Origin of the sequence: Enterococcus sp. UD-01 (assembly GCF_044909655.1) — a bacterium.
Taxonomy (GTDB): Bacteria; Bacillota; Bacilli; order Lactobacillales; family Enterococcaceae; genus Enterococcus_L.
The window spans coordinates 57,672-115,342 of record NZ_JBIYEU010000010.1 but is presented as its reverse complement, the minus strand read 5'-3'; the positions used below and the strand labels follow the sequence as shown (position 1 = coordinate 115,342).

Genomic DNA, 57,671 nt, shown 5'->3' with positions numbered 1-57,671 from the left:
CGGGAATTGTTACAACAGAGTCAACTTTTTTAAAAAATAAAGCGTCATCGACGGATTCTTGCGTATCTTTTATTGAGACCACTGTTAAAGACTTGGCTAAGTACGTTTCTAGGTGTTGAGCAAGTGCTCCATGATCTCGATTAAAAACAGCAATAGTCGGCTTGGATAATTGTTCAGCGGGTTTTCCGTAAGAAACCGAGTAAGTAAACGAGATAAACACGCTGATTGCTAAAGAGAGAATCAACGTGGCGCTATTTTTGTTAAAAATAGCGAAGGTCGCTTTAAAGACTGACATAACGGACTCTCCTTTCTAAAATGATGCTGACAGTAATAAAAATAAGCGTTAGGATACTTAAGCTCGCTAGGTTCCAGTAAAAGCTATTAAGCGTTTGATAGTAGTACAGCTTATATAGTGCTTCGCTGACTAAATTAACAGGATTGATTGCGTTCAGCCACGGAAGATATTCGCTCATTAAAAGTTTAATATCAGGAAACATCATTCCTGCCAAAAAGCTGCAGCACATTTGAAAGGAAACGGCGACAGACATTTTTTGATTGAGCGAGATGGGCAAGAGATTGCCAAGCAATGTTCCCAAAGATAGCGCAGTAATAATTGTTATCCCGCAAGTCAGTAAAATTAAAGGCCAGCGCTTCCCAAAATCTACGCCATAAACAAAATGACTAAAACCTAAAACAAAGAGAATTTCTGCAGCAAAAATGGTAAATGACGCAGTGATATTTGCAGTAACAACAAACAATTTATTTTTAGGAGAAAGACATAAGCGCATACCGTTGGCCGATTGATTGGCTTGTTCATCATGAGCATTCATAAGTCCCCAAAACATGCCGAACATACAGCTCATTCCAATTAAAGTAAAAAAGTAAAAGCTTTTCTGACTGCCCTTTGAAGCAGCCGGATGTTTAAGAGAAGTATAGTCATGTATTATGCCAATATTTTTAGTGAGGGAGCTGGCCAGAACCGCTGGATTTTCTTTTTGCAGAATAGCGAGGGTCTCAGCACTTTGTAAATAGGAATTCATGAATGAATCTAAGACATTTTGCTGAAGTCCTTTCCGATTGACTGTTAATGTCAGAGAGTGTTCAGTCAATTGATAATACCCACTGAGCCTATTTTTTGTCAGCTTTTGCTCTGCAGCTTTTTTCGAAAGATATTGTGGAGCAAATAATTTTTTATTTTGTGACTTTGCTTGATTGATTGCTTTAAAAAAATAATCAGCAGCTTCTGTTGGCACTGTTTCATCTGTCACAATCCCAACAGGAATTTTTTCGATGGTATCAAGTGAATCTAAGCCGCTAAACACAGCAGTAAAAAATAACCCCAATATTAAAGGAAAGGCTAAAGTCCAAAACAGCAGCACTTTATTTTTTAATTGAATCTTTAATCGATAACGATACAAATGCAAAAACATACAGAGTCTCCTTTCTTAATCGCGCAATTCTCTGCCGGTAATTTCCAAAAAGACGTCATTTAGAGTCGGCTGTTGTGTATAAAAATTACCAAAAGTAAGCTGATGCTGCTCAAATAAATGAAGGACATCTGCAAACACCGATTGATTCTTTTCAGTATAGAAAGTTGCAAAACCATCCTGATAGTCAATTTCCAGCATGCCCGGCAGTTCTTTTAACTGATTTTTTACTGTTTCGGGAAAAACAGGGATTTCTATGATAATTTTTTGATTCGCCTGAATCATTCCTTTGAGCTGCTCTTTGGTCCCTTGGGCGATAATTTTGCCTTTTTCAAGAATAACAATGTTGTTGCATAGCTGTTCAACTTCTTCCATGTAATGTGTTGTATAAATGATCGTGGCACCTTGTCGATTCAATTCTTTGATGCTGTCCAGAATTTTATTGCGGCTTTGAGGGTCAACTGCAACAGTAGGCTCATCTAAAAAAATTAATTCGGGCTTATGAACAATACCGCAAGCAATATTTAGACGCCGTTTTAACCCGCCGCTCAGTTTTTTTGGCAGGAACTTTTTGAAATCCTCTAAACCTACTAGTGAAATGACATCGCTTATATATTGTTTTCGGCACTTTTTATCTTTAATATATAAGCCGCAATAGTAATCAATGTTTTCGATAACAGTGAGCTCATCAAAAACCGCTACTTCCTGAGGAACAACCCCAATGCGTTTTTTTAGATCATAGCGATTCGGAGTCATCACTTCTCCAAAAAGCTTGATTTCTCCCTGCTCATATGAAAGTAAAGAAAGCATGCAATGAATCGCAGTCGATTTTCCGGAGCCGTTTGGACCTAAGAGACCCAGAATTTCGCCTTGCTTCACCTCTAAACTGAAATGATCTAAAGCAATTAAACTTCCATAGCTCTTTACCAGATTGTTTATCTCAATTACCATATCAAAATCTCCCTTTTTTCTTTATAATAAAACTATAGCGAAAGTTAAAAAGGAAAAGAAGTGAATATTTTCCCTAATTAATATGACATTTGTCATATTGCACTGGTGAGATTGGAGGAGAAGATGGGGATTAATGTAAGAAATCGCTTATTCGACAAGGTTTTTTTGCTCATTCTCGGTATCTTGCTTTTAGGATCCGAGTATGAAAGTCAGAGCATCGTTTTTGTTTTATTGCCGATTTTGATGAACTTATTGATCACTTTGAGTGGGCGCCCGTCACTTTCATTTGTTGGTACAGCTTGCATGCTTTTACTAAGCTTTCGTTGGCCGGAATATCTGTATTTTGTACCAATTTTCTTTTATGATGGCGTTGCAGCTGATAAGCGAATAATTAGTCTAAACAGTAGCTTTATTTTAGTAGTTTTACTATTTCAGAAAAATGAACCTATAACGATAAAATTAGCTGTAGGCTTCTTTTGTCTTTTAGCAGGATATTTTGCTTATTCGTGGCTGCAAAATACCGCTGCAAACGATGAAATTTTAAGATTAGTAAAAGAAACCCAAGAGAAAAGCTTTTATTTGAAAGTTAAAAATGACACATTACTGGAACAGCAGGAAACAAAAATTCATTTAGAGCTTTCGGACGAGCGTAACCGTATTGCCAGAGATATTCACGATAACGTTGGTCATTTATTATCAAGTGCTTTATTACAAACAGCTGCGATCAAAACAATCAATGAGCAAAATCAATTAAATGAACCGTTGGAGCAATTACAGACAACTATTACAGAAGGAATGAATAGTATCCGTAAAAGTGTGCATAATCTTCATGATGAATCCGTCAGTTTGTCATTGGCTTGCCAAAACATTTTGCGAACCTTTACCTTTTGTCCTGTGGTGCAGTCTGGCGAATTTCCCGAGTATATGGCAAAAGAATACAAATTAGCCTGTATTATGCTTATAAAGGAAGCTTTAGCAAATATCATGAAGCATAGCAATGCTGAACAAGTGACGATTGATTTTAAAAATTATCCCGGTTTTTATAAATTGACAATTGCAGATAACGGAACGAAACAAACACAAACAGCGCCAGATAAAAATGGGTTAGGTTTGATAGGCATGCAGGAACGAATGGAAAAAATAGGCGGCAAGCTGAATTATCAGCAAAAAGCGACGGGTTTTTCCTTGATCGCAATTTTGCCCAAGTAAAGGAGTAACAAGTAAATGATACGGTTAGTGATTGCAGATGATGATTTACTGGTAACCACTTCACTGAAAACCATCGTGGAAGCCAGTGGAGAAATCGAGGTTGTCGGAATTGGAAAAAATAGCCAAGAAGCGATAAAGCTTTATGAAGAAGCTCAGCCAGATGTTGTGCTGCTGGATATTCGAATGGGTGAAAGTACCGGATTGGAAGCTGCGGTAACTATTTTATCAAAAGATAAAACAGCCAAAGTATTGCTGTTAACGACTTTTTCAGATGATGAATACATAGCTGAAGCATTACGAAGCGGTATTAAGGGCTATTTATTGAAGCAAGATCTGGCCGCGATCGTTCCATCCATTAAAGCTGTGAATAACGGACAATCAGTTTTTGAAGGTAGTATTATTGAACGGCTGCCGGATCTGTTGCAAACGAAAAATACGGATAATTTGAAAGCTTTTAATTTAAATGAAAAGGACTATTCGATTCTTTCATTAGTGGCAGAGGGGTTGAACAATAAAGAAATTGCCGAACGCTTATTTTTAAGTGAAGGAACAACACGCAATTATATTAGTCATTTATTGGAAAAATTAGAGCTTAGAGATCGCACCCAACTAGCTGTTTTTTACTACAAAAATATTTACACTAGCTGACGGCCTGTTTTCAGAGTTTTTCATTAATTTACAGCTTTATCTGAAAATCAGTAGGTTTTCCAGACTATCTTTGCTAAAATAATAATGACAAGTGAAAGGAAGATTGTAAGTGAAAAAACTGTTTCAACAATATCAGGAAATGATCAGCTATTTGTTTTTTGGTGCCGCAACAACCTTAGTAAATATGGGTGTTTTCTTTATTTGTACAAATCTTTTTGCTATTGATTATAAAATAAGTAATGCGATTGGCTGGTTTTTATCTGTTCTATTCGCCTTTTTTACAAATAAGTATTTTGTTTTTTCAAGCAAACATGAAAATATCGGCGGTTTTCTTAAAGAGATGTTGCTGTTTTACTGGTATCGCGTGCTTTCTTTTGTGATTGATATGGGCATGATGATCGTAATGATTGATTATCTGCACATCTCTGATTTTTGGGCAAAATTAATTACGCAAGTCGTAGTAATTGTATTGAACTATTTCTTCAGCAAGTTTTTTATTTTCAAGAAAAAAGTATAGAAAAACGCAAAGAGTGCAAATTACGCTTAAATAATTGAATCTTTGTTATAATAAATAATGAGTTTACATGAAAAGAAAAGGATGGCTTAGTAAGATGCAAAAAGTTTATAGCGATGACAGTTTGGTGCTGCATACCGATTTATATCAAATTAACATGATGAAGACCTATTGGGAACTTGGGCGTGCTGATTTAAATTCTGTTTTTGAATGTTATTTTCGTGAGATGCCCTTCAATCATGGATATGCAATTTTTTCTGGATTGGAACGATTAATTCACTATTTAGAAAACTTAACCTTCAGTGAATCTGATCTTGCGTACCTTAGAGAAGTGGAAAAGTATCCTGAAGATTTTTTGACCTATTTAAAAAACTTTGAATTCAAATGCACTGTTCGTTCTGCATTGGAAGGTGATCTGGTTTTTAATAATGAGCCGCTGATTCAGGTAGAAGGACCTTTGGCACAATGCCAGTTGATCGAAACGGCGCTTTTAAATATGGTTAATTTTCAAACCTTGCTGGCAACAAAAGCGGCACGTATCAAATCTGTTATTGGAGATGATCCATTAATGGAATTTGGAACACGGCGGGCACAGGAATTGGATGCTGCAATTTGGGGTACACGCGCTGCTTATATTGGTGGTGCTGATGCTACCAGTAATGTGCGTGCCGGGAAAATTTTCGGTATTCCGGTCAGCGGAACCCATGCTCATTCCCTGGTTCAATCTTATGGAAATGATTATGATGCGTTTATGGCTTATGCCAAGACTCATAAAGACTGTGTCTTTTTAGTAGATACCTACGATACATTAAAATCAGGAGTGCCCAGTGCGATTCGTGTAGCTAAGGAAATGGGCGATCAGATAAATTTTCTAGGCGTACGTTTGGACAGCGGTGATATGGCTTATATCTCTAAAAGAGTTCGTGAACAACTAGATGAAGCTGGTTTTACGGAGGCTAAAATTTATGCATCCAATGATCTTGATGAAAATACTATTTTAAGTTTAAAAATGCAAAAAGCTAAAATAGATGTCTGGGGCGTCGGCACAAAACTAATTACGGCCTACGATCAACCAGCTTTAGGAGCAGTATTCAAGCTCGTGTCCATTGAAGATGAAAAGGGTCAAATGAAAGATACCATCAAACTTTCCAGTAATGCAGAAAAAGTTACAACACCTGGCAAAAAACAAGTTTGGCGGATTACACGTAAATCAGATAAAAAATCTGAAGGAGATTATGTAACCTTATGGGATGAAGATCCGCGTGAAGAGGAAGAAATCTACATGTTCCATCCGGTGCATACCTTTATCAATAAAACGGTTAGAAATTTTGATGCGCGCCCTGTACTGCAGGAAATTTTTGTAGAGGGAAAACGTGTATATGATTTGCCGACGCTTGATGAAATCAAGCATTATGCCAAAGAAAATCTTGATTCGCTATGGGAAGAATACAAACGTGATTTAAATCCGCAAAAATATCCGGTAGATCTTTCAACAGAATGCTGGAATCATAAAATGCGTTTGCTGGAAAAAGTGAGAGTGGATGTTAAAGCATTGAGTGAAGACAAATAATTGGAGGGTTCACCATGGAAACATTACAACAAAAAATTATTAAAGAATTAGGTGTAAAAGCAGTTATTGATCCTGAAGAAGAAATACGTGCAAGTATTGACTTTATGAAAAGCTACTTATATAAACATCCTTTTTTAAAAACTTTTGTTCTTGGTATCAGTGGGGGACAAGACTCGACATTAGCAGGTCGCTTGGCTCAGCTTACCATGGCTGAAATGCGTGCAGAAACAAAAGACGAAGCCTATCAATTTATTGCTGTCCGTTTGCCTTATGGCAAACAAGCGGACGAGGCGGATGCAAACAAAGCCTTGGCCTTTATTCAGCCAGATGTATCGTTAAGCGTGAATATTAAAGCAGCTGTCGATGCCTGTGCTGATTCTTTAGAAGAAGCGGGTGTAGCCATTCATGATTTCAACAAAGGAAATATGAAGGCGCGCCAACGTATGATTGTGCAATATGCAATCGCCGGAGAAAAATCCGGTGCTGTTATCGGTACCGACCATGCAGCAGAAAATATTACCGGATTTTATACGAAATACGGAGATGGCGGAGCAGATATTTTACCGTTATTCCGTTTGAACAAACGTCAGGGGAAAACTCTATTGAAGGAACTAGGCGCACCAGCTGAATTATATCTGAAAGTACCAACCGCTGATTTGGAGGATAATAAACCTTTAGTCGCGGACGAAGTTGCTCTGGGTGTCACATATGATGATATTGACGATTATTTAGAAGGAAAAACAATTACACCAAAAGCGCAAGAAACGATTGAAGGTTGGTATCTAAAAACGCAACACAAACGTCATATGCCGATTTCAATTTTTGACGATTTTTGGAAATAAATAGTTAGATTTATAAAGATAATTGCAGGTGCGAACCCTAAGTGCACATAAAAACACTGAGGGATTCGCACCAAATGAACAGTGAAAAAAGCTTATTTCGGACTTTTTTCTAATTTAATTTTAATCTTTTGCTGTTTTTTGATGGGAAAGGAGTGATTAGAAGAGAATTCGATCGAAATAGCGCCTTTTTTCACAGTCTCACTCTGTTTAGAGTGAGTGGATTGAAATCTACATGATCCAATATGATCGCTTGTTTATTCGGTCGTCTCACTCTGTTTAGAGTGAGTGGATTGAAATCGCAGTTCCTACGCCACCACTACTAATGTTTTCGTCTCACTCTGTTTAGAGTGAGTGGATTGAAATCTTATGATGAGGACACTTGCGAAATCCAAGTACGTCTCACTCTGTTTAGAGTGAGTGGATTGAAATATCTTATATCTCCTTCCTTTTTTATTTTGAGTCCAAGTCTCACTCTGTTTAGAGTGAGTGGATTGAAATCCTGATATGCTTGTACGTTTCACACTGCGCACTAACGTCTCACTCTGTTTAGAGTGAGTGGATTGAAATGTTCTCCTTTCTATGCTGACTGTTTTGTATCTTTTTGTCTCACTCTGTTTAGAGTGAGTGGATTGAAATACTTTTAAAAATATCCGAATTCGATGAAAAAATTGTCTCACTCTGTTTAGAGTGAGTGGATTGAAATCGCGATTATATCCTCTGTTCCTGACATTTCATCATGTCTCACTCTGTTTAGAGTGAGTGGATTGAAATGTTGTAGAGACGACAAACGAGTCCTTAGTTTGCGGTCTCACTCTGTTTAGAGTGAGTGGATTGAAATATTATGGCAACAAAATATTTATAGAGGTGATTTAGGTCTCACTCTGTTTAGAGTGAGTGGATTGAAATAATTTGAGAAACATAAACAATTTGTGCTTAAAAATGTCTCACTCTGTTTAGAGTGAGTGGATTGAAATTTATAAACTTTTGAAAGTCTTTGACTTGATTCATTGTCTCACTCTGTTTAGAGTGAGTGGATTGAAATACATCACAACAAATACAGAAAGGACTAGACCAATGCGTCTCACTCTGTTTAGAGTGAGTGGATTGAAATATTTATATGGCTCGTGGTGGAGGTAAAAACTACTTTATGTCTCACTCTGTTTAGAGTGAGTGGATTGAAATATGATAATATTTTTTAATGTTGCCATTCTTACACGTCTCACTCTGTTTAGAGTGAGTGATTGAAATCATTTAAGCTTATTCACCTTTCATTCGTTTATAGACTCACTCTATTTAGAGTGAGTCTTTTCATTTTCTTTCTTTTTTCTCTTCCAACTGCTTCATTTTTTTTCAAATAATTAAAAAAAGTGTAAACTTAAATTAATAAATAAAATGAATTACTAAAGTCATTTACAATAAATGTAAAACAAAGTAAGGAGTGGCTGATACGATGAAGAAATGGTTTAGAAAAAAGCGGGATATTGACGAAGAAGTCGTTTCAGCAAGTAGCACCACATCAACTGTAGAAGCTGATACTATTAAAATTCCTGAGACAATCAAAGGCTTATCGGATGCGAAAGCGCAGCAACTTTATGACGAAGGCAAATACAACAAAGAGGTAGAAGATCTTTCGCGTACAACGAAACAAATTATTTTGGATAATTCACTCACGTTATTTAATTTTATTAATTTATTTTTGGCAATTGCTGTTTTTTTAGTGGGTTATCCTAAAAATGCCTTGTTTTTCTGGATTATTATTATCAATACAGCGATTGGTGTGTTTCAAGAAATTCATGCCAAAAAAACGATTGATAAATTGTCCATCGTTAATAAAACCGAAGTAATCGTTTTAAGGGAAGATCGTTTGATAAAACTATTGCAAGACGAACTTGTTTTAGGTGATGTGCTAGTGTTGACACTCGGGAACCAAGTACCGTCAGATGGTAGAGTGATTTATGCTCAAGGATTGGAAGTAGATGAATCCTTATTAACGGGCGAATCCGATAAGATAATAAAACAAGTGGATGATATGGTAATGAGTGGAAGTTTTATTACTTCAGGCTTGGCTTTTGTGAAAATTACTACGGTTGGTGAAGATAATTTTGTGTCTAAATTATCCAAAGAAGCAAAAACAGAAAAGAAGTCGACTTCGGAATTAATGAATTCTCTTAATCTTTTAATCAAAGGGCTTACTTTTGCGATTGTTCCCATTGGAATGCTGCTTTTTTGGTCGCAGTATCAATCAACGCAGTCATTTCCAAAAACGGTATTAGGGGTTTCTGGTGCGTTAGTGAGTATGATACCGGAAGGACTGATGCTGTTAACCAGTGTCGCTTTTGCGGTAGGAGCAGCGAATTTGGCACGTAAGCAAACGTTGATTCAGCGTTTGTCCTGCATAGAAACCTTGGCACGTGTTGATACTATTTGTCTAGATAAAACAGGCACGATTACAGATGGAACATTAACGTTTAAAGAATTAATTCCTCAAGCGGGCTTTCCGGCTAGTGAAATTGAGCGAGCAATGAGTGAAGTCATGGCGGTACTTTCGGATCAGAATGCAACAGCTAAAGTACTGCGGGCACGGTTTCCCCTTGCGGTCAATCAATGGCAGGTAAAAGAAAGTGTTCCTTTTTCGTCTGAGCGTAAATGGAGCGGAGTAAGTTTTGCAGAAAAAGGCTCTTTTGTCATGGGTGCACCTGAATTTATTTACGCAGAAATGCCGGAACCATTAAAAGAATTGCTGGCACCTTATAATGAGCAAGGGGATCGTGTGCTGATTTTAGTTCATTCAAAGGAAGCGTTGACGGCACAGCAATTACCGAGTCAAAAGGAAACAGTTGCTGCTTTCATTATTGCGGATACATTGCGTGAAAATGCGGTTGACACGTTTTCTTATTTTGCAGAGCAGGATGTGACGTTAAAAGTTATTTCCGGGGATAATCCAATCACTGTTTCAAAAATTGCCGGTCAGGCTGGAATCGCCGGATCTGAAAACTTTGTGGATATGAGTCGTGTCAGTGAGGACGTTGATTATAATGAATTAGTGGAAAAGACGACCGTTTTTGGTCGCGTCACGCCTTACCAAAAGCGTGAGCTAATTCAGGCGCTTAAACAAAATGGACATACGACTTGTATGACTGGGGACGGGGTAAATGATATTCTCTCCTTACGTGAGGCCGATGTTAGTGTAGCAATGGCCAGCGGAAGTGACGCTGCGCGAGCGGTGTCAGATGTTGTATTGTTAAATTCAGATTTTAGCTCGATGATTCAAGTCTTGAATGAAGGTCGGAGAGTCATTAACAATATTGAACGAGTGGCATCCATGTATATGGTCAAAACGATTTATTCCGCTATTTTGGCAGTGACCTTTATCTTTCTACTTTTGCCTTATCCGTTCGCTCCTTTACAATTAACGCCGATTAATACGCTGACGGTGGGGATTCCATCCTTTATTTTAGCGTTGGAGCCAAACTATCAACGGATCAAAGGACATTTTTTAACCAATATTTTGCGGATTTCTGTGCCTGGTGCTTTAACGGTTGTGCTGAATATCTTAGTTTTACAGCTTGCCGGCCAGTGGTTTGACTTGTCTCATCAGGACGTGTCAACCATGTGTGTCTTATTAACGGGCTGTGTTGGCTTTTTGGTTTTGTTAAAAGCCGCGCGACCGCTCAATCTGAAAAAGCGATTGATGATTGGGCTTTTGGTTTCTGCCTTTTTAATCTGCTTTATTTTTGCAGGAGACTTCTTCATGTTGACGTCATTGTTTTCAAGAAATGTATTCTTTTATCTGCCGTTGATTTTAGGCAGTCGCTCAATTTTTAACTATATCTCATTGTTTATGACACGAGCAGTGTACGAGTTTGATAAGAAAAAAGAACGTAAAAAACAAAAGCATAAACGACGTGTCATCTAAGCAAAAGTCAAATTCATTGAAGATTTAAAAGGATATTGCTAAAATAATAATAAAAAAACATATGTAATTTTATGGAGGGTAACTAAATGGACGGCAATCAAATCAATGGGAAAAAAGTAACAGAAGAGCTATTAGTAGCAAAAGGCTATAAAAAATATCATGGCGCAGATTTGGATATCTATTATCACAAAGACATCTGTGCCCACATTGGCAATTGTGTCCGTGGGAACCCGAATGTATTTGAAGTCGGCAGACGTCCCTGGATTATTGCGGATAATGGCGGTGTGGAAGACGATATTCGTGTCATCAATTCTTGCCCCAGTGGTGCTTTAAAATACATTAGAAAGGATGAACCTGCATGCAAATAAAAGAAGAAGAAAATCGTTTTGCTTTGTACAATGATGAAAATCAGGAAATTGGAGAGATGACTTGGTCAAATGCTGGCGAAGGCATGATGATTATTGATCATACCTTTGTAGATCCTGCCTATCGAGGACAGAAATTAGCAGAAAAGCTTGTTTATAATGGCGTAGAAAAAGCACGTAAAGAAGGGAAAAAAATTATTCCGTTATGCCCATTTGCTAAAAAGGAATTTGATACAAAGCCTGAATATGGTGATGTTTTAAGAAAATAGCACGACAGTGATTTGTCGGAGTTTTTTGTTAAAAATTTGAATTCACTGGCATTTGCAATAGAAATATGCTAAAGTGTAATAGATGTATTTTGCGAATAAAGGAGAATTGAACGATGTATAATTTTATTTTAGCTGTCGTAATCATCCTATCTATTGTGATGGTTATTGCCGTTATGATGCAGCCAAGCAAGCAAAATAGTGCCGCAAGTGCGTTTACCGGCGGGGCAGACAAGCTGTTTGGTAAACAAAAAGCACGTGGCTTTGAAGCTGTTATGCAGCGCGCAACTGCTGTTATCGGTGGCGTTTGGATGCTTTTACTATTTATTTTAGTGTTATTATCATCAAAATAAAGATAACGAAAAAAGCGGTGAGGAAACACGTAAGATCGCGCAGCAATCTGAATGAATTCGCAATTGATGAATCATCAATCTAGTGAAGCACATTCTTTTCGCTGACTGTTTTAACCTTGCGGATTTTTCGGTATAGGGAGTGAGCAAAAGTATTTTACTTTTTCGTCACTTCCTTTTTTTGTGTCGTGATTTTTGACCACAAGGACTGTAAGCATAGGCCTCTTTCTTTTCACAAGGTTTTCAGTAGATAATGTGCTAAAATGAAAATGAGGTGAATAATGAAGTGAAAATAATTAATCTACCTAAACCATTGTTCTCTGAAAATGGTTCCCGAGCAGTTTTGCTGCTGCACGCCTATTCCGGCAGCAGTAACGATGTACGCATGTTGAGCCGTTCTTTAGAAAAAGCCAATTATACAGTCTATTCTCCCAATTTTTCTGGTCATGCAACCTTTGCTCCAGAAGATATTTTGGCTAAAACAACGGAGGATTGGCGTGAGGATACGCTGGCAGCACTTGCGTTTTTGAAAGACAAGGGCTACAGTCAAATTGCTATTTTAGGCTTATCAATGGGCGGAATTTTTAGTATGAATGTTTTAACGGAACAGATAGATGGAGTTATCGGGGGCGGTTTTTTTTGCTCACCAATTTTCCCTGTAAAAAATAATGTGCCAGAAAATTTCGTATTATATTCTGAGAAGGTGTTAAAAATGGCGGGAGTTTCAGAAGCTGATCGACAAGAACGGCTGACAAAAATTAAGCAGCAGGCGCTTATACAATTAAAGGATATTGAGCAATTATCGTTACAAACAGCTGTCCATTTGGAGCAAATTAAAGTTCCAGTTTTTATGGCTCAAGCCGGTCAGGACGAAATGATCGATGCAACCGGAGTCTTCAAAACAGCAGCTGCCTTAAGCAATACACGTTATACCTTAAACTGGTATCCAAACAGCGGTCATGTGCTGACTGTTGGAGCTGATCATAAACAATTAGAACAAGACGTAGCGGCTTTTTTAAATACGTTGCCTTGGAATGAGGAGAAAGAATGACAAAACAAACAATTAAGGAGCAAATCCTGCTTTTCATGGAAAGCCAGTCAAAAAAGAGCTTTTCAATGGAAGAAATAGCCGAAGGACTAAAGCTCCAAAAAAGTAATGACTTTAAATTATTAGTACAGACAATTGCTATGATGGAACGGGAAAAATTAGTTGAATTTAACAAAAAAGGCAAGATTCGTCTGCCTCAGATGACAATGGCAATTGAAGGAACCTTCCGGGCAAATGAACGTGGCTTTGGCTTTGTGACGATTGATCCGGAAGAGGCGGATGTTTACGTTCCTAAAGAGGCTGTAAACTATGCCATGGATGGCGATTTGGTGGCTATTGATATCGTACAGCCGGCGGATCCTTTTTCAGATCGCGGAGCAGAAGGTCGTGTAGTGGCGATCAAGCAGCGGGCGATTACACAGGTTGTTGGCGAATTTATTGCCTATGACGATCAGGAAATAAAAGATACGGATCTTTATGGCTATGCGATCCCCAAAGATAAAAAGATGACCGGCCTAACGTTTAATATCGCCGCTCAAGGAATTAAACCAGTCGATGGAAGTATTGTTATTGTAGAAGTGACGCATTATCCTGAAAAAGAATATCCAAGAAGCTTGGAAGGAATTGTCAAAAAGGTGGTAGGTCACAAAAATGATCCAGGCATGGACATCTTGTCTATTGTCGTGGCCCACGGAATTCCAGCTAGTTTTCCGGAAGAGGTGATTGCAGCGGCGGATCAGGTGTCGGATACTATTTCAGAAGCTGATCTAAAGGGACGTCGGGATTTGCGCGATCAAGTGATTGTCACGATTGACGGTGAGGACGCGAAGGATCTGGATGATGCGGTTACTGTCCGTAAATTGGAAAACGGTAATTACTTTTTAGGTGTTCATATTGCGGATGTTTCTTATTATGTAACGGAAGGCAGTGTGCTGGATCAGGAAGCCTATGAACGCGGCACTAGTGTTTATTTAACGGATCGTGTTGTACCCATGATTCCGCAACGACTATCAAACGGTATCTGTTCTTTGAATCCAAATGTGCCTCGCTTAACAATGAGCTGCGAAATGGAAATTTCGCCGGAAGGCTTAGTAGTGAAGCATGATATTTTTCAAAGTGTGATTCAAACAACGGAGCGAATGACCTATACAGCTGTGAATGAAATTTTAGAAGAGCAAAATTCTGAAACGATGGCGCGCTATAAAAAGCTAGTGCCGATGTTCAACACGATGAAGGAACTTCATTCGATTCTTGAAACAATGAGAACGCGTCGTGGCGCTATTTCCTTTGAAGATCGGGAAGCAAAGGTAGCAGTGGATGAAAAAGGACATCCTTTGGCTATTTTATTACGAACAAGAGGTGTGGGTGAACGTCTGATTGAATCCTTTATGCTGGTAGCCAACGAAACAGTTGCTAAGCACTATAATGATTTAAAGCTACCGTTTATTTATCGGATTCATGAACAGCCTAAAGAAGAAAAAATGCAGCGCTTTTTTGATTTTGCAGCGGTCTTAGGCATTTTAGTAAAAGGAACGAAAACCGATATTACGCCGAAAGATCTGCAGAATGTGTTAATTCAAGTCGCAGATAAACCAGAAGAAGCTGTCATTAATACCATGCTGCTGCGTAGTATGCAGCAAGCGCGTTATTCAGAGGATAATTATGGACATTACGGTTTAGCTGCCGAATATTATACGCATTTTACCTCGCCGATTCGGCGGTACCCTGATTTAATTGTGCATCGCTTGATTCGTAGCTATAGTCAACCAGTAACTGAAACGCTGAAAGAAAAATGGGCGGAAACCTTGCCGGAGATTGCTGATCATAGCTCTAAAATGGAACGGCGGGCAGTAGAAGCGGAACGTGAAGTTGATGCAATGAAAAAAGCGGAATATATGGCGGATAAGATTGGCGAAGAATATGAAGGAATTATCAGCTCTGTGACACGCTTTGGTCTTTTCGTAGAATTAGCGAATACAATTGAAGGTCTGATTCATGTTAACAGCTTAAAGCAGGACTATTTCCATTTTATTGAAAATCATATGGCACTTGTCGGTGAGCGCACAGGAATGACCTTAAAAATTGGTCAAAAGGTCAAGATTAAAGTAGCGAAAGCAGATCCAGAAACCAAAGAAGTGGATTTTGAACTTTTAGAAGCGGAAGAAGTCGAACGTCTGGAAGCGCCTAAGCAAAAGAAACGCCAAAGTAATCGCAAAGAAGAACGTAGCAAGCGCAACAATGAATTTAAGGAAAAGAAATCCTTTAAGCAAAAGAAATACAAGAAAAAAGGCAAAAAGCCTTTCTATAAAGAAGTGGCTAAAAAGAAAAAAGGGAAAAAGAAAAAATAATAATTGGAGGATTGTGTATGCCAAAAGGAGAAGGCAAATTAATTGCCCAAAATCGTAAGGCCAGACATGATTACACCGTGATCGATACAATGGAAGCCGGAATTGTTTTACAAGGAACAGAAATTAAATCTATTCGAAACGGACGCATTAATTTAAAAGATGGTTTCGCCAGAATCCGTAATGGCGAAGCTTATCTCATGAATGTGCATATTAGTCCGTATGAGCAGGGAAATATCTTTAACCATGATCCATTGAGAACAAGAAAGTTGCTTTTGCATAAAAAGCAAATTGCCAAGCTAATCGGCGAAACTAAAAATACCGGGATTACGTTAGTGCCTTTAAAAGTTTATATTAAAAATGGTTATGCCAAAGTTCTGATTGGTTTAGCCAAAGGGAAAAAGCAATATGATAAACGGGAAGATTTGAAACGTAAAGAAATTGATCGTCAAATCAATCGTACATTAAAAGAACATTCACGCTAATAGCTAAAATTTATCATTTATTGCAAGAAAAAAATGAAGGAAAAATCGTCAATTTATTCTTTTTCGCATATTTCGTTTCTTTACTTTCTATTCTCTCAAAAATTTGATAGAGTGTAAGAAAACTGATGTGTTTTCATCGTTTTTTCAGTAACCAACCTTCATACTGATGAATGTTGATAGAATCCTTTTTTTGAAATGTTTGTCAATTCAAAATAAGTGTCCTATTTTCATAAATTCTTTTTGAAATTATTCGATGATGGTGGTATGATAACTGGTGGTTAAGAAGTCGAAGCTCTTTTGAGTTTCTTCTAAGTTTGGTGGAAAAGAGGTGAATGAATTTGGAAGAGAAGACACTACTCTTCAAGATTGGGCCAATTTGGTTTGACGGAACCATTTGTATGATGGTGCTGTTAACATGTGTTATTGTCTTCGGGATCGTTTATTTCTGCACAAGAAATCTGCAGATGAAACCCAAAGGCAAGCAAAATGTCATTGAATATATCATTGACTTTGTTCGGGGAATCATTACCGACAATATGCCAAGTAAAGAAGTATCAAATTTTCACCTGCTTTCGTTTACAATGTTTATGTTTGTCTTAGTTGCCAACATTATTGGTCTAGTTACAAAAGTTGTAATCGGTGAATACTCGTATTGGAAAAGTCCGACAGCGGATCCTTTAGTTACCTTGACATTAGCATTAATTATGATTGTATTGACGCATTTCTTTAGTGTCAGCCGTTTTGGTTTAAAAGGCTATTTCAGCAACAGCTATTTAAAACCGGTGGCATTTCTAATGCCGATTAAGTTTATGGAGGAATTCACGAACTTACTCACTTTGGCACTGCGTTTGTATGGGAATATTTTTGCCGGTGAGGTATTATTGGGACTAATAGCAGGCATCGTTTCAAGTGTAGGCTTATGGGCGATTCCACTAGCAATTCCTTTAGAGATGATCTGGTTAGCATTTTCAATCTTTATCGGTGCAATCCAGGCCTTTATTTTTGTAACATTATCAATGGTTTACATGGCTCATAAAATTGAAGTCGAAGAATAAAAATTATTAATTAAAACAACTATTTCTTAGGAGGAAATCAAAAATGGATGGATTAAATTATATTGCAGCAGCAATCGCAATTTTCGGGGCAGCTCTAGGAGCCGCTTATGGTAACGGACAGGTAATCTCAAAAACAATCGAATCAATGACTCGTCAACCAGAAATGTCAGGACAATTAAGAACAACTATGTTTATCGGGGTAGCATTGATTGAAGCGGTTCCAATTCTAGGTGTAGTTATTGCCTTGTTACTAGTGTTCAAATAATTTTTAAGAAGGCAGGACGCAAAGTTTTATAACACAACGTCTCTGCTTTCTTTACTGTGAAACACTGCGATTGCCAAAGGCAGAGCAGATGTTGAACAGTACTTGTCGAACGAAGCGAGAGAAGTAACGCGACGGAAACACTGCGATTGCCAAAGGCAGAGCAGATGTTGAACAGTACTTGTCGAACGAAGTGAGAGAATTAACGCGACGAAAACCCAGCGACTGTCAAAAGCAAAGCAGCTGTTGAAAAATACTTGTCGAACAAAGCGAGAAGTGACAAGTATCAAACTCCGCCAAAAAATACAGACCAAGCAATGAATATAAAATAGTTCAAGGTCAAAAAAGAAGTAAAAGGTGCTTCAATTAAGTGAAGCACAACGGAAATTGCAGAGAAAGGAAGTTGAAACTTCATGCTAGATCATTTAGTAATTGGCGAAGCAGGCCCAAGCACAACACTAGGAACGATTATTGTTGTCAGCGGCGCTTTTCTAATATTAATGCTTCTTATCAAGAAATTTGCTTGGGAAGCAATTACTGACATGTTACAAAAACGTGAAGATAAAATCGCCAATGATTTAGATTCTGCAGAAAAATCTCGAATAGCAGCGGCAAAACTGGAAGAAGAACGTCAAAAGAAATTGCTTTCTTCTAAATCAGAAGCAGCCGATATTCTTAAACAAGCGAAAGAGAGTGGAGACAAAAATCGTCAAAAAATCTTAACAGAAACCAAAGCAGAAGTATCTCAGCTGCGTGAAAAAGCACGTCAGGATATTTCTCAAGAACATGAAGCAGCAATGGCTTCTGTCAAAGATGAAGTAGCGAGCCTGTCTTTACAAATTGCAGAAAAAATCTTAAACAAAGAATTGACGCCGGAAGCGCACGACTCTTTAATCAATTCTTATATTGAAGGTTTAGGTAAGTCAAATGAAGCTCGATAAATATACAGTAGGTAAACGCTACGGTAAAGCCTTGTTTGAATTGGCGATTGAAAAACAAGAGATCGATAGCATTTATCAAGATCTGCTGACTTTAAGAGAAGTATATCATGAGGTGCCCGGTCTAGGAGATATCTTAAGTGATGTCCGCTTGGAACCTTATGAAAAAGACGAGATTATGAATCGTCTGGTATCCGGCTTTGAAGGCACGGTTAAAAACTTTTTATTAGTTGTTTACAATTATTCACGCATGAATGATTTACTGCTGATGATTGATGAATACGAAAAAAGATATGATGAGCATAAAAGTCTATTGTTGGGAACTGCCTTAACCGCCGTTCCACTAACAAAAGAACAGCATCAACAATTAGAAACAAAAGCAGCCGCACTTTTAGGTTATGAACAAGCGAACTTAATTAATCTGATCGACCCGAGTATCGTGGGCGGCGTAATTATTGAAGCCAATCATAAAGTAATCGACGGCAGTATCCATAAACAACTAGAACGAATCCAAGAATTGTTATTAAAATAACGTTCAGCACAATAAAGAGGTGAATTGAATGGCTATCAAAGCAGAAGAAATCAGTGCCTTGATTAAAGAACAGATCGAAAATTATCAGCAAGAACTAGCCGTTGAAGAAATCGGAACTGTAACGTACGTAGGTGACGGTATTGCCCGTGCGCATGGTTTAGAAAACGCGATGAGCGGAGAGCTGCTTGAATTTTCAAATGGTTCATACGGAATGGCACAGAATTTAGAAACAAATGATGTCGGTATTATCATTTTAGGTGATTTTGAAACGATTCGAGAAGGGGACAAAGTAAAACGAACGGGTAAAATCATGGAAGTACCGGTCGGTGAAGCAATGATCGGCCGTGTCGTTAATCCATTAGGTCAACCTGTAGACGGACTTGGCGAAATCAAAACGGACAAAACACGTCCAGTTGAAGCCGCAGCCCCAGGCGTTATGCAAAGAAAATCAGTTGATCAACCAATGCAAACAGGGCTAAAAGCGATTGATGCTCTTGTACCAATTGGCCGCGGACAACGTGAACTTGTTATCGGTGACCGTAAGACAGGTAAAACATCCATTGCGATTGATACGATCATTAATCAAAAAGGACAAGATGTTATTTGTATTTATGTCGCTATTGGTCAAAAAGAATCTACGGTTCGTAACCAAGTAGAAACACTTAGAGCTTTCGGCGCGTTGGATTATACAATTATCGTTACTGCGGGCGCTTCACAGCCAGCACCATTATTATACATTGCTCCTTATGCTGGAACTGCAATGGGTGAAGAATTCATGTACAACGGCAAGCATGTATTAATCGTGTTTGATGATTTGTCAAAACAAGCCGTTGCTTATCGTGAACTTTCCTTATTACTACGTCGTCCGCCAGGTCGGGAAGCTTACCCAGGGGATGTTTTCTACCTACATTCTCGCTTGTTGGAACGTGCAGCTAAATTAAGTGATGAGTTAGGCGGCGGTTCAATGACTGCTTTGCCATTCGTTGAAACACAAGCCGGTGATATTTCCGCGTATATTCCAACGAACGTTATCTCTATTACAGATGGTCAAATTTTCTTGGAAAGCGATTTGTTCTATGCAGGAACACGTCCGGCCGTTGATGCAGGTCTTTCTGTATCCCGTGTTGGTGGCTCCGCTCAAATCAAAGCTATGAAAAAAGTGGCTGGTACTCTTCGTCTGGATCTTGCAAGCTACCGCGAATTGGAAGCTTTCACTCAGTTTGGTTCTGACTTAGATGCAGCAACACAAGCGAAATTAAATCGCGGCCGCAGAACAGTAGAGATTCTTAAACAAAAACTACACGCACCATTAGCTGTAGAAAAACAAGTAGTCATTTTATACGCGTTGACTCACGGCTTTTTAGACAGCATCAGTGTAGCGAAAATTTTGGACTTTGAAAGTGAATTATTTGAATACTTAGATGGCAAGCATCCTGAACTATTTGAAACGATTCGCACAACCAAAGATTTACCAGAAGCAGCAGATTTAGATGCAGCAATCAATGAGTTCAAAGAAATTTTCACTGCTTCAAATACAGAAGAAAATCCAGCAAAAGCAACACTTGAATCAATCCAAAACGCATAAAGAGAGGTGACAAACATTGGGTGCTTCATTAAATGAAATCAAACAACGCATTGCTTCCACTAAGAAAACCAGTCAGATTACCAATGCCATGCAAATGGTTTCCGGCGCTAAGTTGACTAAATCAGAAGCAGCTTCTAAAAGCTTTCAAGAATATGCGTCAAAAATCCGCTCGATTGTCACACATCTCGTTGCTGCTCAATTAACCGATTTAGAAGAAGTAGGAGCATATGCTGGTAGCGGTGTAAACGACTATCACGCGATGCTGACTTCAAGACCTGTCCAAAAAACAGGCTATATCGTTATTACCTCAGACAAAGGACTTGTCGGCGGTTATAACAGCTCCATCTTGAAACAAACCATGAAAATGATTCAAGACGATCATAAGTCACAGGATGAATTTGTTTTAATTGCCATTGGCGGAACAGGGGCAGACTTTTTCAAAGCTCGCGGCATAAATATTGCATACGAGCTTCGAGGATTGTCTGACCAGCCAAGTTTTGACGAGGTTAGAAAAATTGTTTCAGCGGCAACCACTATGTATGAAAATGAAGTGTTTGATGAATTGTACGTTTGTTACAACCATCATATCAATTCTTTAACAAGTCAGTTCCGTGTAGAAAAAATGCTGCCGATTTCAGACTTGGACCCAGAAGAAGCGACCACATACGAGCAGGAATATATTTTGGAACCTTCAGAAGAAGCGATTCTTGATAATTTATTACCGCAATATGCTGAAAGCTTAATTTACGGGGCCATTATTGATGCAAAAACAGCTGAACATGCTGCAGGGATGACAGCGATGAAAACAGCTACTGATAATGCTCAAAATATTATCAACGATTTAACAATTTCATATAACCGTGCCCGTCAAGGTGCGATTACCCAAGAAATTACTGAAATTGTTGCAGGTGCAGCGGCACTGGAATAAGAAACAAGGTTAAAGACTATAGCTTTAAAGAAATTTAAGGCTTTATCACAACCTCTTAAATGGTTTAAAGATATTAACGAGTAAGGTAGAAATTTTCTATTTTACTTAGATAATATTTTTACAACCTCTTTAAAAGAAATGGAGGAAAGAAACATGAGTTCAGGAAAGATTGTTGAAGTAATCGGTCCCGTTGTTGACGTGGAATTTTCACTAGATCAATCCTTACCAGATATTAATAATGCTCTTGTCGTTTATAAAAACGGCGAGCAAAAACAAAAAGTCGTACTAGAAGTTGCTTTAGAGCTAGGTGACGGTGTTATTCGGTCGATCGCTATGGAATCAACCGATGGCTTACAACGCGGTATGGAAGTCATTGATACTGGCAAACCTATTTCAGTGCCTGTCGGAAAAGAAACTCTAGGTCGTGTATTTAACGTATTGGGCGATACTATTGACCTGGAAGCTCCTTTCCCGGAAGACGCTGAACGCAGTGGTATTCATAAAAAAGCACCGGCTTTTGATGAATTAAGTACAAGTAATGAAATTTTGGAAACTGGGATCAAAGTTATTGACCTTTTAGCCCCTTATTTAAAAGGTGGGAAAGTTGGTCTGTTCGGTGGTGCCGGTGTTGGTAAAACAGTACTAATTCAGGAACTAATTCACAATATTGCCCAAGAACACGGCGGGATTTCAGTCTTCACCGGTGTTGGGGAACGGACTCGTGAAGGGAACGACCTTTACTTTGAAATGAAAGAGTCTGGCGTTATCGAAAAAACAGCCATGGTGTTCGGACAAATGAATGAGCCGCCTGGTGCGCGTATGCGTGTTGCGTTAACAGGTTTAACCATTGCAGAGTACTTCCGTGATGTAGAAGGTCAGGATGTATTATTATTTATCGATAATATCTTCCGCTTTACTCAAGCAGGTTCAGAAGTTTCTGCCCTTTTAGGACGGATGCCTTCAGCCGTAGGGTATCAACCAACCTTGGCAACTGAAATGGGTCAATTACAAGAACGTATTACGTCAACGAAAAAAGGCTCCATTACTTCTATCCAAGCGATCTATGTACCAGCCGATGACTATACTGACCCGGCTCCGGCTACAGCCTTCGCCCATTTGGATGCGACAACCAACTTGGAACGTCGCTTAACAGAACAAGGGATTTATCCAGCTGTGGATCCATTGGCTTCTTCTTCTAGTGCCTTGGCGCCAGAGATCGTTGGTGAAGAACATTACGCTGTAGCGACAGAGGTACAGCATGTATTGCAGCGTTACCGTGAATTACAAGATATTATTGCTATTTTAGGGATGGATGAATTATCCGATCAAGAGAAAGTATTAGTAGGACGTGCTCGTCGGATTCAATTCTTCTTATCACAAAACTTTAACGTAGCTGAACAATTTACTGGTCAGCCAGGTTCTTATGTACCTGTTGCTGAAACTGTAAAAGGGTTTAAAGAAATTCTTGAAGGTAAATATGATAATCTTCCGGAAGAAGCTTTCCGCAGTGTCGGTAAAATCGAGGATGTTGTAGAAAAAGCCAAAACGCTAAGCTATTAAAAGGAGGAAAAGCAGCATGGATTATTTAACGGTCAATGTAGTGACTCCTAATGGCTTGGTATATGATCATAGAGCAGCGATTGTTGTGGCAAAAACAACAGACGGAGAAATTGGTATTTTGCCGAAGCATGCTCCAATTATCGTTCCTTTAGCAATTGATGAAGTTCGTGTGAAACGAACAGATTCTGATACTCACGTGGACTGGATTGCTGTGAACGGCGGAATCATGGAAGTCAGAGATAATGTGGTTTCCATCATTGCCGATAGTGCAGAACGTGAAAGAGATATTGATGTTTCTCGGGCAGAACGTGCTAAACAGCGTGCAGAACGAATGATTGCTGAAGCGAAAGAACATGCCAATAAAGATGAATTACGCCGGGCAACAGTTGCTCTTCACAGAGCCATTAACCGGATTAATGTGTCAAAACATACTTAACCCAAAGAATAAGCTGGAATTCACGAGGTTTATCACTAAATTTCGTGGATTTCTTCTTATCTATTTTTTTACATAATTACTGAAAACAAGAATGAATATTTTTTGTTTTAGTCATCTTATGATACACTGTCGTTATAGGAAAAAATATAGAAATATAAAAGTAGTAATTTTCATTTAATTGAAGGAGAAAGATATGCAATATTACGGAATTGATGCGCTGGTTCGCATGGTTTGTCATGCTCTATTTATTTATTTGAGCTTTTGGGCGATGCAATCTTTACGCGTAGAGCAATTTTTTAAAGCCTATCAGACTTCTCAGATCCGTTTGCTGATTGTATTTATTTCAATCGCTATTGGCTATACGGTTAGTTCTTTTTTCTTAGAATTTATCGCATTATGCCGCAATTTATTCATCGTTTTTTTTCCATAAATAGTCGCAAAAAAATAAAAGGTACTATTTGTTGTTGAATAGTGGTATAATAGAAAAGATTTTGGATTTGTATATCCAATTCTAACTTTTTTGGGGGGAACAAAATGGAACAGATTATTGTTCATGGTGGTAACCAATTAAAAGGAACTGTGAAGATCGAAGGGGCTAAAAATGCTGTATTACCCATTTTAGCTGCATCCCTGTTAGCGGAAGAAGGCGTTACAACACTAAAGAACGTCCCAATCCTTTCAGATGTATTTACAATGAACCAAGTAATTAAACATTTAAATGTCGATATTGATTTTAAAGAAGAATTAAACCAAGTGACTATTGATGCAACTAAAACCCTTGGTATTGAAGCAAATTATGAATACGTAAGTCAAATGAGAGCTTCTATTGTTGTGATGGGACCGCTCTTAGCGCGTAATGGTCATGCGAAAGTAGCTATGCCCGGCGGTTGTGCGATCGGCAAACGTCCGATTGACTTACATTTAAAAGGTTTTCAAGCACTTGGTGCAACGATTATCCAAGAAAATGGGTATATCGAAGCAATTGCAGATGAATTAATCGGCGATACGATCTATTTGGATTTTCCAAGTGTTGGTGCAACGCAAAATATTATGATGGCTGCGGTAAAAGCAAAAGGCACCACGATCATCGAAAATGTTGCCAGAGAGCCTGAAATTGTTGATTTAGCGAATATCCTTAATAAAATGGGCGCTAAAATCTTCGGAGCCGGTACAGAAATGATGCGTATTGAAGGTGTAGACAAGCTTCATGCTGTTGAGCATTCCATCGTTCAAGACCGAATTGAAGCTGGAACCTTTATGGTGGCAGCAGCGATGACTGAAGGCGATGTGCTCATCGAAGAAGCGATTCCTGAACACAATCGTCCTCTTATTTCAAAATTAACGGAAATGGGTGCTGTTATTCGGGAAGAGCAAGGCGGACTTCGGGTGATCGGTCCTAAGGTAATTAAACCAACAGACATCAAAACATTGCCGCATCCAGGATTTCCAACGGATATGCAGGCGCAAATGACCGCAATGCAAGTCGTGGCTCAAGGGTCAAGCGTTGTAACGGAAACTGTATTTGAAAATCGTTTCCAACATTTAGAAGAAATGCAAAGAATGAATGCGAATGTCAAAATTGACGGTAATATTGCTATTATTAACGGCAGCCAAGCGATTCAAGGAGCTGCAGTCGAAGCGACTGATTTACGTGCAGCCGCTGCATTGATTTTAGTCGGTTTGCGTGCCAACGGTATTACACGTGTTTCACATTTGGAGTATTTAGATCGTGGCTATTATAAATTCCATGAGAAGCTGCAAAAGCTTGGTGCAAAAGTGGAGCGCGTCAATGATGATCAAGTTGTTGAAAAGAAATTGTCTACTGTTAGGTAAAAAGGGGAATGAAATATGAGTTCGACACGCTATATTGTAGTGACTTTGTTGAAAATATTAGTAGTGATTGCTTTAGTTGTCATTTTATTTGTGGCTGGTACGATGATCGGTTATGGAGTAATTGGCGGGGGCGATCCCAAAGATGTGTTTAAAGAAGAAATTTGGACTCATATTTTAGACTTTTTTAAAGGCTAACTAACAAGAGAAAAGCGAGTAAAGATAAGCCGCATAGCTGCCTATTTTTACTCGTTTTTTTATTTTTGTAAAATCTTGAACTGAAGCTGGATTTAAGGAGATGAAATAGTCGAATAAGAAAAATTTTCTATGTTATAATATAAGTGAGTATATGTTAGGAGGTCAATAGTTTATGAAAGCAGTGGTTACGGAAATTGGTGCCCATGCACTGGATGAAAAAGAACCAATGATTATTTTATTTGGCGAAAGTGCAACGGAGGGGTTAAAAGAATATTCTGTCATTCAAAAGCTTCAAGAAAATGAGCCTTTTGAAATAAAAGCAGGTGGCATACTGAAAATTGACGATCAGGAATATCAGATTCGTCATGTAGGACCATTTGCGAATGCAAATTTAAACAGCATTGCCCATGCAACCTTAGTTTTTGATGAAGTACCTGAGGAAGACGGAATCGTCAATGGTATTTATCTTTCTCCGCAAAATCTGCCTGTTATTCAAGTTGGTACAGTTATAGAATATAAATAATTGGAGGCGTTTAAATGGAGCAAAAAGAAAAGGGAAAACGTCTTTCCTGGTTTTGGCGCTGGTTTTTAAACAATCAAGTAGTCACATCGCTATTAATTGTGCTGCTTATTTTACTGATTTTATTAGTCTTTACCAAAGTTTCTTATCTATTTAAGCCGGTTTGGCAATTTATTGCAGTTGTTGGCTTGCCATTAATTATGGCGGGAATTTTATATTATTTAATGAATCCAATTGTCGATTATCTTGAAAAAAAGAATATTTCCCGATTGTGGAGTATCATTGGTCTATTTATCCTTGTAGTCGCCTTGATTATTTGGGGCTTAGTTGTGATTGTACCGAAAATTCAAGAACAGACAGTCAGCTTTGCCAATCATCTGCCACAATATTTAGATACGATTGATAAAACGACACAAGATATTTTAAGTGATCCGTCCTTTGCTCAATTCAGAAGTCAATTAGAGGAAATGGGGGATAAGTTAACTAGTTCATTAGGTGATATTATCCGGAATATCTCAACCTTTACGTTTCAAGGCTTAGGCAGTTTCGTTGGAGCGGTCGCAACAGTGGTTGTAGCGATTATTACGATGCCGTTTATTTTGTTTTACTTGTTGAAGGACGGGAAGCAGTTAGTGCCGTATTTACTGAAGTTTTTACCGAACAAAATGCGTCAGCCAACCTTTAAGGTATTAAGTGAGGTAAATTCGCAAGTCTCTTCTTATATTCGCGGACAGTTAACCGTTGCTTTTGCAGTAGCTGTGATGTTTATTATCGGTTTTTCCTTTATCGGTTTAGATTATGCGATTACTATAGGAATTACTGCTGGTATCCTTAATCTAATTCCTTATTTGGGTTCATTTTTAGCAATGATTCCAGCGGTCTTTTTAGGGATTGTTGGCGGGCCATTTTTGCTTGTGAAGGTATTGATCGTCTTTGTAGTTGAGCAAACGATTGAAGGCAGAGTGATTTCACCGCTTGTGTTGGGAAGTCAGCTGGATATTCATCCGGTTACCATTTTAGTTGTTCTACTAACCTCTGGGAAGTTGTTCGGAGTGGTAGGAGTGATCTTAGGGATTCCTGTCTATGCAGCTGCTAAAGTTGTAATTACGCATATTTTTGAATGGTATAAAGAAGTTTCAAGCTTGTATCATGACGAAGTCGAAACGGTGGAAGAAACAGATAACTCATAAAAAAAACGCTGATACAAAAAGTATCGGCGTTTTTATATAATTAAAATGTTTTACCAAGTTCAGCTGCTTTGTCCAAGGCAGTTCCTAATAATTCTTCTGCTTTTTCTGGGTAATGATCGATTCCTTCAATAAATAATTGATCCACTTGATCAACACCGATGAAGTTTAGAATACCTTTTACATATTGAGAGGCAAAATCTGTTCCTTCGTAGAAGCCGCCATTTGATTGGATGTGAAGAGCTTTTTTACCGTTAGTTAAAGGCTTTGGACCTTCTTCAGTGTATTTGAAGGTTTTGCCGGCAACGTTAATGGTATCAATCCAAGCTTTTAAGCGAGTAGGCACGTTTAAGTTCCATAAAGCATTTGCGATAACGACTTTATCTGAATTCAAGAACTGCTCAGTCAAATCATTGAAACGAGCAATTTTTGTTTGCTGGCTTTCATTTAATGCTGTAAAATCAGTTCCGGTACGTAATGCGCCCCAACCTGATAATAATTCTTCATCAATTTCAGGAACGAAATCAGCATAAACATCTAAAATAGTTACCTCATCTGCTGGATTTTCTACTTGGTAGCTTTCTAGGAATGTGTTTAATGCACGAACAGAACGTGATTCTTCTTTTGTAAGCGGGTGGGCTTTAACAACAAGTAATTTTGACATATGAAATCTCCTTTAAATACGTAAGTATCGATATTTTGTAAACAAAGTTATTTTACTAATAAAAAGTAAGAAAAGCAATCTTTTTGTTTAGAAGTACGAAAAAAATCAGAAAGCTTGCTGAAAATAGAAGAAGAGTCTCCTTTTAGTTATTTTATATTCTTAAAATGAAAATAGAAATTTAAGAATATTAATAGGATTTTTATTTGAAAAGGGTTGCATGCTTATAAGAAAAATGGTATATTATCTTTGTAATAGGATTGTTACTGTTCGGCAGGCAAAACCAGAATCTTCCATAAAAAGATGTGGGTGGATTCTAGGTTTTTTTCATTTGTAGTGGTAAAAGTGGGGTTCATGATGATAATTGAAAAGATTTTGAATAACAACGTTATTATGACAAAGAACGAAGCAGGTGAAGAAATTGTCTGCATGGGTCGTGGCTTGGCTTTTAAAAAAAGTATCGGTGATGTTGTTGACCCAACCTTTGTTGAAAAAGAATTTGTTTTAAAAGACTCCATCACTTCAGGACAATTTCAGCAGCTATTTGCAGATATTCCGGTGGAAGAAGTTGATATTGTTAAAAAAATTGTCGATATCGCTGAAAAGGAACTGGGAATTGAGCTGTCGTCCAATATTTATTTGACCTTGACCGATCATATTCATTACGCGATCGTACGTGCCAAAGAAGGCATTGAAATGCCTAATCCTTTAATGTTTGAAACAAAAAAGTTTTATCCGAAAGAATTTGCGATCGCTAAAAAAGGGGTAGCTTTGATTAAGGAAAAGCTAAACATTGATTTTCCTGATAGTGAAGCCGGTTTTATTGCCTTTCACATTGTGAACAGTGAACAGGCTAACGGCAATATGGAAGTTACGATGTCGGCTACTGAGATGGTTCGTGATATCCTAACGATTATCAGTCGTTACTTTGGCAAGCCATTTGATGAAGAGTCACTTAACTATCAGCGGATTGTTACTCACTTGCAGTATTTCGCTCAACGCTATCTGCAAAATGAAGCTCATGATGAAGAGGATGAATTCTTATATGAGCTGATTCAAAGTAAGTATCCGAAGGCTTTTCAATCAGTTCAAAGAATTAATGATTACTTAGTAAAGAAATACCAAAAGCCAATTGATAAGGCTGAACAAATTTATCTGACGATTCACATTCAACGAGTGGTCGGCGATAAAAATACCTAGTTATTTTATTAAAAATTTATTTCAATCGTAGCGGATTGTTACTGGTTAGCAGGCAAAACCTAGATTGAAAAAACAATTGATTTATCTATAGAATGAAGGCTGTTTTCTGACTATAGGTAAGACTTGTTTTTTCAGTTTAGGTTTTTTTTATATAAAAAAATTATGAAAAGAGGAATCAATGATGAGTAAAAATCAGGAAATTGCCGAACGCGTGTTAACGTTGGTTGGCGGAGAAGACAATGTTCATTCAGTTGTTCATTGTGCAACACGATTACGTTTTAAATTAAAAGACGAAGGTAAAGCAGAAACAGACAAGCTAAAAGCAGATCCAGATGTTATTCAAGTTGTGAAAAGCGGCGGACAATATCAGGTGGTTATCGGCAGTCATGTAAGTGATGTGTACAAAGAACTAATCGCTCATAGCAGCTTGGGAAATGAGTCAGAGGAAGCTTCTGAAGAAAAGGGCGGCAATCTTTTCAATCGCTTGATCGATATTATTTCATCTATTTTCACGCCCTTCTTAGGTGCGATGGCGGGTGTCGGGATTTTAAAGGGCTTCTTAATTTTAGCAACGAATCTTGGTTTGATGACCGCTGATTCCGGCGCGTATCAGATTCTTTATGCAGCTTCCGACGGATTTATGCAATATTTACCATTAGCGTTAGCCTTTACTGCTGCTAAGAAGTTTAAAACGAATCAATATATCTCCTTGGCGATTGCGGCAGCGATGGTTTATCCGGCGATTACCACAGCGGCTGCGGAAGGTGGCTTGGATTTCTTCGGTATTCCGGTCATCATTAATCCGTCCGGTTATATGTCAACCGTTATTCCAATTATCCTAGTTGTTTGGCTACAAAGCTATTTAGAGCGGTTTATTAAAAAGGTTATTCCTCAGGTTGTCCAAATTGTTTTAGTACCATTGCTGACTGTAGTGATCATGGTACCGCTGGCATTTGTTGTAGTTGGTCCGATCGGTACTGTCATTGGTAATGGTTTGGGTGGCTTGTATGCTGGTATTTACAATTTCAGTCCACTAATCGCTGGTGCTGTTATGGGTGGCTTATGGCAAGTATTCGTGATGTTCGGTATGCATTGGGGCTTTGTACCAATTATGACCAACAACTTGGCTTTAGCACAATATGACACGATGATTCCGATGCTGTTTGCGCCAGTTATTGCGCAGGCAGGGGCTTCATTGGCAGTCTTCTTTAAGTCAAAAAATGAAAAACGTAAAGCCTTGGCTGTTTCATCAACCATTACTTCTTTATTCGGGATTACTGAGCCTTCTGTTTATGGGATTACCTTGCCATTGAAAAAACCGTTTATCGCAGCTTGTATTAGTGGAGCTGTCGGTGGTGCAATCACTGGTTTCTTCCAAGTGAAAGCTTTCGGAAACATCATGCCAAGTATCTTGGCAATTCCGTCAATGATTAGTAATATTGATGGCGTAGAATCTAACGTAGTGATGGGCATTGTTGGGATTGCAGTTGCCTTTGTTCTAAGTTTTGTTTTAACCCTGATTTTAGGTTTTGATGAAGAAACAGAAGCGACGGCAGCAGAGCCAGCGAAAAAAGAAAACACAGCAACGAATAAAAGTGATAAAATTGTGTTAGCAAGTCCGTTAACCGGAACGATCGTACCATTAGACAAAGTTGAAGATGAAGTCTTTTCATCAGGCGCTTTAGGTAAAGGTATTGCTATTGAGCCTTCTAACGGTGAATTATACGCACCCGCTGATGGGGAAGTAACAACGCTTTTCCCGACCGGACATGCTGTAGGCATCACGACGGTTGATGGTGCTGAAATATTAATGCATATTGGAATGGATACTGTTGAAATGGATGGCGACGGATTTGAACTATTCGTAAAACAAGGCGACACAGTCAAACAAGGAGATCTATTGGTAAAATTCGATATCGAAAAAATTCTGGCAGCTAAGCATCCAGTCGTAACACCGGTTGTTGTGACTAACAGCGGCGACTATCTTGATGTTTTAGATATGAACCAGACAGATGTTTTTCATGGTGAAGATTTCTTAGCTGTTGTTCGCTAGTATATAATAAAAAAGAAAACAGTCCACTGAACTTAAGGAGGAAAATCGAATGTCAAAAACTACTGCATTTCCAAAAGGATTTTTATGGGGCGGCGCAACTGCTGCCAATCAATTGGAAGGAGCCTATTTAGAAGACGGTAAAGGGTTATCCGTTGCTGATGCAATGCCAGGCGGCAAACAACGCTTCCAAGTTTTGGGCAGCGACACATTTAACTGGGAAATTGATGAAGATAAGTATGTTTATCCTAATCACCGTGGGATCGATCATTATCATCGTTTTAAAGAAGATATTGCCTTATTTGCTAAAATGGGCTTTAAATGTTACCGTTTCTCAATTGCCTGGGCAAGAATTTTTCCTAAAGGCGATGAAGCAACACCAAATGAAGCTGGGTTGAAATTTTATGACCAAGTCATTGATGAATGCTTAAAACACAATATTGAACCTGTTATTACAATTTCTCACTATGAAATGCCTTTACACTTAGCCAAAGAATATGGCGGCTGGAAAAATCGTCAATTGATTGATTTCTTCGAAAACTTTGCCAATGTTGTATTGACACGTTATGGTAAAAAAGTGAAATACTGGATGACGTTTAATGAGATTAATTCGGCATTCCATTTCCCAGCCTTAAGCCAAGGAATGGTTAAAGCTACGGGTGCTGGTGATTATCAAAACGTGTTCCAAGCTTGGCATAATCAGTTTGTCGCAAGTGCCAAAGCAGTGAAAATCGGTCACGAAATCAATCCGGATATGCAGATTGGCTGTATGATCATCTATGCAACAACCTATAGTATCGATGCGAATCCGGTTAACCAAATGGCCACTTTAGCTCAAAACCAAGAATTTAACTTCTATTGTACTGATGCTCAGGTGCGTGGAGAATATCCGGCATACCAACAAAGAATGTTCGATAAATACGGCGTTTCTGAATTGGAAATGGGTGCGGATGACTTAGAATTAATGAAGAAATATGCGGTAGATTATATTGGCTTTAGCTATTACATGTCTTCAGCAGTCAATGAAACAGCCGAAGAAGAGGATACTGTCGTTGGAAACTTATTAGGCGGCGTGCGCAATCCATTCTTAGAAGCGAGTGAATGGGGTTGGCAAATTGACCCTGAGGGCTTGCGAATTGCTTTAAATGAGCTATATGATCGTTACCAAAAACCATTGTTTATTGTCGAAAATGGCTTGGGTGCGATTGATAAAGTGGATGAAAATTTCTATGTGGAAGATGATTATCGTATTGATTATCTGCGTCGTCATATTGAAGCAATGGCTGATGCTATTCAAGATGGTGTAGATCTAATGGGCTACACGCCTTGGGGCTGTATTGACCTTGTGAGTGCGTCAACTGGGGAAATGAGCAAGCGTTACGGCTTTATCTACGTTGATTTAGATGATAACGGTGAAGGAACGATGAACCGTTATGAGAAAAAATCATTCAACTGGTATAAACAGGTTATCGCAACCAATGGACAAGATTTAGCATAAATAAGCAACAAAACAAGCAGGGATGTCTGAAGGTAGATGTTCCTGCTTTTGTCATTTTCTTTGAAGTGAAATAGGGTCTTATTGTATAGTTAAGAAAAAAAGAGGAGGACCAAAATGACTACCAACGAATTGAAGCAGCCGTTTTTTGTAATAATTGGTCCCAGCGGTTCCGGTAAAACCAAAGTTTCTGAAGCTGTTTTTCCAGCAAAAACAAAAGTAATTTCTCATACAACACGTCCAAAACGCACGGGTGAAATAGAGGGAAAAGACTATTATTTTAATACGCAGGCTCAATTTGAAGACTTAATCAAACAGAAAGCTTTAGCGGAATATGATTATTATCAAGGTCATTATTACGGGGTGGCTATTGCAGATTTAAGGGAGAAAACAAGCGAGCATTATGCTTATGATGTTTTAACATTGAAAGGCTTCCAAGCAATTCGAACGCTTTTTGGCGCAAAGGTGATTCCGATTTTCTTTGACATTTCCAAAGAGAATGTGCTTGCACGATTAGAGAAGAGAGAAACAGACCCGCAAATCATTCAAACCCGTTTAGCATCGTATGAAACTGAAATGAAACAAAAGGCTCTTCTTCAACAATATCCGAACGTGTTTATGCTTGATGCTAACCAGAGTTTTGAAGATGTAGTGGAGCAGCTAAAAGCGGTGGTACGTCAAGTATTGGACAATCTTTAGACACAGGTTCTGAAGAATGCTAACAAAGATGTAAGTTGATTGATGATTGCTTCTTTGAAATGAAGTGCTATAATGACAGTGTGTCATATGTGAGAAGCGTCCAAAAAGGAGAATGTTCAATGCCTAAGTCCACCTTTTTTCATCTAACAGAAACCAAACGTCAACGGCTTATTGCTGCTGCCAAAGCCGAGTTTTCCAGAGCTTCCTTACAAGAAGCGTCTATAGCTAATATTGTAAAATTAGCTGAAATTCCTCGCGGAAGTTTCTACCAGTATTTTGAGGATAAGGAAGATCTTTATTACTATTATTTTGATTTATTGAGACAAACCAGTAAAAAAGATATTGAAGTTGCTTTAAAAAATGCTGATGGGGATTTATTTAAAGCAGTATCCATCTATTTCTCTAAAATGATTGTAGAAGTATTAACAGGTGAAAATGCGGCGTTTTATAAGCATCTTTTTATGGGCTTGGACTATCGTTTGAGTAAACAGTTGTCGCTTGAATTTTTTCCACAGGACGATCAGGAGCCAAATTGTGAGAGTCATCAGCTTTTAGCGCTGATCGATTGGAGCCGATTAACCGTTCAAGAGCCGCAGGAACAGAGACTTTTGCTGCAAATGTTTCTAACGAATGCTTTTACCTCAATTGCTGATGGCTATCGCCAACTTAGTTTGGATCCCGATTTCAAGGTTGAACAGATCGTCAAACAATTTCAAATAAAATTGAATTGGCTAAAACAAGGTGTTTTTAAATAATATTTTTTAAGCTTTTAATAATAAAGGCAATTCCTGTATCAGCTGATTGGCTGGATAAAGTGCTGGGCAAACGTAGATTTGTCCAACACTTTTTTTGTTTTGAAATAAATGATGACAAAAATGTTAGTTGTGTAACGCTTTATTTAATGGTTAAATGAAAGGATAGGAATATTATCCAATCAAATTTTAATCTTTTATAAAAAGGAGTGGGACAGAGGATTATGAAAAAAAGAACGAAGATTATCATCGGAGTAGTCGCAGTTTTACTGGTAGGATTGTTTATCGTACCTAGACTCTTTTTCGGAGGCAACCAAGAGGTGCCGGTAGATAAAGCAGCAGAAGCAGAAGATTACGGTATTGACTATTTTGAAGTGCCGGATATTGAACAAGTGTATATCAACGGTATTGTACAGCCAGAGCAGTCTGAGGCCTTTGCGAAAGACGAAAAAATGTCAAGCAAGCCCGAAATCAAAGTGAAAAATGGAGATATCGTTGAACCGGAAACAGAATTGTTTACTTATGAAGATAAAGAAATCACAAAAGAAATTGAAACACAAACTAATACCTTGAGCAAGCTCAACACAAAAAAACAAAATATCTACAATAAATGGAATCGCGCTATCGATACTTATAATAAGACCAAAGAAGAAGAACGTACAACGACTGGCGCAGCGATTGATGAACAGCATCAAGCTGAAATCGACAGTGTAGATGAAGAAATTTTCTTTTCCAACGAAACAATTGCGGATCTTTCCACGAAACAGTACATTACGACAAAAGCAAAATTCAAAGGTCGTGTCACTATTCCAGAAGTGAAGGATGCGAATGCACCGATTTTACGTTTAACCTCAGAAGGCTTATATGTGGCTGGTAAAGTGAATGAAAAAGACTTAATGAAAATCGCAGTCGGACAAGAAGCAAATCTCTCAGTGGTTTCTAGCGGTACCAATGTTAAGGGAAAGATTTCCTATATTGACGATAATCCGCCGGAAGCTCAAGCAAATCAAACAGACAGTGAAGCAAGCGGAAGTGGTGCAAGCATGTCTAATTATAATGTGAAATTATCTTTAGACAGTTTAGAAGGGATTAAAAACGGCTATCATATTCAAGCCACCATTAATATAGGTGAAAGTAAGCCAATTGAAATACCGAAAAAAGCTGTTCATGAAGAAGATGGCAAAAAGTATGTCCTTGTAAACGACTTTGGTTCTGTAATTCGCAGAGATGTCCAAGTGAGTGAAGAAAAAGAGGACAAAGTAACCATCAGTTCTGGCTTGGAATCTGCTGACCGTATTATTGTTTCCTCTAAAAAAGCAGTCAAAGAAGGCGATTTGATCGGTGAAACTAATCAAACTGCGGAAACAAAAGAATAGGAGGAGCGAGCATGACAGAACAAGTTCAGACAAAGCAACCTCTTATTCAAATGCAAGGCATCAACAAGTATTTTCCAGCGGGAAAAGAAAAGCTGCATGTTTTAAAATCACTTGATTTGACGATTAATGAAGGAGAATTCATTATGATCATGGGCAAATCAGGGAGCGGCAAAACAACGCTGATGAATATTATCGGCTTTTTGGATCGAATTTCAGATGGCAATTACCTGTTTAAGGGAGAAGATGTTTCCAAGCTGAGTGAAAACAAGAAATCAGAATATCGCAATGAGTATTTGGGCTTCATCTTTCAGCAATTCTTTTTAATTAATTCACTGAACGTTAGTCAAAATGTACAACTGCCGTGTGTCTATGAAGGCAAAAAGAGCAGTGAGGAAAAGCGGAAAATTGCTGAAAAGTATTTGGAAATAGTCGGCTTGGGCAGCAAAACTAAAGCTAAGGTCACTGAACTTTCCGGTGGGCAGCAACAGCGGGTAGCGATTGCTCGATCGCTAGTGAATGATCCGCTGTTGATTATGGCAGATGAACCTACTGGTGCCTTAGACAGTGAAACAGGTGTTGAAATCATGGAATTATTAACGGAATTAAATCGTCAGGGAAAAACAATCGTAATGGTTACGCACGATAGTGATATGAAAAAGTATGCAACCCGTGTTATTCATATGAAAGATGGGAATTTCCTTGAAGAAGAGGTGATTCGATGATAATTAATTTACTGGTCAGCACGCTGTTGAGCCTGCGTGCGCATAAATTACGTGTCTTTTTAACGATGATCGGCATTATTATCGGGATTGCTTCTGTCGTCACTATTTCTACTCTTGGTGAAGGAATGAAAAAGCAGGTTGTTTCTGCTTCTAATGCGCTGAACACCAATGTGGTTAAGCTTCATTATACAATGCATGATGAAAGCTCCTCGGATTATATGGGGTATGAGGAACCAGACTTCACTTTCTCAAAAATCGATATGAAAAAAGTAAGAGATATCGAGGGAGTCGATGAAATTTATCCGCAGTATGGAGACGGTGGACTTGGCGACAACTTGACTTTGTCCATGGATTATTTTGGCGCTAAGGCGAATTTAATGGTTACCTCTAATCGGGGGAATAATCGGATTAAATACGGCCGTGATTTCGACGAGCGTGATCAAAACAAAGACGTGATTATTTTGAATCATAATATTTTTGAAACGGAACTTAATATGGATGATCCGAGCGAATTGATCGGTAAGGCCGTTTCCATTAATGGCTACATGTACAAAGTAATCGGAATTTTGGAGCCGCTCGATTATGAAACTATGACAAATTCCGAAGCGATGTCTTTAGACTGGAATATTGTTTATAGTAGTTTTGTTTCCCGCAGCTCATACAACAAACTGGCGGTTTCAAAATCGATCAGTGGGATTAATTTCAGGCTAAAAGAAGGTGCGGATAAACAGCAGGTGATCGGTGAAGCAGTTAAAATCATGAATGAAAATCATCAAGATGTTAAAGGAATCTTTAAAGAAGATGATCAGGATCAGAAAAATCAAAAGCAAATGGAAGAATCCATTGGCGCAATTACAATGTTTCTCATGGCTGTGACTGCCATTTCGCTATTAGTTGGCGGAATCGGTGTCATGAATATCATGTATGTTTCTGTTACAGAACGGAAACGTGAAATTGGGATTCGTCGTGCCATTGGTGCAAAGCCGCGGATGATTTTGCTGCAGTTTCTACTAGAGGCAGCGTTTATCACTTTATTAGGCGGATTGATCGGTGTGGGATTAGGTTATCTTTTGTCCACCGCTCTCGGTGGTTTCGTAGATATTATCCCTGTAATGACACCATCGATTTTTATCATATCTACTGGCGTTTCTATTTTGACAGGAGTGGTTTTCGGAATTATTCCGGCAATCAGCGCTTCGCGAATGGATCCGATTAAGGCGATCTATAATTAATCTGCATAAATTGTTGAAGAAGGTGTTGAAGCGAGACTCCAACACCTTCTTTCTTTAAACTTTTTCATTGCATTTAAATGAACCAGATAGTTATTTTGGTATGGGTAGTGAATCTGGTTGTTTGAAAAAGGGTATTTCTCAAACAGTCTTACATTATGATGTCAAAAAAGAGCATTTACTTGCTGAAATGGCGGGAGATGTTTAAAATAATAGTGGGAGACATTCGGAGGGGGAAGACGGATGGAGAAGTTTCATTTATCAGAAAATGTATACGTGAAAACTATTGCAATTCGCGTGAAAGATGTAGAGAAAATGATTTACTTTTATAAACATGTGTTGGGATTTGTGTTGAAAATCGAAGAGAATAACCTGTCTATTTTAGGTTCAACAGAAAAGGATAGTCGGTTATTGATTTTAGAAGAGCTGGAAGCAGATGAAGTGTCGTCACAACGACCCTTCTGTTTTTCTTTAGCGATTCCAACAGAAGCTGAATTCGGCAGCCTGTTACGCAGGATTACTTCACATAATTATCCAATTGATAATTCAGCAGAAGTAGATACAAGGAGAAGTATCTTTTTAAAAGATCCGGAAGGCAACGAAATCGAAATCAGCTACCAAAAAGAAGCGGGTGATATGGCTCACTTTGATATTGATGAGCTGCTTCGTCAAAGTGATTTACTGTATTCCAGTCTTTCTGATGGTGTACAGTTTGATCGAATTTACTTGCCTGTCAGCAATCAGCCGAAAAACCATGCCTTTTATCATGAGATGTTGGGTATGGCGGCGGAAGAAAACAATACTGAGCAATTGTCTATGAATAACGGTCATTTTTTTGTTCAATTAACCAAAGGACTGGAAAACGCTGTTCCGTGTAATTCTGACGAAGGTACCTTGGGATTGGACTTTTTTGTTGTTCTATTAAATTGTGAAGCTGAAATGAGCGCATTAAAAGAACATTTGGAAGCTAACCAGCAGGAATTTTTTGTGGATAAGAAACTGACAATTCTGACCATTTATGATCCGAGCAGAATTGAATGGTGGTTTGTGCGTGATGAGCAGTGGATTTAAACAATAGAAGAGGACAAACGATGAAGTATGAAAAAACAAGGAAAAAAATCAAAGAACTAATGCAGGCTGGAGTGTTTTCAGGTGCCAGTTTTTCGTTTATTTCAAAAAATGAATCAGAAGACGCAACCTGGGGCAATGCCAGTATAGAGCCTGTAAAAGAAAAACTTACCAGCTCAATGTTATTTGATGTCGCCTCTTTAACAAAGGTCATTTGTACGACGACGGTTGTGTTGCAGTTGGCGGATGCAGGCAAACTTGAGATCGAGCAATCCTTACAGAGCTATTATCCGGCTTTTGAGGATCAAAAAATAACAATCCGGCATCTTTTGACACATACTGCAGACATCCAAAGCTACATTGAAAATCGTGATCAATTATCTAAAGAAGAGCTGCGTCAGGCCTATACGAAGTTTCAGTCTGGTGCTGCTCTAGGCGAGAAAGTAGCTTATACGGATACCGGGACAATATTACTAGGCTTTATGCTGGAGGAGCTTTATCAAAAAGACGTTATCACTATTTTTAAAGAGCAGGTGCTTGAGCCGCTGGAGATGACAAATAGCTGCTTTTTACCAACAGAATCTGCAAAAATCGTGCCAACTGAAAAGCATCCGGTCAGAGGGCTGATTCGCGGGCAAACGCATGATCCTAAAGCCTTTGTATTAGCAGAACATGCCGGTAATGCTGGATTATTTACCAATGTAGCTGATCTGAAGCATTTCGTGCAAATGTATTTAAACCAAGGCTGTTATCATTCTAAACAAATCTTAAAACCGGCAACAGTCCAAGCGCTTTTAAAGGATCAAACGCCCAACGGCAAAGGTCAGCGTTCCTTAGGCTGGGATTTATTAAACGATTTACAGAATCAGCCACTATTGTTTCATACTGGTTATACTGGAACTTTTTTACTGATGGATGTGCCCCAGCAGGAGGCGTTCATCTTTTTATCCAATCGGGTTCATCCGACGGATAACAAAGATGAATATTTATTGAGCCGAGCTGAATTAATTAAGACGTATTTAATGGAAAAAAATAACGCTTGCAGATGATTCACCATGTGTTTAGTGCTATAATAATGGCGTGAGTTTAATTCGGAAGGGAGTCTCCAACAATGCAGCAACCTTTATTTTTAAAACCTGTATTTCAAGAAAAAATCTGGGGCGGCGATCGTTTACACAGTGTATTCGGCTTTGACTTACCTAGTAACAAGATCGGTGAAGACTGGGCGATCAGCGCTCATCCTCATGGCGTAAGTATCGTTGAAAATGGCGAATTTTCTGGTCAAAAGCTCGATGAGCTATGGCAAAATCATCGGGAACTATTCGGTCATGCCAAAGGAGAGGTTTTTCCATTATTAACTAAAATTTTGGATGCAGAAGATGATTTGTCCGTTCAGGTGCATCCGGATGATACTTATGGTTTAGCTCATGAGGGCGAATTGGGTAAAACGGAATGCTGGTATATCATAGATGCAGAGCCAGGCGCAACGATTATTTATGGTCACAATGCTAAAACACGAGAAGAATTAGCTGAAATGATCGAAGCAGGCCGCTGGGATGATTTGTTAAGAAAAGTACCGGTAAAAAAAGGAGACTTTTTCTACGTACCAAGTGGTACAATTCATGCGATTGGTAAAGGAATCATGATTTTAGAAACACAGCAAAGCAGCGACACGACATATCGCGTCTACGATTACGACCGTAAAGATGATCATGGACAAACAAGAGAATTACACATCCAGCAATCAGTAGATGTTACAACTGTGCCGGCGCAGAATGCTCAGTTAACCATTCAACAGCATAATCAGGGACAGTCAAGTGTTATTACGTATTTGAAAACAGCCTTTTTCAACGTGTACGAATGGCAGGTAAATGGCGTCTTGAAATTAAATCAACAAGCGCCATACACTTTGGCAACAGTCGTTGACGGTGTAGGGACTCTGATTATTGAAGATGACTTACAGTCAGAGCGCTATGAGTTGGTCAAAGGAACAAGCTTTATTTTGCCAACCGGAATTAATAAATGGCGTCTTGAAGGTGATTTGACAATTATTGCCTCAGAGCCGGGCGCTGAAGCTTAATAAAATAAGGTGCGGAATGAGAGGTGTGGCCTTTCGTTTCGCATTTTTTTACGTATACATAATGGGAAAAAATGTAGTATAATTGATAGTGATAATCATTATCATTAGAAGGTGGCTATTTTAAAAAGAAATGGGGAGAGTAAATGTATGTTCAATCGGTGACATTTGTCGTGAAAAAAGAGGGGAAAGAACGTTTCGAAGAGAAAACGAAAAAAGATGTAGCATCAATGTTGGAAAGAGAGGACTGTTTATCTAGCGAATGCTGGTTTGCGGAAACGAAGGACAGCTGTGAATTTGTGCTTGTTTCCAAGTGGCAAGACAAAAAAGCGTTTCAAGCATGGCTGAAACGTCCGGAACATCTGCAGCAGCATCGGGAAGCGCATAAAAATAAAGAGGCTAAGCCAAGTATCGTCCTTGAAAAGATTGGCAAAGGCTACACTATCTTAAGCTGAGTTTTTAGCTTTTCATAGAAAAAAGATGAGCAAGAGCTGTTTGTAGTGACCCCAAAAAGTTAGACCTGAAAATCTAACTTTTGGAGGTCACTACAGTTTTCCCTTGTTCATCTTTTTTGTTTGATTACTGCTCAGGCACAACAAAAGGTTCCTGATATTTTTTTTCCAAGGCAGTTTTAATAAGGCGAATACCTAAATGCTCATTGCGAGCTAAAATTGGTCCGTGGAAATAAGAACCAAAAACATTTTTATAAATCACACCTTCGGAGCCGTCCTCATTATTGTTGCCTTTGCCTTGAACAACTTTTCCTAACGGGCGTTCGCCCTTGCCGAGAAAAGTGCGGCCGTTGTGGTTTTCAAAACCGTAGTAGGTTTCATCAAATTCTTCATTATGAATGACAATATCGCCAATATAACGATTATTTTCTTGGCTTAACGTGTAGTGATCCAGTGCGCCAATACCGTGAATTTTTTCACCGTTAGCACCAATATAATAATGACCTAATAATTGATAGCCACCGCAAATTGCCAGCATGACGCCATCATTTTCAATATATTCAGTTAAAGCTGCTTTTTTGGTTTGGATATCCTCTGAAATAATCAGCTGCTCAAAATCCTGACCGCCGCCGACAAATACTAAATCGTATTTATTGGGATCAAAGGGTTCATAAATGCTTACGATTTCTGAACGGAAAGTGACACCCATTTTTTCTGATAAGTATTTCAGCATCAGCAGATTACCGTTATCGCCGTAGGTATTTAATAAATTTCCGTATAAATGACATACCACTAATTCTTTAGGCACCGTTCATTCCTCCTTGAATATACCCTTGAGCCGCCAAGGATTTGCGCAGCTGTAAAACAGCTGTATAGGTCGCTAAGATATAGACATGCTCTGTCGGTAAATCCTTAATGGCAGTAATGACATCGTTTAGGTCCGTTATTTCTGTCAGCTTTTCTTCGGCAATACCAGCCACTTTTAAGCGCAGCGCCATATCCTTTGAGCGGTCGCCACCAGCAATGACCGCGGGAATCTCCATCGTAGCAAAGGCTTCGTGATTTCCGTCCCAGATCCAACTGACATCAATTCCGTCCGCGTAATTTGCATTCAATAATGAAACAAGTGAAAACGGGTAAGGAGCCAACCCCATCATATCGATGACCTGATTTAACCCAACAGGATTTTTAACTAAGACTAAGGTACAACGTTTGTCGCCAATTTCAATCACTTCTTGACGACCAAAAACCTTTTCGTCGTACGCTAAGCCTGCTCTGATTTTTTCCGGCGCAACGTTATAGTGCTCGGCCACACTTGTTGCAGCCAGTGCGTTATAAACGTTGTACATACCGCCGACAGCGATGCTATATTGCGCCCCGTCAATGATAAAATCAGCTGAAGTATTATCCATATGCACCATTTCTGTCAGCTGGACATCAAGCTCAGGTCGGTGAAAACCGCAGTTTGGACAATAATATTTTCCCAAGTTGGCATACGTAATCATTTTATAATGCAGAATGTGATGGCATTTAGGGCAAAGCAAGCCGTCCGTGTTGTAGTGAGCCATCTGTTCTTTATCAGCTTGATGGTTAAAGCCATAATATTTCCTAGGGTTCACAGTATCAATAGAATTGAAGATCGGTGAATCTCCGTTACAAAGCAGTAAAGCATCCGGCGCTGCGGCAGCTCCATCCACAATCAGCTTATAGGTCGTATAAATTTCACCGTAGCGATCCATTTGATCACGGAAAATGTTAGTGAATAAAAAGAGCTTTGGCTTAATATATTTAGTCACACGACTAAGACTGGCTTCATCAATTTCTAAAACGGCAAATTTCTTTTTCGCGCCTTTATTTTTAGCAGATAAAAAAGTAGAAACAATCCCTTGTTCCATATTAGCACCCGTCGGATTGGTTAGAACGTGATCAAATTCCTGTCTTAAAATATTTACCGTTAAGGCAGTGGTTAAGGTTTTGCCGTTAGTCCCGGTAACAACCACGATTTCGTAATCTTTTGCTAATGTGTCTAAAATCTTTGGATCAATTTTTAGCGCCAGCTTTCCAGGATAGCTGCTGCCGCCTTTAAAAAAAGTTTGCAATAGCCACTGAGAGGCCTTCCCAGCTGCAATTGCTGCATAACTTCTGATTCCCATAAAGTATCCTCCAATTACATTGATTCTCATTGATGAAATCAATAATAAACTCATTTTATAATACCACAGTTGACAAGAAAAATTAATTCCTTTTACTCTTTCTTACTATATTGAAAAAGGAGGCCGATTTTTGTGGAAGTCCTGCAAAAAAATAAACGACGCGATTTCTTTTGAAAGAAATTACGTCGTTTGGTTGTGTTCTTATTTAGCATCAATATAGCTGTAAAGCGTATATTTTGAGATATTGAAAAAGCTTGCGACTTTGTCTCCGGATTTTGTTACGAGAAAAGCACCTTTACTATTTAAATACTGGATGCATTTAATTTTGTCATCTTTCGTCATTAACGGTACAGGCTTGCCGACTAACTTAACAGATTCCTCAATTAAGTCGTCTAACAGCTCGTTAATATCTTGAGGGATATAATCCGGTTCTTTGTCATCGTCTTGTTCATTTGTCGTAATTAATGATTTCAATGTGGTTTCTGCAGCTATCAAACCAGTGATATCATAATTAATCGCAAAAATACCATCTAAACTGCCTGAATCATCTTTGAAATAAATTGTGCTTGATTTCAAAATTCTGCCGTCATGTGTCCGTGTTAAATAATTCAAATGATCGGTTAATTCCGCAGGATCTTTTTTTAATGCTTCTAAAACGACTTGAGAAGGACCATCACCAAGTTGGCGGGAAGATACATGTCCGTTTTCAATAGAAACGATAGTATTGTTGACATTATCTTCATTAATCTTATGAATGACAATTTCACAATTTTCTCCAAACTGACTGGCTAACGCTTTAGCAACTTGGGTTAAAAAGTGTAATTTTTCATCTGAGAGCATGGGTTCACTCCTTTCTATCTATAAGAGGATTAGGGCGAATAAAAAAATATTTTGCCCTTATTTTTTTGTGGGTATGAGAACTGAAACTAGGTTAAAGTCTACTATACTACCAGTAAGAAAGCCGTTTCAGCTGTTCTTTTGTAATAATATCATGCGTGAAAATATAATACAAGACAATGGTCAGAATGCACTAAAAAATATTTTTTAGGTGGCATTGTTTTTTTTTAGGTCAAGTGGTATAATTTAATCGAGATAGATGAGATTGTTCAATAACACCAAAGATGCAAACGCTTTTACAAGAAAGCTCAGGATGTATATTTTCACTATGTATAAAACGGATAATTTGTGAATAGTCAAACTATCTATTTTGTAAGCGATTACTTTTAGTGGGTAATACTAATGAATTTATAGGAGGATTAAAGGATGTTATTAGTAGGAAACGGTCGATTGATTGCAAGAGATGAAAAAGGAACATTCTATGACAACGGCTGCGTAGCCATTGACGGAAAGACAATTGAAAAAATCGGTACAACAGCTGATTTACGCAAAGAATATCCTGATGCTGAATTTATCGACGCAAAAGGCGGCGTAATCATGCCGGGTTTTATCAACATGCACAATCATATTTACAGTACTTTTGCTCGTGGCTTAAGTATTAATAATTACCATCCCAAAAATTTTATGGATATCCTTGAAGGGCAATGGTGGCGGATTGACCGTACATTGAACTTAAAAGATTGCTATCACAGCGCCAAAATTGCTTATCTGGACAGTATAAAAAATGGTGTGACTACTGTTTTTGATCATCATGCCAGCTATGGAGAAATTACTGGCAGCCTGCATCAATTATCCAATGCAGCTGACGAATTAGGTGTGAGAACTTGCCTTTGCTATGAGGTTTCCGATCGCGACGGCGAAGAAAAAATGAAAGCAGCTGTAAAGGAAAATGCTGATTTTATCAAAGTCAGCTCAGATCGTACTGACGATATGCAAAAAGCGATGATGGGGATGCATGCCGCCTTTACTTTATCAGACAAGTCGTTGGAATATTGTGCAGCAAATACTCCAGAAGGCGTAGGCTACCATATTCATATTGCAGAAGATATCGCCGATGTTTACGATTCTCTAAACAAGCACGGTAAACCAATCGTTCACCGGTTGTATGATCTAGGCATTTTAGGTAAACAAACGATGGCCGGTCATTGCATTCACATTGGGCCGCATGAAATGGAATTGTTAAGAGATACCGATACGATGGTTGTGACCAATCCGGAATCCAACATGGGTAACGCTGTTGGCTGTCCACCAGCAATGCGGATGTTGAATGAGTACGGCATTATGATGGGACTTGGGACAGACGGCTATACCAATGATATTACTGAATCCTATAAAGTAGGAAACATCATTCACAAGCATCATTTAGCGGACCCAAATGCGGCATGGGCAGAAATTCCGCAAATGCTGTTTAACAATAATCCGAAGATGGCAAATCGCTACTTTAAATCCAAATTAGGTGTGCTGGAAGCCGGAGCTGCCGCAGATGTCATTGTAATTGATTATAAAGGCCCAACGCCAATGAACAGCTCAAACTATAACGGACATATTCTTTTTGGCATCAATGGTGGAGCAGTAACAGATACGATTATTAATGGTTCTATTCGGATGCGTAATCGGGAAGTACAGGGTGTCGATGAAGCAAAAATCTGGGCAGATGCGCAAGCTCAGGCACAGTCACTTTGGACAAGAATCAACGGTTAACGAATCTAGCTGAAAATTAAAAAGGAGTGACAACTATGAGCGACATCATGCACCCGATTTCAATTGATGGGTTATTGAACTGGATTTTAAACGAGTATCAAAATGAGTCAACTATTTTTGGGGTTAGAAAATTTTACCGGGCTAATCCAAACAAGACAATTTCACTATTCGGTGAAAAGATGGAAACGCCTTGTGGACCGGCAGCCGGACCACATACGCAATTATCTCAAAATATTATTGCTTCTTATTTAACAGGCTCCCGCTTTTTTGAAGTGAAAACCGTACAAATTATTGACGGAGAAGATTTACCGGTCAGCAAACCTTGTATTACTGCCGCAGACGAATGCTACAACGTGGAGTGGTCAACGGAATTGCGGGTACCGCAGGCTTATGATGAATATGTGAAAGCTTGGTTTGTTTTAAAGCTGTTGAGCAAGGAATTAGGCTTGGGCGATCCAGACGGCTTTATTTTCAATATGAGTGTCGGCTATGATTTGGCGGGGATTCAATCACCGAAAGTAGACAAATATATTACAGAAATGCAAAATGCTGAAAATACACCGATCTGGCAAGAGTGTTTAGAAGCTGCTTATAAATATCTACCGCAATTTAAACAAATTGATCGAGCGTATATTGATTCCATTAGTCCAAGAGTTTGCCGATCTATTACCCTTTCTACGTTACACGGCTGTCCTTCTGATGAAATCGAACGGATTACTACTTATCTATTAGAAACGAAGGGACTAAATTCCTTCATTAAATGCAATCCGACTATGCTTGGCTACGAATATACTCGTCAAACAATGGATGAGCTGGGCTTCGATTATATGGTTTTTGACGATCATCATTTCCTTGAAGATTTACAATTTGAAGACGCCGTTCCAATGCTGCAGCGGCTGCAGGCGTTGGCTGATAGTAAGGGATTGAACTTCGGCGTGAAAATCACCAATACGTTCCCAGTAGGCATTGATGCTGATGAGTTGCCGGGTGATGAAATGTATATGTCAGGTCGTTCTTTATTCCCATTGAGTATTTCTTTAGCGAAAAAATTATCGGATGCCTTTGACGGCAGATTACAAATTTCCTATTCAGGGGGAGCAGATATTTTTAATATTAAAGATATCTTCGACGCAGGTATTTGGCCGATTACAATGGCAACGACGTTATTGAAGCCGGGCGGTTACCAGCGCATGAATCAGGTAGCTAATTTATTAAGCGAATCAGCTTATCCAGCTAAGGTGCAAGTGGATCTGAAAAAACTGGCTGAGGTTGTTGAAAAAGCTAAAACACAAGCACGGTATAAAAAATCCATTAAGCTACCGCAAAGCTCTAAATTACGCACCAAAGTGCCTTTTATTGATTGTTATACAGCGCCTTGCCGCGGAGACGGCGGTTGTCCTATTCACCAAGATGTGCCGGCTTATCTGCGTTATGTGAGTGAAGGCAAGCATCTGGACGCCTTAAAAGTGATTGTAGACAAAAATCCATTGCCGTTTATTACAGGCACAATTTGTGCGCATCCTTGTATGACCAAGTGTACGCGGCAATTTTACGAAAGCTCGATTCATATTCGTGAAGTGAAGCTGGAAGCTGCTGAGCATGCTTACGAAGAATTAATGGCAACAATGGAAAAACCAGTCCGCAAAGAGAATGCACCTAAAACAGCAGTTGTCGGCGGTGGACCAGCCGGAATTTCAGCTGGCTATTTACTAGCTAGAGAGGGCATGCCGGTAACCGTTTTTGAAAAAGCTGATACAGTCGGAGGCGTCTGCAGCCAAATCGTACCGGAATTCAGAATCTCAATGAAATCAGTCCAAAACGATGTAGATATGGCGAAGTTCATGGGCGCAGAATTCAAAACAGGTCAAGCTGCACCAAGCTTGGAAGAGCTGCGTGCGCAGGGCTACACCAATGTGATCTACGCGATTGGTGCCTGGAAGCATGGTCAATTACGCTTGGAAGCTGGAAAAGCATTGAATTCTTTGGAATTCTTAAAAGCCAATCGTGAAGATCCTTCAATTAATCCATACGGAGAACAAATCGTCGTTGTGGGCGGCGGAAACACAGCGATGGATTGCGCCAGAGCAGCAACGACCTTGCCGGGTGTGAAAAAAGTATCTGTGGTTTATCGCCGTGATAAACGCAATATGCCGGCAGATGAAGAAGAATTGTATTTAGCATTAGAAGATGGCGTAGAATTTTTAGAATTATTAGCGCCAATCAAGCTGGAAAATAATTTCCTGACCTGCGAAGTGATGCGTTTAGGCAACCGTGATGCGTCTGGTCGCCGTAAGCCAGTAGGAACTGGTGAATTCAAAGAAGTTCCCGCTGATACAGTTATTGCAGCAGTTGGTGAAAAGGTAGATACCGAGTTCTATCAATCAATTGGCATTCAAACAGATCAATACGGCAAAGTCGTCTCTAATCCAACGACATTGGAAACCAATTTAAAGGATGTTTATGTGATCGGCGATGCAAATTTAGGACCGGCGACGATTGTTGAAGCAATTGCGGATGCAACCAAAGCAGCTAACAATATCTGTCATGTTCACAATAAACACTATGAATTAACCAATTTAAATGACAATGTCGCTTTAGTAAGAGACAAACGCGGTCTTCTACAAACTGATGAAGCGCGCTGCGGACAGCCTGAAAACTGTCTTGAATGCTCAACCGTTTGTGAATCTTGTATGGATGTCTGTCCAAACAGAGCCAACATTGTTGTAACAGTGAATGGGGCACCACAGATTGTCCATGTCGATCGCATGTGTAATGAATGCGGCAACTGTGAAACCTTCTGCCCATATTCAAGTGCTCCTTACAAAGACAAGTTTACATTATTTAACTCAGAAGCTGATTTTGAAGACAGCACAAATTCAGGCTTCTATGTCATCGATCCTAGAGAAAAACGTTGCCTGGTTCGTTTGTGGAACAATGTTTCAACAATTCAGTTAACGGATCCTAACGCGCCGGTTCCAGCTGATTTAATCGCGTTGATGGACACCATGATTGAAGAATACAGTTATTGCATGCAAGCGTAAATCCGTCTACAGACAACTTCTGATGTAAAAGGAGGTTAGTAAGATGTCTATTCTTTTAAAAGGTGGAACGGTTGTTTCTGCCTATAATCGTCGGCAGCTGGATGTGCGGCTGGATGGCGAAAAAATCATAGAAATGGGTGCGGATTTAGCTATAAAAGATTCTGTGGTAGAAGATGTAGCCGGCTGCTATTTGCTGCCGGGCTTCATCGATGCCCACACTCATTTGGAATTAAATAACGGTAAAGGCTCATTGGGGACTGCGGATAATTTCACGACCGGTAGCCAAGCAGCAGTTGCCAAAGGAACAACCACGATTATTGATATGGCTACACCAAATAAAGGCGGCTCGCTAAAAGAGTGCCTTGAAACGTGGAATCAACTGGCTGCAGGAAAAAGCTCCTGTGACTACACTTATCATATGTCATTAATTGAATGGAATGCGGACATTAAAGCTGAAATTAAAGAAATGATTGCTGCTGGCATTACCTCATTCAAAATGTATATGGCCTACGACAATCTAAGAACTAAGGATGCTGAAATTTTTGAAGCTATGCTGGAATTTAAAAAATATGGGGCTATGCTGGGAATTCACTGTGAGAATGGCGATCTGGTCAATGAAATGGTTGCTAAATTTATTGCTGAAAAGAAACTCAGCCCGCATTATCATCCGTTATCCAGACCTGCTTCGGTTGAAGCTGAGGCTGTAGAACGCTACTTAATGATTGCGGATTTGGCTGATTTGCCCGTCAATATTGTTCATTTAAGCACAAGCCGTTCGTTAGCGGCAGTAAAACGTGCCAGAGCACGAGGGCAAAAGGTCTATGTAGAAACATGTCCGCAGTATTTAGTTTTGGATGACCATTTGTATGATAGTCCAAACTTTGAAGGAGCCAAATACGTGTGTTCACCACCGTTACGAAGTTTGGAGGACCAGGCAGTTTTGTGGGAAGGTGTCATAGACGGCAGCGTGAATACAATTTCCACAGATCACTGCAGCTTTAACTTTGATGGACAGAAAACAGTCGGCAAAGCTGACTTCAGTAAAATACCAAATGGCATGCCGGGCGTTGAATCACGGCCAGAATTGATTTATACCGCTGGTGTAGCAACTGGCAAAATCAGCCTAGAAAGAATGGTTGGCCTATTGTCGGAAGATATCGCTAAGCAATTTGCTTTATATCCGCAAAAGGGTGTGATTCAGCCGGGCAGCGATGCAGATATTGTCGTTTGGGATCCTAAAACAACAGGAGTCATTGCGGCTGCCACTCAGCTACAAAATGTGGATTATACTCCGTTTGAAGGCTTTCAAACCAAGGGCAGCGCCAAAGCAGTTTATCTCCGCGGACAAAAGGTTGCTGAACAAGGTAAAATGCTTGCCGCAAAACAAGGGCAATTTATTTTCCGCACGCTTCACTAGTAAGAATGGAATCAATCAACCTGTGTTGATTTAAATAAATAAGATGGAGGGAAAAATTTCTTGGAAAAAATAAAATGGACGGCAAATGAAATGCCTAAAACCGACGATCAGTATCTATCACTGATGTCAAAGGATGCAATTGAAAAAGCCTTGGCTTTTCACCGCAGTTTTCCTCAATACAGTCAAACACCTTTAGCTGAATTAAACGAGCTGGCTGATTATTTAGGACTGAATGACTTCTATGTCAAAGATGAATCTTATCGCTTTGGGCTAAATGCCTTTAAAGTGCTGGGCGGTTCCTTCGCCATGGCAAATTACATTGCCGAAAAGCTTGGCAAGGATGTGTCTGAATTAACGTATGACGTGTTAACCTCAGACGAGCTTCGCAAAGAATTCGGTCAAGCAACCTTCTTCACTGCAACCGATGGTAATCATGGTCGTGGAGTAGCTTGGGCTGCGAATAAGCTTGGCCAAAAAGCCGTTGTATTGATGCCGAAAGGCTCTACACAAACGAGAAAAGAAAATATCGAAAAAGAAGGCGCTAAAGTTACGATCGAAGAGGTCAATTATGACGAATGTGTACGGATGGCGAATAAAATGGCCGAAGAAACAGAAAATGGCGTCATGGTACAAGATACCGCTTGGGACGGCTATGAAAAAATCCCGACTTGGATCATGCAGGGCTACGGCACAATGGCTTTGGAAGCATCCCAACAATTAAAAGAAGCGGGCGTTGAACGTCCGACACACGTCTTTGTACAGGCTGGTGTAGGTAGCTTAGCCGGTGCGGTTGTCGGGTATTTTGCAAATCTCTATCCGGATAATCCACCGACAATGGTGGTTGTAGAAGCGCAGGCAGCGGACTGCTTGTATCAATCAGCGATTGAAAAAGACGGCAAAATTCGCTTTGTTGAAGGCGATTTACAAACTATTATGGCAGGCTTAGCCTGTGGAGAACCGAACACGATTTCCTTTGATATTTTAGAAAATCATACTTCATTCTTTGTTTCTGCGCCGGATTGGGTTTCAGAAAAAGGTATGAGAATGCTGGGCGCTCCGTTAAAAGGAGATCCACAGGTGATTTCAGGTGAATCAGGTGCTGTTGCAATGGGCTTAGTTGCTACAGTCATGCAGGATTCGGAATACAAAGAATTACGCGATGCTTTAAAACTGGATAAAGAGTCAAAAGTATTAATGTTCTCAACTGAGGGCGATACGGATCCAGATAATTATAAAAAAATCTTATGGGGGTAATGGTAAATGGATTTTAAAGCAATTAACACAGCAGCAGAAGGTTACAGAGAAGACATGGTCAAGTTCTTGCGCGACTTAGTCAAAATTCCTGGGGAAAGTGCTGAAGAAGGCGCAAAAATGGATCGTGCAAAAGCTGAAATGGAAAAATTAGGCTTTGATAAAATCGAAGTTGATCCGCAAGGAAACTTGCTGGGTTATATGGGAACTGGTAAAAAATTAATCGCCTTTGACGGCCATATGGATACAGTTGGTATCGGCGAAATGAGCAACTGGAAATTCGATCCGTATGATGGCTATGAAACAGATTCAGAAATCGGCGGCCGCGGAACTTCTGACCAAGAAGGCGGAATTGTTTCAGCAATTTACGGCGCAAAAATCATGAAAGACTTAGGTTTACTTTCTGAAAAATATACAGCTTTAGTAACAGTTACGGTTCAAGAAGAAGATTGTGACGGTTTATGCTGGCAATATATTATTCAAGAAGATAAGATTCGTCCTGAATTTGTCGTTTCTACTGAACCGACAGATGGCGGGATTTATCGTGGTCAACGTGGACGGATGGAAATCAAAGTTGAAGTGAAAGGTGTTTCTTGTCACGGCTCTGCACCGGAACGTGGGGACAATGCTATTTACAAAATGGCGGACATTTTACAGGATGTACGTGCATTAAACAACAACGGAGATACTGAAAGTACGGCCATTAAAGGACTTGTACGCATGCTTGATCCAAAATACAACCCAGAATGGAAAGAAGCACGCTTCTTAGGCCGCGGTACGGTAACGGCTTCTCAAATTTTCCACTCATCTCCAAGTCGTTGTGCAGTAGCAGATGGCTGTACGGTTTCTCTAGACCGTCGGATGACAGCTGGCGAAACTTGGGAAAGCTGTTTAGAAGAAATTCGCCAATTACCAGCTGTGAAAAAATATGGTGATGACGTGGTTGTTTCAATGTACAACTATGATCGTCCGTCATACACTGGCTTAACTTATCCAATCGAATGCTACTTCCCAACTTGGGTTATTCCAGAAGAACACGATGTGACAAAAGCATTAATGGAAACGCACAGAAATCTTTACGGTGAAGAACGTGAAGGCTCTGCAGAAACGATCGAAATGCGTAAAGCTCGTCCATTGTTAGACAAATGGACCTTCTCAACAAACGGGGTGTCAATCATGGGACGTAACGGTATTCCTTGTATTGGTTTTGGACCTGGGGCAGAAGCACAAGCGCATGCGCCAAACGAAAAAACTTGGAAAGACGATTTAGTTCGCTGTGCCGCTGTATATGCAGCATTGCCAAGCGTGTACTGCGAAAATAATTAATTCATAAAAAATAGGCAAAACGAACGGTTGTCCTACTGGGTAAAGGACATTAGGGCAACCGCTTCGCTAAAACACATATAAGGGAGAAATGACATGGAAACGTTTAAAGAGTATATTGAAAAATTGGACAAATTAGAATTTGACAAAATGTATGAAAACGACTTTTTCTTAACTTGGGAAAAAACGCGTGATGAATTGGAAGCCGTCTTTACAGTAGCTGATGCATTGCGTTATTTACGTGAAAATAATATTTCAACAAAAATCTTTGACAGTGGCTTAGGCATTTCTTTATTCCGCGATAATTCAACAAGAACACGCTTTAGCTTTGCCTCTGCTTGTAACCTGTTAGGCCTTGAAGTACAGGATTTAGACGAAGGAAAAAGTCAAATATCTCACGGAGAAACAGTTCGTGAAACAGCCAACATGATTTCCTTCATGGCAGATATCATCGGTATTCGTGATGATATGTATATCGGCAAAGGAAATGCCTACATGCACGAAGTTTCAGAATCTGTGCAAGAAGGACATAAAGACGGCGTTTTAGAACAACGTCCAACCTTGGTTAACCTACAATGTGACATCGATCACCCAACACAAGCGATGGCAGATGCACTGCATTTGATCCACGAATTCGGTGGCGTTGAAAATCTTAAAGGGAAAAAAGTAGCGATGACTTGGGCGTATTCGCCATCTTACGGCAAACCGTTATCTGTACCGCAAGGAATCGTTGGCTTAATGACTCGTTTGGGCATGGATGTCGTCTTAGCTCATCCGGAAGGTTATGAAATTATGCCGGAAGTTGAAGAAGTAGCGAAGAAAAACGCTGCTGAAGCAGGCGGCTCATTTACGAAAACAAATAGTATGGCAGAAGCCTTTAAAGATGCAGATGTTGTTTATCCGAAGAGCTGGGCACCATTTGCAGCGATGGAAAAACGTACGCAATTATACGGTGAAGGCGACCAAGCCGGTATTGACGCACTTGAAAAAGAATTACTTGCCCAAAATACGAAACATAAAGATTGGGAATGTACAGAAGAATTAATGAAAACAACCAAAGACGGTAAAGCATTGTACATGCACTGCTTACCAGCCGACATCACTGGCGTAAGCTGTGAAGAAGGCGAAGTGGCAGCATCTGTCTTTGACCGCTACCGCGTAGAGCTTTATAAAGAAGCGAGCTACAAACCATATATTATTGCTGCAATGATCTTCTTAAGCAAAGTGAAAAGCCCACAGGCTACTTTAAAAGATCTTGAACAAAAAGCAGCACCAAGACACGTAAAATAAGCAGTTCTCAAAGTTTGGCATGAAGTGAGATACTTTTTCTTTCAGTGATAAGAAGTATAAACAAGTTGTTCTCTTTTGAAGTAATAATAAGACCTTTCCAAGTCCATTAATATACTAATGCCAAAGAAAACCGAAATCAACTGAGCCTGCCGCTTACAGGCTCTCCCAACTTCATGCACGATTTCGTTTTTCCTTGGCAGTCATTGATGATTTATTGAAGAAAAAGTATCTTGCTTATTAATAAAATGATTTTAAGTCTAGATGAGGTGAATAACTATATGGTAAAACGAGTAGTAGTCGCTCTTGGTGGAAATGCGTTGGGCGGAAATTTAACAGAACAAATGACTGCTGTCAAAGAAACGTCAATGGCAATCGCAGATTTAATTGAAGCAGGATATGAAGTTATTTTGTCTCATGGAAACGGTCCGCAAGTCGGAATGATTCAATTAGCAATGGAAGAACTTTCTTTAAGCGCACCGGATAAATATCCAACAGTACCGTTATCTGTTTGTGTTGCAATGAGTCAAAGCTATATTGGTTATGATTTACAAAATGCATTACGTGAAGAATTACTAAGCCGTAAGCTAAATCAACCGGTAGGCACTGTTATTACTCAAGTGGCTGTTGATCCAAAAGATCCGGCTTTTGATAATCCAGCAAAACCGATTGGTCGCTTTATGAGTAAAGAAGAAGCCGATCAGCTAGTAAAAGAAAAACAAGTTACTGTAGTAGAGGATTCAGGTAGAGGTTATCGTCAAGTCGTCGCTTCTCCGAAGCCAAAAGAAATCATTGAAATTGAAACAATTACTTCTTTGGTTAATGCAGGTCAGACAGTTATTGCTTGCGGCGGCGGTGGGATTCCCGTTGTGAAAGAAGACAACCATCTTAGCGGTATTCCAGCAGTGATTGATAAAGATTTCTGTAGTGAATTATTGGCAGAAATGGTGGATGCCGATTTACTAATTATTTTGACTGCAGTTGAAAAAGTTTGCATTGATTTCGGTAAACCTTCGCAAAAAGAATTAACGAACGTAACAACGGCTGAAATGAAGCAATACGCGGAAGAAGGCCAATTTGCTCCCGGTTCAATGCTGCCGAAAGTACAAGCTGCCATTCAATTTGCGGAATCAAAACCAGGCCGCAAAACGTTAATCACGTTGCTTGAAAAAGCGAAAGACGGTATTGTTGGAAAAACGGGAACAATCATAGAACAATAAAAGCAGGAATAGGAGTGAAGCAGAATGACTAATCAAATGGTTAATTCTAAAAATGCACCAGCAGCAGTAGGTCCATATTCACATTCTGTGTTAGCTGGACAAACACAATATATTTCAGGACAGCTGGGATTAGATCCAGTGTCCGGCGAAATGAAAGAAACGGTTGAGCAACAAGCAGAACAAGCATTGATCAACTTAGGAGCAATCTTAAAAGAAACAGGGATGACATATGATCATGTCGTTAAAACCACTGTCTTTTTACAAAATATGTCTGATTTCGGAAAAATTAATGAAATTTATGGAAAATACTTTTCAAAAACGTTACCGGCACGTTCCTGTGTGGAGGTCGCTAAATTACCGAAAGATGGTCTTTTTGAAGTTGAAGCAATCGCAGTCAAGAATTAATACTGGCAATGATGGTCCAAAAAAAGGGTTGCGAAATAGAATACTCGGGTAAGTGCAGTCCTTTTTAAAAGAGAAAGAAGGAAACTAGCTTATGAGTGAAAAAGAAGAAAAAGCATTGTTTGACTACGATGCGAAGCTGTCCATCAAAGAAGCTGTCCCGATGGGCTTGCAGCACGTAGTCGCAGCTGTCGTAGGAATCGTGACACCCGGTATAATGATTGCGAAAGTTTGTAATCTTAGCTCTGGTGATACCACGATTATGATTCAAACGTCATTGATTTTTTCGGCCGTCGCAACGATGATCCAGCTCTTTCCAATTTTTGGCAAAGTTGGTTCAAGACTGCCGGTAATGATGGGCGCCAGTTTTGCATATGTACCGATTTTAATTGCGATCGGCGGTGATTTTGGTATTGCTGCTATTTTTGGTGCCCAACTGGTTGGAAGTTTCTTAGTTATTTTAGTCGGTTTATTTATAAAAAAAATTAGAGTCTTGTTTCCACCGCTGGTTACTGGTACAGTTATCTTAAGTATTGGCTTGTCGTTGTTCCCGGTAGCGATTAAGTATATGGCTGGCGGTGCCGGCAACTCTGATTTTGGTTCCGCCAAAAATTGGCTGGTTGCTTTACTAACATTCGCAGTCGTTTTTTATTTTAATTATTTCTCTAAAGGCTTTTTAAAACTATCTTCTATCTTAAATGGGATGGTTATCGGTTATATTGTTTCATTGTTATTAGGGATGGTTGACTTTACTGCGGTGAAGGAAGCTTCTGTGTTTCAGGTTATCAAGCCGTTTTACTTTGGCTTGGATTTTCAGATTGTGCCTATTTTAACGTTAATGGTCATGTTTGTTGTTGATGCGGTACAGGCGATCGGTCAATTTACTGCAACTACAGTTGGCGCAATGGATCGCGAGCCGACGGATGAAGAGCTTTCTGGAGGGATTTTAGGAAGCGGTTTCTCGAACATGATCGGTAGCTTCTTTGGTTCAGTACCAGTGGCAACTTTTGGTCAAAACGTGGGTTTGGTCACTGTGACTCGAGTGATTAATAAGTACGTGATGGTGTTTGCATCAGCAATTTTATTAGTCGCAGGCTTTGTGCCTAAGGTTGCTTCTATTTTGACGACTATACCATATGCAGTCATTGGCGGAGCGACGATTTCAGTATTTGCTTCTATTTCGATGACGGGGATTCGCATGATTTCTTCGCAAAAGTTAACACCTAGAAATACTGGCGTGGTCGGTATTGCCTTGGCTTTTGGGATTGGCGTTACGCTTTCTACAGGAAGTTTAAGCGGTTTTCCTTCATGGGTTACCACTATTTTTGGTAATTCTGAAGTGATTCTAACCACGATTGTGGCTGTGATTTTAAATGTTGTTTTAAAAGAGGAAAAGCAAGTGGCGTTAGAATAAGCTGTTGAAGCTTTGAAGGTGAGACAGCAGATCAAGACAGAAGTTTCATTCGTTGAAATTACTGCTTCTGTCTTGATTTTGCTCATTACTTTAGTCAAAAAGGAGCTTAAAAAATGACTCATTTTTTTCTTGAAGGAGATCGCTTCGGCGGCAAATCAACGTTGTTGCAACAATGTATTCGCGATGCCGGATTGACAGTCAGCGGTTTTTACGTGAAACGAAACATTAGTGAAGGAACGGTTAAAGGCTTTGAGCTTCGATCGGCATGTGAGCTGCAGGGAGATCGGTCTCTTGTGGAAATGGATCAATGGTTTATTAAAGAAATAGACGGAAAACGCAGCAGAAACTTAGCGGTCTTTGAAAATTACGGCTGTACGTTGTTAAAAGCAGCCCAGACAGCAGCCTGTGATTTGCTGCTTTTAGATGAAATCGGCGGAATTGAGCTATTGGTCCCAATATTCACACAAGAGCTGCTACAAACGTTAAAACGACCGATAAAAATTGTCGGCGTGTTTAAATCTGAAAAAAATTATCGTTATCAAAAGGCACATATGGCTAGAGGATTAACCATAGAAAAGCAAAGAGCTTTGCTAAGAGCACGACTGGAAGAAGATGGACAAATTCTGGAATTAACAAAAGACAATTATTCTATGATCGAAGAACAATTACAGGCTTTTTTAAAGCAATAATTTTTTTACCATCGTTATCTATTCTAGGAACAACGAAGCGGATTAAAAGGTTCTTTTTAAAGGAGGGAATCGAGTGAGTGATAAACTTGTCGTTGATTATACTTTAAATTTAAAATTACGAAAAACCA

General features: G+C 39.2%; 55 protein-coding genes and 1 CRISPR repeat array (2 of these 56 cut by a window edge). Of the genes, 48 read left to right on the top strand and 7 right to left on the bottom strand.

The features are described 5' to 3' along the window. The 3 genes in view from ABH902_RS10035 to ABH902_RS10025 are tightly spaced (at most 15 nt apart) and all read right to left on the bottom strand, a layout consistent with a single transcriptional unit that may run on beyond the window. Positions 1–295, bottom strand: the start of a protein-coding gene (locus ABH902_RS10035; protein ID WP_404590581.1) for an ABC transporter permease. It extends 881 nt beyond the left edge of the window; 295 of the gene's 1,176 nt are visible here — the first part of the coding sequence; its start codon is at positions 293–295; its stop codon lies beyond the left edge, outside the window. Next, entirely contained in the window at positions 282–1,430 is a 1,149-nt protein-coding gene (locus ABH902_RS10030) for an ABC transporter permease (RefSeq protein ID WP_404590580.1), read from the bottom strand. The genes ABH902_RS10035 and ABH902_RS10030 overlap by 14 nt, the downstream gene beginning before the upstream one ends. A 15-nt stretch (positions 1,431–1,445) precedes the next feature. After that, positions 1,446–2,378: an ABC transporter ATP-binding protein gene (locus tag ABH902_RS10025; protein WP_404590579.1), complete on the bottom strand. Its 933-nt coding sequence runs from the start codon at positions 2,376–2,378 to the stop codon at positions 1,446–1,448. 123 nt (positions 2,379–2,501) lie between these two features. Between ABH902_RS10025 and ABH902_RS10020 the strand changes: the two genes are divergently transcribed. From ABH902_RS10020 to ABH902_RS09900, 25 genes are all read left to right on the top strand, one after another. Further along, complete coding sequence (locus ABH902_RS10020) at positions 2,502–3,587, top strand: sensor histidine kinase (RefSeq protein ID WP_404590578.1); 1,086 nt, start codon at positions 2,502–2,504, stop codon at positions 3,585–3,587. A 15-nt stretch (positions 3,588–3,602) separates the two neighbouring features. Further along, entirely contained in the window at positions 3,603–4,235 is a 633-nt protein-coding gene (locus ABH902_RS10015) for a response regulator transcription factor (RefSeq protein WP_404590577.1), read from the top strand. Between the two features lie 109 nt (positions 4,236–4,344). Further along, complete coding sequence (locus tag ABH902_RS10010; protein WP_404590576.1) at positions 4,345–4,752, top strand: GtrA family protein; 408 nt, start codon at positions 4,345–4,347, stop codon at positions 4,750–4,752. 94 nt (positions 4,753–4,846) lie between these two features. Continuing rightward, entirely contained in the window at positions 4,847–6,319 is a 1,473-nt protein-coding gene (locus ABH902_RS10005; protein ID WP_404590575.1) for a nicotinate phosphoribosyltransferase, read from the top strand. A gap of 14 nt (positions 6,320–6,333) precedes the next feature. Next, on the top strand, positions 6,334–7,161 hold the full coding sequence (nadE, locus tag ABH902_RS10000; protein ID WP_404590574.1) for an ammonia-dependent NAD(+) synthetase: 828 nt from the start codon (positions 6,334–6,336) through the stop codon (positions 7,159–7,161). A gap of 195 nt (positions 7,162–7,356) precedes the next feature. Continuing rightward, a CRISPR array of direct repeats spans positions 7,357–8,475; the repeat unit is 33 nt; unit sequence GTCTCACTCTGTTTAGAGTGAGTGGATTGAAAT. 136 nt (positions 8,476–8,611) lie between these two features. Continuing rightward, positions 8,612–11,077 (top strand): HAD-IC family P-type ATPase, encoded by a 2,466-nt coding sequence (locus ABH902_RS09995; protein WP_404590573.1) that lies wholly within the window; start codon positions 8,612–8,614, stop codon positions 11,075–11,077. 86 nt (positions 11,078–11,163) lie between these two features. After that, positions 11,164–11,445: a (4Fe-4S)-binding protein gene (locus ABH902_RS09990; RefSeq protein WP_404590572.1), complete on the top strand. Its 282-nt coding sequence runs from the start codon at positions 11,164–11,166 to the stop codon at positions 11,443–11,445. Further along, positions 11,436–11,711, top strand: a complete 276-nt coding sequence (locus ABH902_RS09985; RefSeq protein ID WP_404590571.1) for a GNAT family N-acetyltransferase — start codon at positions 11,436–11,438, stop codon at positions 11,709–11,711. Before ABH902_RS09990 ends, ABH902_RS09985 begins: the two co-directional genes overlap by 10 nt. 113 nt (positions 11,712–11,824) lie before the next feature. Further along, entirely contained in the window at positions 11,825–12,061 is a 237-nt protein-coding gene (secG, locus tag ABH902_RS09980) for a preprotein translocase subunit SecG (RefSeq protein ID WP_404590570.1), read from the top strand. Between the two features lie 271 nt (positions 12,062–12,332). Continuing rightward, on the top strand, positions 12,333–13,109 hold the full coding sequence (locus ABH902_RS09975; protein WP_404590569.1) for an alpha/beta hydrolase: 777 nt from the start codon (positions 12,333–12,335) through the stop codon (positions 13,107–13,109). Next, the gene (gene rnr, locus ABH902_RS09970; RefSeq protein WP_404590568.1) at positions 13,106–15,454 is read left to right on the top strand and encodes a ribonuclease R; all 2,349 of its coding nucleotides are present in this window, start codon (positions 13,106–13,108) and stop codon (positions 15,452–15,454) included. The genes ABH902_RS09975 and rnr overlap by 4 nt, the downstream gene beginning before the upstream one ends. Positions 15,455–15,471: 17 nt before the next feature. Further along, a complete protein-coding gene (smpB, locus tag ABH902_RS09965; protein ID WP_154778259.1) occupies positions 15,472–15,936 on the top strand; it encodes an SsrA-binding protein SmpB in 465 nt (154 codons plus the stop codon). A gap of 338 nt (positions 15,937–16,274) precedes the next feature. Then, on the top strand, positions 16,275–16,991 hold the full coding sequence (gene atpB, locus ABH902_RS09960; protein WP_404590567.1) for a F0F1 ATP synthase subunit A: 717 nt from the start codon (positions 16,275–16,277) through the stop codon (positions 16,989–16,991). A 43-nt stretch (positions 16,992–17,034) separates the two neighbouring features. Next, positions 17,035–17,256 (top strand): ATP synthase F0 subunit C, encoded by a 222-nt coding sequence (gene atpE / locus ABH902_RS09955; protein WP_404590566.1) that lies wholly within the window; start codon positions 17,035–17,037, stop codon positions 17,254–17,256. A 410-nt stretch (positions 17,257–17,666) separates the two neighbouring features. Next, on the top strand, positions 17,667–18,194 hold the full coding sequence (atpF, locus tag ABH902_RS09950) for a F0F1 ATP synthase subunit B (protein WP_404590565.1): 528 nt from the start codon (positions 17,667–17,669) through the stop codon (positions 18,192–18,194). Beyond that, positions 18,181–18,723: an ATP synthase F1 subunit delta gene (gene atpH / locus ABH902_RS09945; protein WP_154778262.1), complete on the top strand. Its 543-nt coding sequence runs from the start codon at positions 18,181–18,183 to the stop codon at positions 18,721–18,723. Before atpF ends, atpH begins: the two co-directional genes overlap by 14 nt. Before the next feature lie 28 nt (positions 18,724–18,751). Further along, positions 18,752–20,308 carry a F0F1 ATP synthase subunit alpha gene (gene atpA, locus ABH902_RS09940; RefSeq protein WP_404590564.1) on the top strand — a complete coding sequence of 519 codons (1,557 nt, stop codon included), beginning with the start codon at positions 18,752–18,754 and terminating at the stop codon, positions 20,306–20,308. 16 nt (positions 20,309–20,324) lie between these two features. After that, on the top strand, positions 20,325–21,236 hold the full coding sequence (locus ABH902_RS09935; protein ID WP_404590563.1) for a F0F1 ATP synthase subunit gamma: 912 nt from the start codon (positions 20,325–20,327) through the stop codon (positions 21,234–21,236). A gap of 153 nt (positions 21,237–21,389) precedes the next feature. Further along, the gene (atpD, locus tag ABH902_RS09930) at positions 21,390–22,796 is read left to right on the top strand and encodes a F0F1 ATP synthase subunit beta (RefSeq protein WP_404590562.1); all 1,407 of its coding nucleotides are present in this window, start codon (positions 21,390–21,392) and stop codon (positions 22,794–22,796) included. A gap of 16 nt (positions 22,797–22,812) precedes the next feature. Next, on the top strand, positions 22,813–23,232 hold the full coding sequence (locus ABH902_RS09925) for a F0F1 ATP synthase subunit epsilon (RefSeq protein ID WP_404590561.1): 420 nt from the start codon (positions 22,813–22,815) through the stop codon (positions 23,230–23,232). Between the two features lie 193 nt (positions 23,233–23,425). Continuing rightward, positions 23,426–23,662, top strand: coding sequence for a DUF1146 family protein (locus ABH902_RS09920; RefSeq protein ID WP_404590560.1), 237 nt, complete (start codon positions 23,426–23,428; stop codon positions 23,660–23,662). Between the two features lie 104 nt (positions 23,663–23,766). Continuing rightward, on the top strand, positions 23,767–25,065 hold the full coding sequence (gene murA / locus ABH902_RS09915; RefSeq protein ID WP_404590559.1) for a UDP-N-acetylglucosamine 1-carboxyvinyltransferase: 1,299 nt from the start codon (positions 23,767–23,769) through the stop codon (positions 25,063–25,065). A gap of 15 nt (positions 25,066–25,080) precedes the next feature. Beyond that, positions 25,081–25,260, top strand: coding sequence for a DNA-directed RNA polymerase subunit beta (locus ABH902_RS09910; protein ID WP_404590558.1), 180 nt, complete (start codon positions 25,081–25,083; stop codon positions 25,258–25,260). 172 nt (positions 25,261–25,432) lie between these two features. Further along, positions 25,433–25,783, top strand: coding sequence for a PTS glucitol/sorbitol transporter subunit IIA (locus tag ABH902_RS09905; RefSeq protein ID WP_404590557.1), 351 nt, complete (start codon positions 25,433–25,435; stop codon positions 25,781–25,783). Between the two features lie 14 nt (positions 25,784–25,797). Further along, the gene (locus tag ABH902_RS09900) at positions 25,798–26,970 is read left to right on the top strand and encodes an AI-2E family transporter (RefSeq protein WP_404590556.1); all 1,173 of its coding nucleotides are present in this window, start codon (positions 25,798–25,800) and stop codon (positions 26,968–26,970) included. A gap of 40 nt (positions 26,971–27,010) precedes the next feature. Here ABH902_RS09900 and ABH902_RS09895 read toward each other — a convergent pair whose 3' ends face one another. Beyond that, the gene (locus tag ABH902_RS09895) at positions 27,011–27,631 is read right to left on the bottom strand and encodes an FMN-dependent NADH-azoreductase (protein ID WP_404590555.1); all 621 of its coding nucleotides are present in this window, start codon (positions 27,629–27,631) and stop codon (positions 27,011–27,013) included. A gap of 354 nt (positions 27,632–27,985) precedes the next feature. Between ABH902_RS09895 and licT the strand changes: the two genes are divergently transcribed. The 12 genes from licT to ABH902_RS09835 all read left to right on the top strand — a co-directional run bounded on the left by licT (position 27,986) and on the right by ABH902_RS09835 (position 40,751). Beyond that, a complete protein-coding gene (gene licT / locus ABH902_RS09890; protein ID WP_404590591.1) occupies positions 27,986–28,828 on the top strand; it encodes a BglG family transcription antiterminator LicT in 843 nt (280 codons plus the stop codon). Between the two features lie 181 nt (positions 28,829–29,009). Further along, on the top strand, positions 29,010–30,881 hold the full coding sequence (locus ABH902_RS09885; protein ID WP_404590554.1) for a beta-glucoside-specific PTS transporter subunit IIABC: 1,872 nt from the start codon (positions 29,010–29,012) through the stop codon (positions 30,879–30,881). A gap of 49 nt (positions 30,882–30,930) precedes the next feature. Beyond that, complete coding sequence (locus tag ABH902_RS09880) at positions 30,931–32,376, top strand: glycoside hydrolase family 1 protein (RefSeq protein ID WP_404590553.1); 1,446 nt, start codon at positions 30,931–30,933, stop codon at positions 32,374–32,376. A gap of 114 nt (positions 32,377–32,490) precedes the next feature. Next, positions 32,491–33,072, top strand: coding sequence for a guanylate kinase (locus tag ABH902_RS09875; protein ID WP_404590552.1), 582 nt, complete (start codon positions 32,491–32,493; stop codon positions 33,070–33,072). 119 nt (positions 33,073–33,191) lie between these two features. Further along, positions 33,192–33,827: a TetR/AcrR family transcriptional regulator gene (locus ABH902_RS09870; protein WP_404590551.1), complete on the top strand. Its 636-nt coding sequence runs from the start codon at positions 33,192–33,194 to the stop codon at positions 33,825–33,827. Between the two features lie 221 nt (positions 33,828–34,048). Further along, positions 34,049–35,200, top strand: a complete 1,152-nt coding sequence (locus ABH902_RS09865) for an efflux RND transporter periplasmic adaptor subunit (RefSeq protein WP_404590550.1) — start codon at positions 34,049–34,051, stop codon at positions 35,198–35,200. An 11-nt stretch (positions 35,201–35,211) separates the two neighbouring features. Then, a complete protein-coding gene (locus tag ABH902_RS09860) occupies positions 35,212–35,922 on the top strand; it encodes an ABC transporter ATP-binding protein (protein ID WP_404590549.1) in 711 nt (236 codons plus the stop codon). After that, the gene (locus ABH902_RS09855; protein WP_404590548.1) at positions 35,919–37,154 is read left to right on the top strand and encodes an ABC transporter permease; all 1,236 of its coding nucleotides are present in this window, start codon (positions 35,919–35,921) and stop codon (positions 37,152–37,154) included. The genes ABH902_RS09860 and ABH902_RS09855 overlap by 4 nt, the downstream gene beginning before the upstream one ends. 240 nt (positions 37,155–37,394) lie before the next feature. After that, positions 37,395–38,222 (top strand): VOC family protein, encoded by an 828-nt coding sequence (locus tag ABH902_RS09850; RefSeq protein ID WP_404590547.1) that lies wholly within the window; start codon positions 37,395–37,397, stop codon positions 38,220–38,222. Positions 38,223–38,242: 20 nt separating this feature from the next. Next, positions 38,243–39,268 carry a serine hydrolase domain-containing protein gene (locus ABH902_RS09845; protein ID WP_404590546.1) on the top strand — a complete coding sequence of 342 codons (1,026 nt, stop codon included), beginning with the start codon at positions 38,243–38,245 and terminating at the stop codon, positions 39,266–39,268. 62 nt (positions 39,269–39,330) lie between these two features. Next, positions 39,331–40,299 carry a mannose-6-phosphate isomerase, class I gene (manA, locus tag ABH902_RS09840; RefSeq protein WP_404590545.1) on the top strand — a complete coding sequence of 323 codons (969 nt, stop codon included), beginning with the start codon at positions 39,331–39,333 and terminating at the stop codon, positions 40,297–40,299. Positions 40,300–40,442: 143 nt separating this feature from the next. After that, the gene (locus tag ABH902_RS09835) at positions 40,443–40,751 is read left to right on the top strand and encodes an antibiotic biosynthesis monooxygenase family protein (protein WP_404590544.1); all 309 of its coding nucleotides are present in this window, start codon (positions 40,443–40,445) and stop codon (positions 40,749–40,751) included. A gap of 124 nt (positions 40,752–40,875) precedes the next feature. Here the strand turns inward: ABH902_RS09835 and ABH902_RS09830 are convergent, their stop codons facing one another. The 3 genes from ABH902_RS09830 to ABH902_RS09820 all read right to left on the bottom strand — a co-directional run bounded on the left by ABH902_RS09830 (position 40,876) and on the right by ABH902_RS09820 (position 43,741). Next, positions 40,876–41,556 (bottom strand): type 1 glutamine amidotransferase, encoded by a 681-nt coding sequence (locus tag ABH902_RS09830; RefSeq protein ID WP_404590543.1) that lies wholly within the window; start codon positions 41,554–41,556, stop codon positions 40,876–40,878. After that, entirely contained in the window at positions 41,549–42,901 is a 1,353-nt protein-coding gene (locus tag ABH902_RS09825; protein WP_404590542.1) for a MurT ligase domain-containing protein, read from the bottom strand. The genes ABH902_RS09830 and ABH902_RS09825 overlap by 8 nt, the downstream gene beginning before the upstream one ends. A 201-nt stretch (positions 42,902–43,102) precedes the next feature. Next, a complete protein-coding gene (locus ABH902_RS09820; protein ID WP_154774861.1) occupies positions 43,103–43,741 on the bottom strand; it encodes a helix-turn-helix transcriptional regulator in 639 nt (212 codons plus the stop codon). Between the two features lie 423 nt (positions 43,742–44,164). On the opposite strand from ABH902_RS09820, the gene ssnA reads away from it, so the two are divergent. The 11 genes from ssnA to ABH902_RS09765 form a co-directional block, all read left to right on the top strand. Next, positions 44,165–45,499 (top strand): putative aminohydrolase SsnA, encoded by a 1,335-nt coding sequence (ssnA, locus tag ABH902_RS09815; RefSeq protein ID WP_404590541.1) that lies wholly within the window; start codon positions 44,165–44,167, stop codon positions 45,497–45,499. Between the two features lie 35 nt (positions 45,500–45,534). Then, positions 45,535–48,540 (top strand): putative selenate reductase subunit YgfK, encoded by a 3,006-nt coding sequence (ygfK, locus tag ABH902_RS09810; protein ID WP_404590540.1) that lies wholly within the window; start codon positions 45,535–45,537, stop codon positions 48,538–48,540. A 43-nt stretch (positions 48,541–48,583) separates the two neighbouring features. Continuing rightward, positions 48,584–49,957, top strand: a complete 1,374-nt coding sequence (gene hydA, locus ABH902_RS09805; protein WP_404590539.1) for a dihydropyrimidinase — start codon at positions 48,584–48,586, stop codon at positions 49,955–49,957. 60 nt (positions 49,958–50,017) lie between these two features. Beyond that, a complete protein-coding gene (gene dpaL, locus ABH902_RS09800; RefSeq protein ID WP_404590538.1) occupies positions 50,018–51,211 on the top strand; it encodes a diaminopropionate ammonia-lyase in 1,194 nt (397 codons plus the stop codon). 6 nt (positions 51,212–51,217) lie between these two features. Continuing rightward, the gene (locus ABH902_RS09795; protein ID WP_404590537.1) at positions 51,218–52,534 is read left to right on the top strand and encodes a YgeY family selenium metabolism-linked hydrolase; all 1,317 of its coding nucleotides are present in this window, start codon (positions 51,218–51,220) and stop codon (positions 52,532–52,534) included. A 93-nt stretch (positions 52,535–52,627) separates the two neighbouring features. Next, positions 52,628–53,821, top strand: coding sequence for a knotted carbamoyltransferase YgeW (gene ygeW, locus ABH902_RS09790; protein ID WP_404590536.1), 1,194 nt, complete (start codon positions 52,628–52,630; stop codon positions 53,819–53,821). 278 nt (positions 53,822–54,099) lie between these two features. Next, the gene (gene arcC / locus ABH902_RS09785; protein ID WP_404590535.1) at positions 54,100–55,038 is read left to right on the top strand and encodes a carbamate kinase; all 939 of its coding nucleotides are present in this window, start codon (positions 54,100–54,102) and stop codon (positions 55,036–55,038) included. Positions 55,039–55,062: 24 nt separating this feature from the next. Then, positions 55,063–55,443 carry a RidA family protein gene (locus ABH902_RS09780; RefSeq protein ID WP_404590534.1) on the top strand — a complete coding sequence of 127 codons (381 nt, stop codon included), beginning with the start codon at positions 55,063–55,065 and terminating at the stop codon, positions 55,441–55,443. Between the two features lie 91 nt (positions 55,444–55,534). Continuing rightward, positions 55,535–56,854 carry a nucleobase:cation symporter-2 family protein gene (locus tag ABH902_RS09775; protein WP_404590533.1) on the top strand — a complete coding sequence of 440 codons (1,320 nt, stop codon included), beginning with the start codon at positions 55,535–55,537 and terminating at the stop codon, positions 56,852–56,854. Positions 56,855–56,967: 113 nt separating this feature from the next. After that, complete coding sequence (locus ABH902_RS09770) at positions 56,968–57,543, top strand: nucleoside-triphosphatase (RefSeq protein ID WP_404590532.1); 576 nt, start codon at positions 56,968–56,970, stop codon at positions 57,541–57,543. 73 nt (positions 57,544–57,616) lie between these two features. Further along, on the top strand, positions 57,617–57,671 hold the 5' portion of the coding sequence (locus ABH902_RS09765) for a winged helix-turn-helix domain-containing protein (RefSeq protein ID WP_404590531.1). It continues 305 nt past the right edge of the window; only the first 55 of its 360 coding nucleotides appear in the window; the start codon lies at positions 57,617–57,619; its stop codon lies beyond the right edge, outside the window.

Excerpts from the sequence above, each read along its gene's own strand:
- ABH902_RS10030 (WP_404590580.1), bottom strand. The coding sequence starts at position 1,430 with ATGTTTTTGCATTTGTATCGTTATCGATTAAAGATTCAATTAAAAAAT.
- ABH902_RS10025 (WP_404590579.1), bottom strand. The coding sequence starts at position 2,378 with ATGGTAATTGAGATAAACAATCTGGTAAAGAGCTATGGAAGTTTAATT.
- ABH902_RS10020 (WP_404590578.1), top strand. The coding sequence starts at position 2,502 with ATGGGGATTAATGTAAGAAATCGCTTATTCGACAAGGTTTTTTTGCTC.
- ABH902_RS10015 (WP_404590577.1), top strand. The coding sequence starts at position 3,603 with ATGATACGGTTAGTGATTGCAGATGATGATTTACTGGTAACCACTTCA.
- ABH902_RS10005 (WP_404590575.1), top strand. The coding sequence starts at position 4,847 with ATGCAAAAAGTTTATAGCGATGACAGTTTGGTGCTGCATACCGATTTA.
- nadE (WP_404590574.1), top strand. The coding sequence starts at position 6,334 with ATGGAAACATTACAACAAAAAATTATTAAAGAATTAGGTGTAAAAGCA.
- ABH902_RS09995 (WP_404590573.1), top strand. The coding sequence starts at position 8,612 with ATGAAGAAATGGTTTAGAAAAAAGCGGGATATTGACGAAGAAGTCGTT.
- ABH902_RS09990 (WP_404590572.1), top strand. The coding sequence starts at position 11,164 with ATGGACGGCAATCAAATCAATGGGAAAAAAGTAACAGAAGAGCTATTA.
- ABH902_RS09985 (WP_404590571.1), top strand. The coding sequence starts at position 11,436 with ATGCAAATAAAAGAAGAAGAAAATCGTTTTGCTTTGTACAATGATGAA.
- secG (WP_404590570.1), top strand. The coding sequence starts at position 11,825 with ATGTATAATTTTATTTTAGCTGTCGTAATCATCCTATCTATTGTGATG.
- rnr (WP_404590568.1), top strand. The coding sequence starts at position 13,106 with ATGACAAAACAAACAATTAAGGAGCAAATCCTGCTTTTCATGGAAAGC.
- smpB (WP_154778259.1), top strand. The coding sequence starts at position 15,472 with ATGCCAAAAGGAGAAGGCAAATTAATTGCCCAAAATCGTAAGGCCAGA.
- atpE (WP_404590566.1), top strand. The coding sequence starts at position 17,035 with ATGGATGGATTAAATTATATTGCAGCAGCAATCGCAATTTTCGGGGCA.
- atpF (WP_404590565.1), top strand. The coding sequence starts at position 17,667 with ATGCTAGATCATTTAGTAATTGGCGAAGCAGGCCCAAGCACAACACTA.
- atpH (WP_154778262.1), top strand. The coding sequence starts at position 18,181 with ATGAAGCTCGATAAATATACAGTAGGTAAACGCTACGGTAAAGCCTTG.
- atpA (WP_404590564.1), top strand. The coding sequence starts at position 18,752 with ATGGCTATCAAAGCAGAAGAAATCAGTGCCTTGATTAAAGAACAGATC.
- atpD (WP_404590562.1), top strand. The coding sequence starts at position 21,390 with ATGAGTTCAGGAAAGATTGTTGAAGTAATCGGTCCCGTTGTTGACGTG.
- ABH902_RS09925 (WP_404590561.1), top strand. The coding sequence starts at position 22,813 with ATGGATTATTTAACGGTCAATGTAGTGACTCCTAATGGCTTGGTATAT.
- ABH902_RS09920 (WP_404590560.1), top strand. The coding sequence starts at position 23,426 with ATGCAATATTACGGAATTGATGCGCTGGTTCGCATGGTTTGTCATGCT.
- murA (WP_404590559.1), top strand. The coding sequence starts at position 23,767 with ATGGAACAGATTATTGTTCATGGTGGTAACCAATTAAAAGGAACTGTG.
- ABH902_RS09910 (WP_404590558.1), top strand. The coding sequence starts at position 25,081 with ATGAGTTCGACACGCTATATTGTAGTGACTTTGTTGAAAATATTAGTA.
- ABH902_RS09905 (WP_404590557.1), top strand. The coding sequence starts at position 25,433 with ATGAAAGCAGTGGTTACGGAAATTGGTGCCCATGCACTGGATGAAAAA.
- ABH902_RS09900 (WP_404590556.1), top strand. The coding sequence starts at position 25,798 with ATGGAGCAAAAAGAAAAGGGAAAACGTCTTTCCTGGTTTTGGCGCTGG.
- ABH902_RS09895 (WP_404590555.1), bottom strand. The coding sequence starts at position 27,631 with ATGTCAAAATTACTTGTTGTTAAAGCCCACCCGCTTACAAAAGAAGAA.
- licT (WP_404590591.1), top strand. The coding sequence starts at position 27,986 with ATGATAATTGAAAAGATTTTGAATAACAACGTTATTATGACAAAGAAC.
- ABH902_RS09885 (WP_404590554.1), top strand. The coding sequence starts at position 29,010 with ATGAGTAAAAATCAGGAAATTGCCGAACGCGTGTTAACGTTGGTTGGC.
- ABH902_RS09880 (WP_404590553.1), top strand. The coding sequence starts at position 30,931 with ATGTCAAAAACTACTGCATTTCCAAAAGGATTTTTATGGGGCGGCGCA.
- ABH902_RS09875 (WP_404590552.1), top strand. The coding sequence starts at position 32,491 with ATGACTACCAACGAATTGAAGCAGCCGTTTTTTGTAATAATTGGTCCC.
- ABH902_RS09870 (WP_404590551.1), top strand. The coding sequence starts at position 33,192 with ATGCCTAAGTCCACCTTTTTTCATCTAACAGAAACCAAACGTCAACGG.
- ABH902_RS09865 (WP_404590550.1), top strand. The coding sequence starts at position 34,049 with ATGAAAAAAAGAACGAAGATTATCATCGGAGTAGTCGCAGTTTTACTG.
- ABH902_RS09860 (WP_404590549.1), top strand. The coding sequence starts at position 35,212 with ATGACAGAACAAGTTCAGACAAAGCAACCTCTTATTCAAATGCAAGGC.
- ABH902_RS09855 (WP_404590548.1), top strand. The coding sequence starts at position 35,919 with ATGATAATTAATTTACTGGTCAGCACGCTGTTGAGCCTGCGTGCGCAT.
- ABH902_RS09850 (WP_404590547.1), top strand. The coding sequence starts at position 37,395 with ATGGAGAAGTTTCATTTATCAGAAAATGTATACGTGAAAACTATTGCA.
- ABH902_RS09845 (WP_404590546.1), top strand. The coding sequence starts at position 38,243 with ATGAAGTATGAAAAAACAAGGAAAAAAATCAAAGAACTAATGCAGGCT.
- manA (WP_404590545.1), top strand. The coding sequence starts at position 39,331 with ATGCAGCAACCTTTATTTTTAAAACCTGTATTTCAAGAAAAAATCTGG.
- ABH902_RS09835 (WP_404590544.1), top strand. The coding sequence starts at position 40,443 with ATGTATGTTCAATCGGTGACATTTGTCGTGAAAAAAGAGGGGAAAGAA.
- ABH902_RS09825 (WP_404590542.1), bottom strand. The coding sequence starts at position 42,901 with ATGGGAATCAGAAGTTATGCAGCAATTGCAGCTGGGAAGGCCTCTCAG.
- ABH902_RS09820 (WP_154774861.1), bottom strand. The coding sequence starts at position 43,741 with ATGCTCTCAGATGAAAAATTACACTTTTTAACCCAAGTTGCTAAAGCG.
- ssnA (WP_404590541.1), top strand. The coding sequence starts at position 44,165 with ATGTTATTAGTAGGAAACGGTCGATTGATTGCAAGAGATGAAAAAGGA.
- ygfK (WP_404590540.1), top strand. The coding sequence starts at position 45,535 with ATGAGCGACATCATGCACCCGATTTCAATTGATGGGTTATTGAACTGG.
- hydA (WP_404590539.1), top strand. The coding sequence starts at position 48,584 with ATGTCTATTCTTTTAAAAGGTGGAACGGTTGTTTCTGCCTATAATCGT.
- ABH902_RS09795 (WP_404590537.1), top strand. The coding sequence starts at position 51,218 with ATGGATTTTAAAGCAATTAACACAGCAGCAGAAGGTTACAGAGAAGAC.
- ygeW (WP_404590536.1), top strand. The coding sequence starts at position 52,628 with ATGGAAACGTTTAAAGAGTATATTGAAAAATTGGACAAATTAGAATTT.
- arcC (WP_404590535.1), top strand. The coding sequence starts at position 54,100 with ATGGTAAAACGAGTAGTAGTCGCTCTTGGTGGAAATGCGTTGGGCGGA.
- ABH902_RS09780 (WP_404590534.1), top strand. The coding sequence starts at position 55,063 with ATGACTAATCAAATGGTTAATTCTAAAAATGCACCAGCAGCAGTAGGT.
- ABH902_RS09775 (WP_404590533.1), top strand. The coding sequence starts at position 55,535 with ATGAGTGAAAAAGAAGAAAAAGCATTGTTTGACTACGATGCGAAGCTG.
- ABH902_RS09770 (WP_404590532.1), top strand. The coding sequence starts at position 56,968 with ATGACTCATTTTTTTCTTGAAGGAGATCGCTTCGGCGGCAAATCAACG.